We start from the raw sequence: 46,589 nt of genomic DNA on the forward strand, positions 1-46,589 counted from the left end.
TTTCTTGTTTCTTGTTTCTTGTTTCTTGTTTCTTGTTTCTTGTTTCTTGTTTCTTAATATTTTATACATTAGTTCCCTGTATTGTCAACTATAATTATTTAATTTTTGCAATCATTTTTTTAATAGTATTATTACTTTTTTATATTCTTAATCAAAATCTTTTAATAAATCCAATAATTCCTGAGATGTTTCCGAATTTTCAAGCTTTTCAAGAAACTCTTCATCATAAGACAAATTTGATATTTCAGCCAGCAAATCTAAATGTTCATTTTTTGTATTTTCAGGAGCAGCTATCATAAAGAATATTTTGGATACTTCTCCGTCCATACAGTCAAATTCTACTCCGTCTTTTATAGTTCCTATTGCCAACGCAAGTTTATTTACTGCTTCAGATTTTGCATGAGGTATGGCCACTCCGTCCTGAAGCCCTGTAGAAGACAGTTTTTCCCTATCTTTTAAGTCTTTTATAAATTCATTCATATTTTCAGAATCTATTATATTACCGTTTAAAAATAGTTTTGCCAGCTCTTCCAGAATACCGTCTTTTGTTCTTGCTTCCAAATTAATTTTTATTCTATTTTCATCTAAATAATCAATTATTTTCATTTCTTTTTTCTCCTATATTTTTTAAATTTAGACTTCACTTAGTTTGAATAGTTTAAAAATTTTCCCATTCCTTTAAAATATTACTAATCACTTCTTTTTCAGACATTTCCGACAAATTATAATTTATATAATCTTTCTCTTTTCTAAACCACGTCAATTGCCTTTTAGCATATCTCCGACTTTCTATTTTTATTTTCTCTTCGGCTTCTTTTAGGGAAACTTTGCCGTCAAAATAGTCAAACAGTTCCTTATATCCTATCGCCGTGATTTTATACCTGTTTTCACTGTATTTTTCATATATTTTTTTCACTTCTTCAGAAAGACCTTTACTGAACATCATCTCTACTCTTTTATTTATTCTTTCATATAGTTCTTCCCTATTCCTTGTTAAAAATATTTTTAAAAATCTGTAATTATTATTTTTTATATTTTCAGTTTTTAGTTTACTAAATTTCTCACCTGTGAGAATACATACTTCCAATGCCCTTACAAGCCTGACCTTATTATTCAAATCTATCTCATTGTATGTTTCCATATCAAGACTTTTCAACTCTTCCGACAATTCCTCAATAGACTTTTCTTCCAAACTTTTTCTTAAATTTTTATTTTTTGAAGGCAAATCCGAAAAACCGTCAGTCAATGCTTTTATATAAAGTCCTGTCCCGCCTACCAGCATTATGTTTTCTTTATTTTTCTCTTTTTCTTTTAAAATCCTGTTTCCTTCTTTTTCAAATTCTCCTACCGAATAATCTTCGTCAGGATTTACAATACTAAGCATATAATGCCTTATACCGTTCATTTCTTCATTTGTAATCTTGGCAGTTCCTATATCCATTTCTTTATATATCTGCATAGAATCAGCCGAAATAATATCTGAATGTATCTCTTTTGCAATAATCAAGGATATATCAGTCTTTCCTACACCTGTAGGACCGCTTATTACAAGACCTTTGAGTAAATTTTTCATTTTTTATTTTCATTTCCTTTTTTATTCTTTCTGATTTTAAGTAGCATAATTTCAATCATTACTGTTACTATTTATTATTATGCTGTTTTTCTGATTTTAGAAGAATTACTTATATTACAAATATTCTATTAACACAAAAAAATTAAGAAATGAATATAATCGTCGGGAAAATTTACATTACAATATATATTCAAATTCATATTAATATTTCTACATTTCTGCTTTTACTGTATGTATAATTACATTCTTCGTATATTATAAAACATATTCAAATTCATATCCAGCAATAATTATAATGTCTCCTTCTTCCACTCCTGCATTTTCAAGCTGTACTTCCATTCCAAGAGTTCTCATTATCTGTAAAAAATTTATAATTCCTTCATCTCCCGTAAATACATATTTTTTCAGCACATCGTCTACAATTCTGCCGTCAACTTCAAATATATGGTCCTCAAGTTTTTTGATAATCCAGTCATCTTTTTTATTCATCTCTCTAAGTAAATCGTCGACAGAATATTCTTCTTCCAATTCTTCACGAGGAATTTCCTTTATCATTTCCCACGCTTTCATAAGTACAGGCTTTATTCCTTCATTGGCAATGACCGAAATCGGATATACATATTTTACATTATGTTTTTTTACAAATTTTTCAAATTCATTATACACTTTATCATCATACAGCATATCAATTTTATTTGCAACTACTATTTGAGGTTTTCTCGCCAGTTTTTCACTATAATTTTCAAGTTCCTTATTAATTTTCAAAAAATCTTCTTCAGGACTTCTGCCGTCTATTCCCGAAATATCTACAATGTGGATAATCAGTTTACATCTCTCTATATGTTTTAAAAATCTGTCTCCAAGCCCAATTCCCTGATGAGCTCCTTCAATAAGTCCCGGCACATCTGCAATTACAAAGCTTTCTTCATCATCTATCCTTACTACTCCTAATTTGGGCTTTAAAGTTGTAAAATGATAACTCGCAACTTTTGAATTTGCTGCCGATACTTTATTTATAAAACTTGATTTCCCTACACTCGGATATCCCACCAGTGCCGCATCTGCGAGTAATTTCAGCTCAAGTTTTATTTTCAGTTCTGCTCCCTCTCTTCCGCTTTCAGCTATTCTTGGAGTTTTTCTTACGGATGATTTAAAATGTATATTTCCTCTTCCACCGTCTCCACCTTTCAGAAATATTACTTTTTCATTCGGATTGTCAAGGTCAAGCAAAAGTCTGTTTGTTTCAAAATCTCTCACCATAGTACCTACAGGTACTTTAATTACAAGGTCATTTCCCGATTTCCCTGTGGAACGTGCCGAAGCTCCTTTTTCTCCGTCTCCCGCCTGAAATTTCTTACTGCTTTTAAAATCTACCAGCGTATTTATATTAGGGTCTGCAATAAAAATTATATCTCCGCCTTTTCCACCGTCTCCGCCGTCAGGTCCTCCGAATTGTACAAATTTCTCCCTCCTGAAAGTAGCGGCACCGTCTCCGCCTTTTCCCGATATAACAGTGATTACACTTTCATCTATAAACATTTTTTCTCCTATTTTACTCTATAATTTAGATTATTATAGCACGTATACTTTTATTTTTAAACCAATAAAATGTCTTACTAATTTAATGATTATTTTTTTAATATAAAATTCTTACAAACAAATATTTTTTTATGTACTTTATTCCTATTTTTAGTGTTAAAACAACTTTTCTAATGATATAGAATTTTTTAAATATATTTACTTGCTTCTCTGATACTCAGTTTTGCCATTTTTTCTTTATTTTTTTCAATAAAATTTCTTACCCATTCGGGATTTGTTTTACTATAATCTCTTAATGCCCAGCCTATCGCCTTATTAATAAAAAAATCCGTCTGTTCAAAATTATTTTCAATGATTTTTTTAAGCAACTCAATATTTGTCTTTTCTTTTCTTAAAAGTTGGTGATCTATGGCTATTCTTCTGAGCCAAATGTTTTCATCAACACTCCATTCAAGAAGAACATTATTTATTTCAGGATATTTTAAAGCTATTCCTCCTATAATCATATCAAGATAATCAATAGTATCCCACCACGATTTTGTTAAAACAAGTTTTTTTAACCTCAGTATATTCTTATCTGTCAGTAATTCTTTCACTATCTGCAAATAATCGAGAGCCGAATACTGCAATTCCCTGTATTCATTTTTCCAACACTTGTCTATGAAAATCCAATCTATTTTTCCTGATTTTTCATGATCTTTCTTATACTCTTTAAAAAAATCTCTAAATTTTTTTCTTCTTTCAGGTGTCTTAATTCCTATAAATTTGAATTTATTCAACATATATGCAGACATTTTTGCAGCTTCTTCCTCATTTTTGTGATTTAAAATTTCTTTCAAAAATTTATCGAAATTCATATTTTATCCTTTCAAACTATATAAAATAAAATATATTAAATACGATTTTATTTAAAGTTATCCTTTTACAAAATCCACAATCCTAAATCTATTTTAAGAAATATCTTTAAAATTTGTTTTCTAAAATTTTATTAGATATTTCTATATTCTCTTTCTATTTTCAAAAGTATTTTGAAAATCTTTTAAAATCTACTTCTATTACTTATTATACAATTACAACATCACTTAATCCATTTTTTAATGCTATTTTTTTCAGCTTATTCATATAATCATCATCAGGAGTATAAGATACAAGTACATCTCTTCTTACACCATTTTGCCTGTATTTTATTAATTTATATTTTATGTCTTTATTATAATGTGCAATCAATTTACTTATATTATCAACAGTTTTTTCATTATCAATTATTTCAGGTACGATAACGGTTCTCACTTCATATATTTTATCAATTTCCACAAGATATTTAAAATTTTTTATAACATTTTCATTGTCCATTCCTACCATTAGCATATGGTCTTTTTTATCATAAGCTTTTATGTCTATCATCACTTTATCCAAAATTTCTACAAACTCTTTTTTATCTTCTGTCCAAAGAGGCACAGAACCATTACTATCCACAAAACAGGTCAATCTTTTCCATTTTTTCTTAACTTTTGTAAACAATTCCGTCAAAAATTTCCATTGGAGCGAACATTCTCCTCCCGAAACGGTTATCCCCGATATAAACGGCTCAACTTCCGCTATTTCCCTTAAAATATCATCTACAGTCATCACGCTGATTTCCTCAGGAATATTTTTTTCTCCGAATACTTCTATCGTTTCAGGATTATGACAGTACAGACAGTCAAAATTGCACCCCTGAAAAAATATTGACAGCCTGTTTCCCGGGCCGTCAACGTTGCTAAAGGGGATTATCTTATTAACAATCCCTTTCATTATTCATTTCCTCTTATTTTTCTTTCCAGTATTCTTGAATTTTCCCTCGCACCTAAACCAAATACAACTGTCTGCTGGATTACCTGTTCTTTTCTGAATAATTTTTCCATTTCGGATTTTTTTACTAAGTATCCTGTAATTCTTATTACATCAGCATCAGTGGAATAAACTGAAAAATATCTCATTCCTTCCCTGAATGCTCCTTTTATAATATCAAGGATTGATGACGGATTTTTTGAAGCCATTTCATCAAATGGAAAAATGTCCCCTATTCCTGATTTGAAATAAGGATGAAATCTCGCTGTCTGTTTTATATGTTTAGGCAGTACAGGCTCATCTCCTATAGGAATTCTGCAACCTGGACTTATTCCTGTATCCGTATCGATACCTACCTGGGCGTGAAGGACATAGTGATTATCCGTTATTTCACAGTATTCAGTCTTGTAATTATGTACCAACTCCTGAAGTTTCTTAATGATTTTTTCTCCCAAATCATCAGCATATTTATTCCAGCCGAATTTATCCTCTTTATTCTTTGCTCCCGTTATTTTATTTACACATTCTGCAAGTCCCACTACTCCAAACATTCCTGTAAATCTGTCTCTATGTATCAGCCCTTCTTTGGCAAGAAAACTCGTATCAAAAAAACCTGTTTCTTCAATTAAGAATTTTACTCTTTTATCCATAAATTTTGTCATTCTTTTTACTGCCTCGGGCAAAGCATTATTAAATAAATCTTTTTCATCTTTTGCTTCATTTGCCAATTTTGCAAGATTAAGTCTTACTAATGTATAAGCTCCTCCACCTATACTAAGTCCATTGTAGCAACTGGCTATCGCATAATCTTTGTCATAGAAATCTTTTTTGAACATTCTGTCATTTGCAAAACTTGGCTTTGCTACTTTCAGACTAGTCTCAACAGACCTAATTGCAAAATCATCAGGAGTTATGTCTTCATCATATTTCAATGTCAAATTTGGAGTCATCGTATTCAGTTCAACTGTTGCCTTTAATATCATTTCGCCTGCTTTCGTCTTTTGTGGTCCTAAATTTGCATGACAGAAAGAATCAGTAATAGTCCTGTCTATTTGCAACAAAAAGAGTTTAATGGCTTTATATGCTTCTTCTTCGTCTTTTATATAAGGTTCCAGCAACATATCTATATTTCCTAAATAAACAGGATATGTAGTAATCGACGGCACATGATTGTACAGAATTAGTAAATTTGTAGTCGCTTCCCAAATATCTTTTGCAGGTTTTATTTCAAGAAACTTACTCCCCTGTTTCATAAATTTCTCATAATCGGGAGTAATATATCTGGCTCTATAAGGAGCATTTCCTTCAAATAAGTCGCATATTATCCCTTTATCTTTGTATTCCTGAATATCAGGAGTTATATTCAAAACATCCAAAGTTGCTTCGGCTGCTCCTGCAAGAGTTCTCAATTTCTGCTCATAAGTCAGCACTCTATTTTTTATAATTGATAAAATTTGCTCCGACATTGATTTTCCTCCTAAATAATTTGTAATTACTCGCTTTACTAAAATTACTTATTCTGCTAATATTAACTTTTTCTATAATAATTATTCTACCACATTTTTTCAATTCGGTACAGATTTATTTAATACTTCTATTTCAATTAATCCATATGGCAATTTTGTCTTATTATCAAAGTATAAGCCTGTTTTTATATTTTCTTATATATCATTATTTTATAAAATATTCTATTAATACGATATTATTTCAGAAAACAGAATGAAGAAATAAATGATTTACATTACAAAATATTCTATTAATACCATTTGATACATTGAACAAGAACAGAATAACACATGTATTTACATTATAAAATATTCTATTAATACAGGGCATATTTTAAGAATGTCAGCAGGCGAATGAATATTTACATTATAAAATATTCTATTAATACGCAAATCTCTAAATGAAAATATATCAAAAGTTATTGATTTACATTATAAAATATTCTATTAATACACTTTTGGAGAATTAAACATAAATCTGTATTTTTCAATTTACATTATAAAATATTCTATTAATACTTTTAGTTCTCGGCTTTTCTTTTATTTTTAGTTTTACATTTACATTATAAAATATTCTATTAATACTCGCTAATGTCAAATGACGTTTGACTTCAATTTCTTATTTACATTACAAAATATTCTATTAATACATTCCCGTAAGTTTATCCTTTATCATACATTTACTATTTACATTACAAAATATTCTATTAATACGAAATATACAATATACTATCAATATAATCTACACAATTTACATTACAAAATATTCTATTAATACAGTGCCCAAATTTCTTCAATAAATATAATAACAAATTTATCAAAATTTGTCGATTAATTTTTATTCTTATTTTTAATCTTGTTCTTTATAATAAAAATTTTTTGAATATTCTTTTTTTCCAATAAAATAAGTACTCAAAAATTTCTGTCGAACTTCAGGTTTTTTCTATTATTTAAGTTCGACAGATTTTTATCATTTTATAATATAGATTTTTATTTGGATTATTTTTTTGGATCATTAAAATCAGAAATATTTTATAAACACAACAACATCAGAATAGTACAAGTATCAATATTAAAATCGCTAAAATAGAAGTGTTTTATAAACAGAAAGAAAAGTACAAAACTCAAATAAAAATGAAATAAAAGAAAAAAGTATAATTTTATAAACAGCTGAAGATTAAAAAAATGATATAGATAATAAAACGAAGCAATTAATATCTGAAAATTATTTGATTTCAAACTACAAAAATAATATAAATAAAGAAAAAACTAAAAGGATTAACTCCTGCTTTTACAGAGGTCAATCCTTATTAACGTAATAATTGTTCTTTAGAATGCTATTAAATTAGCTTTATTCTGAAAAAATGTTACCTTTATCAATATATGAATGTTCTTTAAAGATTTAAAATAGTAGAAAAACACAATACATAATTCCATATTATTAACATATAAATATTCTTTAATAACACCTATTTTAGCTTGTTCTGCCTGTTTTTCTATAGTCTATATATATGATGAATATTCCTCAATGATATCTATTTTAGAAATAGACACATAGAAACATACATATTATCCGAATGATCAGTAAGTTAAATTAAAAATTCATCCATTTTCTGGAATTAATACAAAAAATTACTCTTCTCCTTTAAAAAATTTTTTCATTTTATCTATAAAGGAATTTGATTCCTTATAATTTTTCTTTCCTAAAGTTTCTTCAAATTCTCTAAGAGCTTTTTTCTGTTTCTCTGTAAGATTTGTTGGAGTTTCTATTTTGATTTCTATTATTTCAGAACCTCTTTTTTGCGTTCCTGAAATCATTATTCCCTCATCTTTTAATTTGAGAAGTTTTCCATTTTGAGTCCCCTCTGCAACTTTTATTTTAGTTTTTCCTTTAAGAGTAGGAACTTCCACTTCTCCACCAAGAATAGCCGTCGTTATTCCTATAGGCACTTCACAGTAAATATCATATCCATGTCTTTTAAATATAGGGTGTTCTTTTACAGTAATGAATAGATACAGGTCCCCAAAAATCCCGTTATTTTCCCCTGCATCTCCTCCGTCTCTGACGATTAATCTTTGACCTGTTTCTACACCTGACGGTATTCTTACTTTTCTTGTTACAGTTTCTTTTTCTATTCCTGTACCATGACAAGTTGAACATTCTTTTTCAGGAATTTTTCCTGTACCATGACATTTATCACATTCATGAACAACTGTCTGTATCCCGAATATTGACTTCTGTTGAGTTCTTATCTGTCCGGAACCGTTACATTTATCACATGTTTTCATATTATGCCCCGGTTCTGCTCCGGAACCGCTACATGTTTTACATTTCCCTTTTCTTTTATATTTGATTTCTTTTTCCACTCCAAATGCGGCTTCTTCCAGTGTTAGAGTAAGATTATATCTCAAATCTGCTCCCTCTTTTACTCTTGGTCCCTGGCTTCTGCTACTTCTTCCACCACCAAAAAAGTCTCCAAAAATATCTCCTAAATTTATATCTTCAAAACCGCCAAAACCTTCAGAACTAAAGCCTCCAAATCCTCCAAAACCGCCTTGCCCGAAGCCACTCTGTCCACCATTTTCAAATGCTGCATGTCCATACTGGTCATAAGCTGCCTTTTTTTGAGAATCTGACAATATTTCATATGCCTCATTTATTTCTTTAAATTTTTCTTCGGCATCTTTTTTTTCAGCTTCAGATGAACTGGAGAATTTATCAGGGTGATATTTCATGGCAGCTTTTCTGTATGCCTTTTTTATTTCCTGTTCACTTGCATTTTTAGATATTCCCAATATTTCATAATAATCTCTTTTTGCCATTTTTTAATGGAATTGTTTTAAAAGTAGTAAAATATTTATAAAATATATGAAAAATATATTTACTCATATTTATTTATATTTACTTATATTTATTCATATTACTTTTATAATAACTCTTAGACTTTTAAAACAGCCCCTCCTCCTTTCTTTATAGCATTTATAATGACCCTGTTATCAGCAGTTTTGCTGTAAAATTATTATTTTCAGATAATTTTATAATTCCCTCTTTTTCTTCAAGTTTACCGCTACAGCTTTCAAAATCTGTTATTCCGAACCATGGTTCTATACAGACAAAAGGTGCAGCGTGCTTACTCCAGAATGCTATATAAGGAAAATTTTCATAATTTACCGATATTTTTTTATCTGTCTTATCACATTTTATAGTTACTTTATTTGATTTCAGATTTTTGAATATTATAGCATCATCATCAAATATTGTTTCATTTAGTCTTATTATTTTTTCATTTTTCAAATAATCTTGTTTTTCGTTTAAAACACAAGCGTTTACTAACTTATATATTTGTGCTGTTTCCTCTTTTTCAAATTCAAGAAAATAATCATTTAATTTTATATTTTCATTTAATTTCAATGCAAAAGCCGGATGTGCTCCCAATGAAAAATACATTTCTCCGGCATTTTTATTTATAACTTCATATTTTATTTCAAGAGTATCCCCGTTTATTATATATGTCAAAAATAAATCAAATTTAAAAGGATATTTTTTCAATGTTTCTTCATTTGAAGAAAACTTGAATTTTAAAAAATTTTCTCCTTTTTCGATTAAATCGAAATTGTTGTCCCTTGCAAAACCATGTCTTGTACTTATTTCATACTCTTTCCCGTCAAAAGTATATTTCCCGCTCTTTAATATTCCCACAAAAGGAAATAATACGGGGGAACTGCCTCCCCAAAATTCAGGATTTCTTTCCCAAATAAATTCTTCTCCGTTTATTTTATAGCTGTATAATTCAGCTCCTTTTGTAAATACTCCTATTTCAACATTTCCGTATTTTAAAACCGTCGTATTTTTCATTGTACATCCTTTTCTTATAAATTTTTTTATTATAAATTACGAAAAGAATAGAGAATTAATTTTTTAAATTTCTCTATTCCCTTCTCTATCTTTATTTCTATATTTTTTGATTTTCAAAATCAGTTTTTAAAAAATAAATTATTTATTAAATATTTTTTAACAAATATTACAAATATAGTTAGTCATTAATTATATTTACTCTATCCATATTTCCTATATTTTCAACAATTATCGTAGATATAATTAATCCGTCCATTGCTAAGATTGTTGTTCAGTATTAAACTTTTTAAATCTTATTAATCTACAACTTCTGCGTCCTGAACATCATCATTGTTTCCGGAATTTCCTGTATCCTGATTATTATCCCCTCCGGCATTTTGATTAGCCTGTGCCTGAGCTTGTGCATCCTGATATAGTCTTGTCGCAAATCCTTGAGATGCTTTGGATAACTCTTCGATATTTTTTCTTATTTCATCTAAATTATCGGAATCTTTTACTTTTTTCAGTTCTTCTATTGCTTTTTCTATATCAGCTTTTTCTGTTCCCTGCAATTTATCACCATTTTCAGAAATTGTCTTTTCAGTAGCCAGTATTAGCTGGTCAGCCTGATTTCTTGCTTCTACCAATTCTTTAAATTTAGCATCTTCCGCTTCATGAGCTTCGGCATCTCTTTTCATTTTTTCAATATCGTCTTTGGATAAATTGGATGAACCTGAAATTGTTACCTGATTTTCTTTTCCTGTTCCTAAATCTTTAGCAGAAACGTGAACTATTCCATTTGCGTCAATGTCAAATGTTACTTCTATCTGAGGCACTCCTCTTGGAGCGGCAGGTATTCCTTCAAGGTTAAATTCTCCTAATTTATGGTTATCGGCAGCTTTTGCCCTTTCTCCCTGTAATACTACTATTGACACAGCAGGCTGATTATCGGCAGCTGTAGAGAATACTTGAGATTTTTTGACAGGTACTGTAGTATTTCTTTCTATTATTTTAGTAAATACTCCTCCTAATGTTTCAATTCCCAATGATAACGGAGTCACATCAAGCAATAATACATCTTTAACATCTCCCATTAAAATTCCGCCTTGTATTGCTGCTCCCGCTGCAACCACTTCATCAGGGTTTATACCTTTGTTAGGCTCTTTTCCAAAGTAGGATTTTACCCATTCCTGAACGGCAGGTATTCTTGTAGAACCTCCTACTAACAATATTTCATTAATTTCATTAGGACTCAAGTTTGCGTCTTCTAAAGCCTGTTTTACAGGTCCTTTAGTTGCTTCAACCAAATCTTTTGTCAATTCATCAAATGCGGCTCTTGTAAGTTTTTTCTCCAAGTGTTTTGGACCTGTAGCGTCCATTGTGATAAACGGTAATGAAATCGAAGTTTCCAATGTTGTAGATAACTTTTTCTTAGCATCTTCTGCCGCATCTTTCAATCTTTGTATTGCCATTTTATCATTTCTTAAGTCTATTCCCGTTTCTTTTTTAAATTCATCTGCTAACCAGTCTATTATTTTCTGGTCAAAGTTATCTCCTCCAAGGTGATTGTTTCCTGAAGTGGATATAACTTCTACTACTCCGTCTCCTATTTCAAGTACGGAAACGTCAAATGTTCCTCCACCTAAGTCAAATACAAGTACTTTTTCTTCTTTCTTTTTATCCAATCCATAAGATAATGCCGCTGCTGTAGGCTCATTTATTATTCTTTTTACTGTAAGCCCTGCAATTTCTCCTGCGTCTTTTGTAGCCTGTCTCTGTGCATCTGTAAAATATGCAGGAACTGTGATTACAGCTTCTTTAACTTCTTCCCCTAAATATGCTTCAGCATCTTTTTTCAGTTTTTTTAGTATCATCGCTGAAATTTCCTGTGGTGTATAACTTTTTCCGTTTATATTTACCTTGTAATCAGACCCCATTTGTGTCTTTATTGAAATTACTGTAGAATCAGGATTTGTAATTGCCTGTCTTTTAGCAATTTCTCCTACTATTATTTCTCCATTTTCTTTAATGTTTACGACTGACGGTGTAGTTCTTCCTCCGTCCGAATTTGGTATTATTGCAAAGTTTCCACCTTCCATTACTGCCACACAGCTGTTTGTTGTTCCTAAGTCTATTCCTATTATTTTACTCATATTTATCATTCTCCTTAATTTTTAATTTTTATTTTATATATAAATTTAACAAATTAGCAATTTATTACTTAATTAATACATTGTATAAAAGTTATATTAATTTTTTAACTACTTCTTATTGACTGTTACCATTGCCGGTCTTATTACTTTCCCTTTCAGCTTATACCCTTTCTGAAATACCTGAACAATAGCATCGTTTTCCAGTTCTTCTTTCTGTTCAGTCATCATAGCCTGATGTTCATAAGGGTCAAAATTTTTACCGTCTGTTTCTATTTCCTCCACTCCTTCTTCTTTTAGAAGATATTTTAGATTATTTAATATCATATTTACACCTTCTATTAAAGAATCGAAGTTTTTAGTTTCCTTTGAGGCGTCTACAGCTCTTTCCAGATTATCTATATTATCCAGCAGTTTTATAATTATATCTTCAGAAGCATATTTTTTCATTTCTGAAACTTCCGCTTCTTTTCTTTTAGTAAAATTCTGAAATTCAGCTAATTTTCTTGTATAGGAATTTTTCCATTCCTGAAGCTCCAATTCCAGTTTTTTTATTCTCATTTCAGGGGTTTCAACTTCTTCTTTATTTCCCTCATTTTTTTTGGAAGCTTCATTTTTACATTGGCATTTTTTATCCTCGTCAAGGTTATCTACATCAGTTCTTTCATCGTTCTTTTCCTGAAATTCTTCAGTTTTTTCTTCAGCCAACTCATTTTCATAATCTTTTTCAGACATTTTTTATACTCATCTCCTTTACTTTAAATTATTTACGAATTATTTTTTCTTTAAAAGCTGCTTCACTTCTTCCGAGACATATTCGACCAGACCTACGGTTTTAGAATATTCCATTCTTTTAGGCCCTATAACTCCCATAATCCCCTTTGCATCTCCCATTGTATAGACTGAAAATACAAAAGAAAAATCCTCTAATCCTGCGATTTCCAAATCTTCTCCAAAAATTACATTTACTTCTCCGTCCTTATACTGGTCAGTTTTAATAAATTGGGAAAATATATGCCTCATATCTTCTGGATTATTAAAGAGTTTGACTCTGTCTATCACTTTCATAACATCGGAAACATTGCTTTCAAGTAAATTCGTCCCTCCTTCAAAAAACAATTTTCCCTCATTTATTACCTGTTTTTCTTTTAATTCTTCCGGCATCAATAAATCCTTATTTATAAAGAATTCTTCAAGGTCAGACAACGTAAATGCTTTGGGGCTGTTTTTTATTTTTTCATTTAACAGTATATCAATATCTTCTACTTCTTCCTCATTCATAGGATTTTCAAGAAACATATTGAAGCTTTTTGTCAAAAATGAATCCATAACGGCAACCACTAAAATATTCATATTATTTATATGTATCAGCTTTACTTTTTTTACGCCTTCCTGTCTTATCACAGGCTCCAGAACTACACCCGCGTACTGGCTCATTTTAGATAATAATCTTGATGTTTCCTCAAATATTTTATCTATCTGATTCATTTTTTTATTATACGCTTCGATTACTTTTGCTTTGGCTTCTGTAGAAATCTCTCTTATTTTAATAAGCTCTTCTACATATATTCTGTAGCCCTCACTCGTCGGAATTCTTCCGGAAGATGTGTGAGTTTTTACAATAAGTCCTTTATCTTCAAGATCTGCCATTGTATTTCTTATTGTGGCTGACGAAACTCCGATACTATATTTTTTTTCAAGAGTTCTCGAACCTACACTTTCACCAAATTCCAGATAATGTTTAATAATAGCCTTTAATATTAATCGTTCTCTGTCATTCATCTTACACCTTCCTTTTGTTAGCACTCGTTTATAAGGAGTGCTAATTACAGATATATAATATTATATTTTCTCCATATTGTCAAGTCTTTTTTTTAAAATTTTTTGATTTTTTTATATATTGTAAATATTAAAAAAAACAGCTTATATTTTTTCAATAAAAAAGAATAATCTGAATTTCAATATTTTATCTTTAATCCGACTATTCTTTTAACAGCTGTTTTTTCAAATCTCTGCTTCTAATTTTTACTACATTTTCCAATTTATTTCTTCTTTTCCCAGCTCCTTCAATATTTCATTAGCTTTTCTGAAATGTCCGCATCCGAAAAATCCTCTATTTGCAGACAGAGGGCTTGGATGAACTGTTTCCAGAATATAATGTTTATCCATATCTATCAGTCTTTTTTTATTTCTTGCATTATTCCCCCAGAGGATAAATATTAGCGGTTCATCTCTTTTATTAAGATATTCTATGACATTATCCGTAAATATTTCCCAGCCTATTTTTGAGTGGGAGTTAGCATTTTCCGCAACAACAGTAAGTGCCGTATTTAAAAGAAGAACTCCCTGTTTTGCCCAAGGTACGAGGTATCCGCTTTTACTCATTTCATAACCGTATTCTTCATTTATTTCCTTATACATATTCTGCAATGAAGGAGGCAATTTCACTCCTTCTTTTACTGAAAAAGCCAGTCCATGTGCCTGATTAGGTCCGTGATAAGGGTCCTGACCCAACAGCACTATTTTTGTATCTTTATATCCTGTAAGCTTAAATGCGGTGAATATTTCGTCAGCTTTAGGGTATATTCTTTTTGTCCTGTATTCATTTATAAGGAACTTTCTCATTTTCTGATAATATTCCTTATCAAATTCATCTTTCAGTATTTCGTCCCAGTCATTTCCGATATTTACCATTTTTTTACCTCGATTATTATTTAATTATTTTCTATTTTTCTATTTTTTTCAATTCCACTTTCCATTGATAGCCTGATTCCACCTGATGAGCCCTTGAAAATGAACCCTGATTTATAGCTACTCCTATTTTATTCAACGAATTTACGTAAAGGAGCGTTCTCCCTATATGGACTTCGGCAAAAGATTTTACATATTTTACAGTGCTGTTATAAACATTTCTCGTATCATGTTTTATATTCAGTTCCAAAGTATCTCCGTAATTTATACCCATTTTATCAAAAACTTCTTTCGGAATATTTGTCCATAAATTCCCAAATCTTATATCCAGTATATCGATAGTCCCTGTTATTTCCTTATTTTCATTTATTACTACGTCCGTTGTTTTTAAAAGTGTCATTTCTTCCAAATTTAGTTTCGGTCCGACTTCCTCATAAGAAATAACATTACTCGCCAGTCTTGCCCCTGTAAAAGCATATATGTCCCTGCCATGAAATGTATAAGATTCTCCCGAATACGGCAGTCTGTTTTTTGTTTCGTCTATTTCCCTTACTTCACAAATACCGATATTGGAATGAATATGAGTCAGTGTCCCGTTGTCAGGAGTTACTATATACTTACCGTCCTTTGTCTTTGCAACAATACTTTTTCTTGAACTTCCTACTCCTGGGTCTACAACCGACACAAATACGGTTCCTTCAGGCCAATATTGTAAAGTCTGCACCAATCTGTAAGAAGCGTCCCATATATTATATGTCTCTATCTCATGGGTCAGATTATATATTTTTAAATCAGGATTGACACCCAGTGCAACTCCGTACATAGCTGCTACGGCACCGTCCTGCAATCCGAAATCAGTTTGTAAAACAAGCATATTGTTTGACATAAAATCCTCCTTAAAATTAAATAAACTGATTGATAATCAGTATTTTAAAATCGATAATGACTATTTATTTTAAATTTTCCGATTATTATACAAACGGATTAAAGAAACGTCCATTATTTATTTTTATCAATATTATTGAAATAATGACAAATATAATTGTTACTGTAATTCCTATAATATCCTTTAAAGTCATTTTCTCACCACAGTACCATGTCCGTCTATTTTTCTTTCCAAATCCTCTTAAAAGCATAGCATTACTTATTATATCTATTTTTTCAATACTCGAAAATATAAGGGGCATCAATGTATAGGAAACATTTTTAATTCTTTTTATAAAGCCTGTCTTTTTGGATACATCTATTCCTTTTGCCTGCTGGGCTTTATTTATCGTTATAAAATCTTCCTGAACCGTAGGTATATATCTCAAAGCTATGGATATTGCATAAGAAAATTTATAAGGCACTCCTATTTTATTTACTGAAGCTGCAAACTCACTGGGATGAGTCGTTACAATAAAAAGTAAGGCAACGGGAATGACCGATATATATTTTACAAAGATATTAAATTCATAAAACAGCTGTTCCCAAGTCAATATGTATATTCCGGCAATTCTAAAAATGTCGTGTCTTGTTCCGTAAATCTTAGTCCCCTCCAAAGGAGAAAAAAGAAATATCATCATCAAATTTAAAATCAGGAATATTGATATAAGATAAAATACTAATTTTATTTCTCTAAATTTTATTTTTGATACTTTAAAAAGAAAAAAACCGAAAACAGTGAGGAATATGAGAAATCTTGTGTCATAAGTAAGCATAATGGCAGTCGTCCACAATAGGAAACAGATTAATTTTGCAGCTCCGTTCATTTTATGCAGAATTGAATCTTTTTCTATATATTCCAGCAAAAAATTATTTTTCATTTATTCACCTGCCTTTTCATAATGCACAAAAGTCTTTATCAAATCTTCAGGATTTATTCCTACAGCTTCTGCAAGATAATGAAGTGAAGTCTTTTTGAGATTGGCTTCTGCCAATATTTTACCGTCAGATAAAATTTCGGACGGTTTTCCCTCTTTTATTATTTCACCATTATTAAAAGCATAAGCTTTATCAGTATATTCAAGCATAAGGTGCATATCATGGGTTATAAACAGTATTGTAATTCCATATCCATTGAGCTGTTTCAAAAATTCCATTATTTCCTTATAGTGAAATAAATCCTGACCCGCAGTAGGTTCATCGACTATTATTATTTCAGGTTCAAGTACCAGAATGGAAGCTATCGTTACTCTTTTTTTCTGACCGTAACTCAATGCTTTTACAGGCCAGTTTCTGAAAGGTTTCAATTTACATATTTCCAGAACTTTAAATACACGCTGTTCTATTTCTTCATGAGAAAATCCTCTTATTTTAAGTCCTAAAGCCACTTCATCAAAAACAGTAACCTTTGAAATCATCGCATTAGGATTTTGCAGGACAAATCCTATTTTTTCTGCCCTCTCCGTTATGCTTTCACCCGTTATTTCCTTATTTTTATAAAATATTTCTCCTTTATCCTGTTTTTCAAATCCTGTAATGACTTTGGACAACGTCGATTTTCCCGCTCCGTTTGAACCTACAATGCTGACCATTTGTCCTTTTTTTATATCAATATTTATATTTTTCAGGATTTTCTTTTTTTCGTTATATGAAAAATCTATATTTTTAAGACCTAATATCGTTTCAGAATTATTTTCCTTTTCCTTAGCCGGATTATGCTTTATCCAGTTCAGAATATTATCCTTTATATCTGATAAGTCCATTTTTCCCATATCTGCTACTTCATTATATTTATTCAAGTCCACTCCGCTATATTTCAAGGCGGAGATATAGAGAGGCTCTCTTATATTTATCTTCTTCAATATATCACTTTTCAGTATGTTGTCAGGAGTATCGTCAATTATTATTTTTCCTTTATCTATAACTATTATTCTGTCCACTTTTTTATGAAGCACATCTTCAAGCCTGTGTTCTATAATTATAGTCGTAAGTTTTTTTCTGTTATGAAGTTCATCTATCAGTTCCACGGCGTATTTACCGCTCAACGGGTCAAGATTTGCAAGAGGTTCGTCATAGAGAATTATTTTAGCATCTTCTACCATTATTCCCGCAAGGGAAACTTTCTGTTTCTGTCCTCCCGATAAATCGTGAGGCTTCATTTTCAGTAAATCTTCTATTTTTACAAATTTAGCTATTTCATTTACCTGCTTTTTCATAATATCTGTTTCCACAGTATCATTTTCAAGAGCAAAAGCTATGTCTTCAGCAACACTGAGTCCCACAAACTGTGCATCAGAATCCTGTAAAGCGGTTCCTACATATTTTGAATGCTCAAAAATCCCGTTCAGAACTTCGTCATAAATTTTGAGTTCTCCTTTTATTTCTCCTTTGTAAAAATATGGTGCAAGCCCGTTTATACAATGACCAATTGTGCTTTTACCCGAGCCTGACGGTCCTATTATCAGTATTTTTTCACCCTCATAAATTTTCAGATTTATATTATGTAATGTAGGCTCCGATTGGCTTTCATACTGAAATGTAAAATCGCTAAAACTCACTGCCTCTTTTTTCCCATTTATTTCCAAAACCGAGACTCCTTTCCTACGATTTATAAGTATTAATCTTCTTTTTTCAAACTTCCTTTATTTACAAGAGTTTTAGAATATGCAAATATCAGAATTGTTCCTAAAACCGCCACACTGATAAAATTAGCAGCTCCTGCCATTATTCCCTGAGTAAACACTTTGTTTTTAGGCTCATTGTAAAATAAAATGTCAAGTAATGGAGCTATAACTCCCCAACCTATTGCACAGATTATAATTTCTCCGACTATCGATTTTACTATTTTTACACCGTTAAAATTATCCAAACCTACTATTTTTCCCAAAATTCCCATAGTATAACCAAAAAAGCCCGAAACAAATATCCAGCTGAACCATGGCGACCCGTATGCCGTCATATCACTTATAGTGTGCCCTATAAATCCTACTCCAAAACCTACTATAGGCCCGTATATAAAAGAAATCAATGCCAAAATTGCATATGTTATCTGGATTGTCGTATTTGGTATCGGTGTAGGAATTGCAGCAAATCTCGACGCTACTATATAGATAGCTGCTCCTATCCCCATTGCCACTACTTTTTTTATCCCTGAAATCTCTCCTCCTGCTTTTTTTGAAGATGTTGCTCTTTCTTTTTTTTCATTTTCTGTTGTACTCATTTTCAAATCACCTCTTAAAATCTATATTATTTATTTTTCTTTCAGAAAATTATATCATTTAATATATCTTTCAGTCAATACTGACTTTATATTTACTTAGTTGACAGCTCATTTATTAATACTACTCTTACTTACATTATATTTTTATTTGCATTCATAATAAATATGACAAAATTAATAAAATATCAAAGTTAATACCGACCTTATTTATTAATTGACTTTTCATTACTTTTTTTGATATAATGTAACAAATGTTATTTAATTTTAACAGGGGATTTCAATGTTTAAAAAAGCTAAAAAATATATATTATCTGAAATTATACGTAATATTATCTTAAATATTTTCAATCAGTTTTTTAAAAATAGCAGTTTTTCGTTTTTATCAAAAGATAATTTTGTAAATTTTGAAAACATTTCTTCAATTTATAATAAAAACAAAAAAGTCCTGCTAAATAAAAGTGATAATTTTTTTAAATTTTTGGATAAACAGATTTCTTCATTGGATTTTGATTTATCCTTTTTTGAAGATATAGATAAAAAATATATCAGCGTTTTAGTAAAAAAATTTGAGCAGCTCTGCTCAAATGACTATATAGGATTTATGACTAATGACATTCGTAAAAAGGTCATTGAAAATTTTAGAAACATTATAGACTGTATTTCTCTTTTGTATACTGTTTTTACAGATGTCGCTTTGAATTACAGTTCTGTTTCGGAAAATATCCGTATTGTGAGAGCTCCTCCTTTTATTGCCGATTCTAATCAGTAATAAAATATCAGGAGGGAATAAAAAATGAATGAAAAATTTAAAGGAATAAAAATAGGAAAACATTATATTGAAAAACCTCTCGTCCAAGGTGGAATGGGCGTAGGATTAAGCTGGGACCAGCTCGCGGGAAATGTTTCAAAAAACGGCTGTCTTGGTACTATAAGTGCCATTTGTACAGGATATTATCAGAATATGAGATTTGTCAAGAAACTTGTAAACGGCAGACCTTTCGGCACTGAAAATACTTATAACAGAGAGGCTTTATTTGAAATTTTTAAAAATGCAAGAAAGATATGCGGGGATAAACCCCTCGCATGTAATGTATTGCGTGCGATAAACGACTATGAAAGAGTAGTTACTGACGCTCTGGATGCGGGGGCGGATATTATTGTAACAGGAGCGGGACTTCCTCTCGAATTACCGAGACTTACAAAAAACTATCCGGGAGTAGCCATTGTTCCTATTGTTTCATCTGCAAGAGCATTGAGAGTAATATGCAGAAAGTGGAAATCCGAAGGCAGATTGCCTGACGCAGTAATTGTTGAAGGTCCTAAAAGTGGAGGACATCAGGGTGCAAAATATGACGAGCTTTTTGCTCCTGAACATCAGCTTGAATATGTCCTGCCTTTTGTGAAGGAAGAAAGGGACAAATGGGGAGATTTTCCTATAATAGCTGCAGGAGGTGTATGGGACACCGAAGATATCCTCCAAATGATGTCGCTGGGTGCCGATGCTGTACAAATGGGGACAAGATTTGTGGGTACTTATGAATGTGATGCGAGTATGGAGCTGAAAAAAGTGTTAATCAACGCCAAAAAAGAGGATATTACTATAGTCGGTTCTCCTGTCGGTTATCCGGGTCGGGCTATAAAAACTGACCTTATTAAAAATCTGGTTCCTGATGACAAAAGAATAAAATGTATAAGTAACTGTGTCTTTCCATGTAATCGTGGACAGGGTGCAAGAAGAGTAGGATACTGTATTGCAGACAGTTTGGGTGATGCCTATCTTGGACGGCTTCAAACAGGTCTGTTCTTTTCAGGAGCAAATGGTTACAAGCTGAAAGAAATTGTCCACGTAAAAGATTTAATAGACGAACTGATGAATTAATAAAAAAAGTCGGATTTGAAATTCGACTTTTTTTATTTACGGATTATATGTTCACTTCTACTTTACTGTCAAGACTTTTCGGTAATTCCAAAAAAGATTTCCATGCCTGCAAAACTTTTTTATATTCTTTCAGCCTGCAAGTCCATAGGGGATATTCTTCACTTTCGCCAAAAATTGTATGAATAAACTGGACATAGTGATTTGTTATTTTATATTGAAAAGCCTGCCCGTCCCACTCAACTCCGAAACTTTTTCCATTTTCCATATTTTTTATTTCATTCAATATTTCATCACAACTTTCAGGATACTGAAAATCTTCCATTATTCCTGTTATCAAAAATTTTGTATATTCTCCTATTTTTTCTCCTGCTTCCGCATACTCTTCAAAAGTATCAAAATCTTTTTCATCAGGATAAGGAATATCAGGATATTCAGTTAATCCAAAGTCTTGATCGTCATAATAGCCAAATATTATTTTCATCTTTCTCCTCCATAAACAGGATAGGCTGTTATTCTCGGACTTTTATATCCTCTGATTACAACTCCGCTTTTACTTACTCCCTGCCACATATTACTGTCTCTTCCTTTGAGTTCTTTTCTATTTTCCCATGCGGAGTTTATTTCGTCTATCACTCTCGCTTCATCCCAGTCCTCGGGAAACATTGTATTCACTCCGCCGTTACTCGTCTTTTTCTGCCACTTTCCGTCAGGTCTTTTTATTTCTACATTGGCTCTGTATACTCCATTAGATGCGGGATTTCCTATTTTTTTTATTATTCTCACATCTCCCCGCAAAAGAGTATGTCCTCCCGTAACTTTTTCTCCACTGGAGTTTATATCTCCGCCTATTATATGGTCATAATCTATTTTATATTTTCTATTTCCTGATGATTTTACTTTCTGAAAATTGTTATTGTTATTTCTATTATTATAGTTATTATTGTTGCTGATTTCCTGATTATTTTCCAAATTTTCCGCAATTTGAAAGTCTTCACTTTTTTTATTTTTATTCTTTTTTCTGTTTTTCTTACCTGAATTTTGACTATTTTCAGAGTACTCATTATCATTCCGATTTTCAGTATTTTCTGAATATTCTTCCGAACTGTTCTGATTTAAATTATTTTCTTGAAAAACTGTCTTATTATTTTTTTGTTCCTGCTCTTTTGTTATAAAAAAACGTGTTACAAATACGCATAGTATAACAATCAATAATATTTCAGCCGCTTTTTTTATAGTTTTTTTCACTTTTTTTCTCATTTATCAACCTCTTTATTAACCTCAATTTTTTATTGATGAAACGTCTATCTCATCATAATCTTTCAAAAATTCATATAATTTTTTCTCGATATCTTTTACTTTTCCTTTTTCTTCCGTTTCCATATTCAGACAAAGCAAAGGCTCATGTAAAGAAAGTCTCAACAAAAACCAGCTATTTTCATCACAGATTACCCTTACACCTTCATAATTAGGTTTTTCCGGCTTCCAGCCCTGAACCTTTTTTACATAATCAGGCAACGCATTCAGAATTTTATTTCCTGTTTCCCTAAAATCTTGAGTATTTATAGGAAATCTTACTTCTTTTTCTTCCACAGGCTCTTTCAGCTCATTCAGTATATCAGTAAAATTTCTTCCTTCTTTTTTACTTTTTATAAGCTGTACTAACAGTTGAGCCGCCATATATGCCCCGTCATCGAGGAAATAGTTGTCTTTAAATGCTGCATGCCCCGAAGTTTCTATTGCAAGAGGGGTATATATTCCTTTTTTGTTCAGTCTTTTTGCTTCGTTTATTACATTTTTATATCCTCTCTGAAATCTGTGATGTTTACCTTTTCTGTCCTCTATAAACTTTTTCAGTCCTATGGAAGTTACAGAATCCGTAACTATTGTAGCTTCAGGATTTTTTTCTATAAGTATATCACTTAACAGTGCAATAAGTTTATTTCTGTTAATTTCACGTCCACTTTTATCCACAAAGGCACTTCTGTCTCCGTCAGCGTCGAATATTATGCCGAAATCGGCATTATTATCAAGAACGGCTTTTTTTAAAGATTCGATAGCTTCCTTAGCTTCAGGATTTGGAACATGATTGGGAAAACTGCCGTCAGGATTTAAAAACTGACTTCCTGCGGAATTCCCTCCTAATTTTTCTATTACTTTATCTGCAAAAAAACCTGCCGCTCCGTTTCCTGCGTCAATTACTACTTTCAAATTTTTTAAAGGCTCTTTTTCTTCGCCCGTCTCTTTTTTTATTAGTTCACACAGATAATCCGCATAATCATCTGCAAGATTTTTTTCAATAACTTTTCCTTTTTTGTCCTTTATTCCCATTGCTTTTTTTAAATTTGCCTCACACTGACATTTTTTTCTGTTACCCATTTCCAGCATTTCCAGCACATCAGTTTTTTCAAGTCCGCCGTCCCGAGTGAAAAATTTCAGTCCGTTATAATAGCTTGGAAGATGACTCGCCGTTATCATTATAGCTCCGTCAGTCTTATAATTTTTAAATACTGTTGTCATAAACAGCGACGGAGTTATGGACATCTTACAGTCATAGACGTCTATTCCAGCTTCTTTCAGCTCTTCTCTTATTATTTCGGCAAATTCAGGTCCCGTATATCTCGCATCATATCCTACAGCAATTTTTATTTTTCTATTTTCGTCATCAGCTTTTCTCTCATATTTTCTTTTTATCCATTTTTCAAATCCCGCAGCAATAAATTTTACTTCACCTTTTGACAGAGTAATTTTTTTATCGCCAAATTCCGAAACAATACCTCTTATATCCGTTCCGCTCACCAAATGCTTTAATTCCATAAATACCTCTCTTTTCAAAACTCTCCGTTTCCATATTTTATATTAGTTTTATATTCTATATGATATGATTTTATGCTTCCTGTAATAGATCAAAAAAATTGAATAAAATGCTTCTTACATTTACATTACTTCTGATACTGTTTTTCAGATTTATAAGTTTTTTTAATTTATCTCCGTCTATCGAATTTTTCGCATTTATTATTATCTTCCCTAAAACATCTGTCAGTTTTTCCCTTTCCTGCCTAAATTCCTTTTCAATCTCATTTACTGTTATATAAACTTCTTTCAAATCACAGAATTTCGTTTTTTTTGCAAGATATTCGATACTTTTATTATATTTTATTATCAAATCAAGCTCATCCGCTTTTTCCGTTTCTTTATTTTCGGTTTCATTTTCACTGTCTTTACTGTTTAGATAATTTTTCATTTCTATAATATGTCTTGTTGCATTTTCCGTATTTGAAACATATTTATCATAATCTTTTAGAGGAATAGACTTTTCTTTCCATTTTTTTATATTATTTTCATTTCCGTCAAAAAAATAATAAATATCCCTATCTACTCCAAGTTCCTCATTATTTTCAGATTCTATGTGAAATTTTATTGTCCTTGACTTTATTGTAGGGATAATATTCAGACTTCTCGACAATAAAATAAAATACACGTCTTTAGGAGGTTCTTCCAGTATTTTCAGTAAAGCATTGGAAGATTCTTTTCTTAAATTTTCAATTCCCAAAAGAATAAAAATTTTTTTTGGAGAATTATAGGCAGTTTCTATAGCTGAATAGATGATTTCTCTTACTTCATCGATTTTTATATTTTTATTTTCCTTGTTTATAATTTCAATATCAGGATATTGAAAATTTTCTATTCTTTTGATTATACTCCCATATTCTTCAGAATTTTTATCTATTCTTAAAGTCATTATTATTTTGGAAAATTCCAGTGCATAAAAAAGCAAGTCAACTCTTTTATCTCCATAAAAGAGGTAACTGGCACTTTTTTTATCCTGCTCTGCTTCATTTTTTAATTTTTCCAATATTTCACTGCTTTTCATAATTTTTAGCTTTCTCTCATCTGTAAAGTTCTCAATAATTTCTTATTGTCAAAAGCCATTCCTCCGCCTAAAACTACTGAAATCAAAGGATTTTCAGCTAAATAGACTTTTATTCCTATTTCTTTCTCCATTAATTCTACAAAGTTTTTTATCAATGAACCTCCGCCTGTCATTACTATTCCGTTATCAAGTATATCGGCAGCTAATTCGGGAGGACATTTTTCCAATACTTCCTTGGAAGAATTTACTATCTGATAAAGGGAATCTTCTATCGCTTCATATATTTCATTTGAATTTACCTCTACCGTATTAGGTATTCCAAGTTCCAAATCTCTCCCTTTTATAGTCATTATTTCAGGTTCAGGCAGTCTTATTGCTGTTCCAAGCTCTTTTTTTATTTTTTCGGCTGTTCTTTCTCCTACCAGTAAATTATATTTTCTTTTTATGTATTTTACAATGTCTTCGTCAAATTTATTTCCCGCTGTTTTTATGGATTTACTGGATATTACTTCATCAAGAGACAATATGGCTATATCTGTTGAGCCTCCGCCTATATCTACTACCATATTCCCCTCAGGCTGTGAAATATCTATCCCCGAACCGATTATTGCAGCTCTTCCCTCTTCTATAATATACGTTTTTTTAGCTCCCTTTACCGAATCAAAAAGGGCTTTTCTTTCAACACTTGTAACATTTATAGGTACACATATCATTATTTCCGGTTTAAATAACGCATTTCCGTAGATTTTCTGTAAAAAATAACTTATCATTTCTTTTGTAGAATCTATATCGGCAATAACTCCGTCTTGCAGAGGTTTTATCGCTTCTATGCTGTCAGGTGTTTTCCCGAGCATTTCCCTTGCTTCTCTCCCTATCGCTATTATTTTCCCCGTCTTTCTGTCCCTTGCCACAACGGAAGGCTCATTTAACACTATTTTTCTTTTCTGTTTATCATAAATCAGTATATTTGCCGTCCCTAAATCAATCGAGATACTTTTATTGACTCTGAACATTTTAAATATATTTGCCATTATTCCTCCTTAAATTTTGTATCTTTAAATCATTAAATATCTTTTATAAATATCCTTCTCATTTCTATATTGTTTAATTATAAAAAACTGTTATAAAATTTCAAAAGTTGCTGTTCCGTCTTTATTATCCTTGATTTCCACTCCCATTTTTTTCAGTTCATCACGGATTTCATCAGATAATTTAAAGTTTTTTTCTTTTCTTGCTTCTGTCCTTATTTTCAGAAGAAACTCTATCAGATTTTTTGACAATCCCTCATTACTATTACTTTGTCCATCCACTAATAACACTCCTAAAACATCTTCTATCTTTGTCTTTAGATTTCTATGAGATAATTCCAACGCATTATATAGTAACTCGCTGTTATTTTTTCTTTCATCTTCCGACATTTTTTCAATAATATCGGAAAACCTGTTTGTTTCTCTTATCTGATCAAATATTGTGGCTAATGCCTGAGGAGTATTCATATCTTCGTCCATTGCCCCGATAAATTTTATATCAAAATCTTTTATTTTTTCTTTAAAAATTTTAATAATTTCATTTATTTCATTGGGAACTGTTTTATTATCTATATCATTATCAACATTTGAGCTGGCGGAAAAATCAGAAATAATTTTCTCTGCATTTCCATTACTTAAAATTTCTGTCATTTTTTCAAATCTTTTCATGGAAGAAGTTATATTCTGCAAGGTTTTCTTAGTAGTTTCGATTTCTTCAAAAGAAAAATTTACAGGCTTTCTGTAATGGGTACTCAATATAAATAATCTTATCACATTTCCCGAAAATTTCCCTAATATTTCCCTTAGTAAAAAGAAATTTCCCGTGGATTTTGACATTTTATCTCCATTTACTTGAATAAAACCGTTATGGAGCCAATATTTTGCAAAATGACCATGATAAGCACATTTACTCTGGGCGATTTCATTTTCATGATGAGGAAAAATCAAGTCCTGTCCGCCTCCGTGTATATCAAAAGAATTTCCCAGATATTTTTTTGACATGGCACTGCATTCTATATGCCAGCCCGGACGACCCTGTCCCCACGGAGAATCCCAGTAAGGTTCTCCGTCTTTTTTCTTTTTCCAGAGAGCAAAATCGAGGGGATCATTTTTTATTTCCATAACATCTACTCTTGCTCCTATTTCAAGTTCATCTATTTTCTGATTGGAAAGTTTTCCGTAATCTTCATATTTTTTGACATTAAAAAATACATTTCCGTCTATTTCATAGGCATATCCGTTTTTAATAAGTTCTTTTATAGTTTCTATAATTTCGTTCATATTTTCAGTAACTTTAGGTCTTTTTATATCTTCCAGTATATTCAAAGGTTCTGTATCTTCAAAAAATCCTTGGATATATTTTTCACTCACTTCTTGCGAGCTTATACCTTCTTCATTTGCTCTTTTTATTATTTTATCGTCCACATCGGTAAAATTCTGAACATAAGTAACATCATATCCCCTATACTTAAAATATCTTGCCAGTACATCAAAAACAACTATAGGTCTCGCATTTCCCAAATGTATGTAGTTGTAAACCGTAGGTCCGCATACATACATTTTTACTTTTCCTGCTTCTATAGGTTCAAATTCTTCTATTTTATTGGACATTGTGTTGTAAAGTTTCATTTTCTCTCCTTTCCCTTTAAATCCTTTTTTTGTAAAAAAACAAAACAAAAATATCTGTATTATCTATTTTTAACAATTTTATTATAATAGTGCCGAATATCATTTCAGCACTGCTACTGTACAGCCAATTCCTCCTTCATTTTGATTGGCGTCCTTAAATTCCGCTACATATTTTGAAGTTTTTAAAAATTCCTGTATTTTTTTTCTCAGTATCATTGTACCTTTCCCGTGTATAATATAAACCTCATGATATCCTGTAAGCATTGCTCTGTCCAGATATACTTCCAATTCAGCTATTGCCTCATCGGCATTTTTTCCTCGCAAATCTATCTCACCTCTTACCTGTGTCGATTTGAGAGAAGCAAAGCTCTTGAACCTGTTCGATTTCTTTTTCTGTATTTTCACAATATCATCAAAAGAAACTACCATTTTCAGTATTCCCGCCTGCACCTGCACACTGTCCGTTTCAGGGATTATTCTCAGTATTTTTCCATTCTGATTTAAAGTTTTTACTAAAACTTCTTCACCTTCCTGAATATCAATATTTTTAGCTACTATTTTTCTTTCTTTTACATTCTGTTTTTTATCCGCAATAAAAGACTCCCTCAACATATTCAGGCTTCTTTGGGCATTTTTTGCTTCCTCTTTCTTCACTTCGTCCTGACTGATCCTGTCTATCAGATTTTTAGCTTTAGACTGTACTTCTTTCAGATAACTGTCGGCTTCTTCATAAGCTCTTTTAATGACTTCATTTTTTTGATTTTCAACTTCGGTTATTTTCAGTTCATACGAATTTTTCTGTATTTCCAATTCTTTTTTTGTGTTTTCCAGCTCAAATTTTAATACTTCGAGTTCATCGTTCTTTTCTTTGATAGATTTAAGCATTTCTTCCACTTTCTGGTTATCCTCACTTATATACCCTCTCGCAGTATTTATTATTTCTTTACTTATGCCGTATTTTCCTGCGATTATAAGGGCATTACTTTCCCCTGGAATTCCTTCAAGCAATCTGTATGTAGGAGAAAGCGTTTCCACATCAAATTCCATTGAAGCACTTTTTATGCCCGTAGTGTTGAATGCATACGCTTTTACTTCGCTGTAATGGGTTGTAATTATTGATTTTATATTTTTTCCGTTCAGATAGTCTATTATCGCCATAGCAAACGCCGCTCCCTCCATAGGGTCGGTACCGCTCCCCAGCTCGTCCATAAGTACAAGGGATTTACTGTTTGCTTCTTCCATAATTTCTTTTATTTTTTTCACATGCCCTGAAAATGATGATAAATTCTGTTCTATACTTTGCTCGTCTCCGATATCCGCAAGGACACTGCCGAAATGACCTATTTCAGTTTTTTCGTCAGCAGGTACGGGAATTCCTGACAGTGCCATTAAAGTGAGCAGCCCCGCCACTTTCAATGTAACCGTCTTTCCTCCTGTATTCGGTCCTGTAATGAGCATTATATTTTCATTATTTCCCAATTCAAAGTTTATAGGAACAACAACATTTTCATCTATTAACGGATGCCTTGCTTCTATCAGTTTCAGATACTCCTTATTTATAATTTTAGGCACCGTACATTTTTTATTTATAGAGTATATCGTTTTGGCATTCAGATAATCTAATCTTTCAAGGATTTCCTTTATTTGTATTATTTCTTCCTTTTTAGTTCTTATTAATTCTGTCAGCCTCAACAGTATTTTCCTTATTTCTTCCCTTTCTCTCGCTTCGTATTCCCTAAGTTTGTTATTTAGCGATACCACATTTAAAGGCTCGATATATACAGTGCTACCTGTTGCTGACCTGTCATGCTCTATTCCTTTGACAAGTCCTTTAAAGTCTGTTTTTACAGCTATTACATATCTGTCATTTCTTTGAGTAATTATTCTTTCCTGAATAGCTTTCTGAGTTTCCTTATTGTTCATAAGGTCATCAAATTTTTCCTTTATATTGGCATTTATATTCTGTTTCTGTCTCCTTACATCTCTCAGTCCTATGGATGCGTCATCTTTCAAATTTCCGTCATCGTTTATGGCATCTCCGATAAACTGCTCTATATCCTTTACTTCTTCAATATCCGCAAACAATGCCCATATCGTCTTATATTTGTCCCTTGTGTTTTTTGCCCTGCTTTTGGAAATCCTGAAAATAGACAGATTTTTCTTTAAGTTAGCCAAATCTTCAGCATTCAGATAAGAGCCTATAAGCTCGATAGTATTCATATATCTTTGTATATCTGACAGCCCTGTAAGCTCAAATCCGTCATCGAACTTGTAAAAATCTATCAAATCAGTCATCAGCATAAGCTCCCTGTCGAGAGCCGATTTATCCTTTATTATGTCCGTATCTATAAATTTTTCCTTTGTTTTTTCAAGTTTTGATAAATTTATCAGTTCATTTATTATTTTATAAAATTCTAAAACATCGTATTTCTTTTCCATTTTTTCCCTCTTTTATATTTAATTTTAAGTTTTTCAATTTACTTTTACCTTTATTATATCAAAAAATCGAGAAAATATAAAATATATCTTTTTTCTGCAATATGTGATAAAATATTTTCAGTAAATTTTTATACATAAGGAGGCGTTATCATTGGAACAGCCAATATTAGAACCAATATTAGAATGTAAAAATCTGACCAAAAATTATAAATATGAGTCTGCCCTAAACAGTATCAATCTTTCTATAACGAGCGGAAAGATAGTAGGACTTTTGGGACCTAACGGAAGCGGAAAAACTACCCTCATAAAACTTGCAAATGACCTTTTGAAACCTACTTCAGGAGAAATCCTCATAAGAGGACTTAAACCGGGAATAGATACGAAGAAAATTATATCCTATCTTCCCGACAGAAACTATTTTAGTGATACACACACTGTAAATGAATTACTAAATCTCTTTTCAGGTTTTTATAGTGATTTCAATAAAGAAAAAGCTTTAAAAATGCTAAATGATTTAAAAATAGAACCGAAAAGAAAATTCAAAACTCTGTCCAAGGGAATGAAAGAAAAAGTTCAGCTTATCCTCGTTATGAGTCGTGAAGCTCTGCTATATCTCCTTGATGAACCGATAGCGGGAGTAGATCCTGTAGCAAGGGAATATATCCTCGACACTATCATTAAAAATTATAATAGGGAAGCGACTATTATCATTTCTACTCATCTCATTGCGGATGTGGAAAAAGTTCTTGATGAGGCTATATTTATCAATAACGGCAATATACTTTTACATGAAAGTACAGAAAAAATAAAAGCGGAACATAATAAAAGCATAGAAGAATATTTCAGGGAGGTTTTCAGATGATTGGAAAATTATTTAAATATGATTTCAGAATAACGGCAAAAATATTATTTCCTCTATATGCAGGAATATTAGGAATAGGAGTTTTAAGTCAGACTGTATCTTTCTTACTGGATTTAGCGGATAAAAATCTGAAAGCTAATCCTGATTCTGTTATTAATCCTTCTTTTTTGATTTTTTCTTTCAGGGCTTTTTCTTATATTACTGCTTTTTTTATTACAGCGGGTATCTATATATTGACTCATTTTATACTGATTAACAGATATGCCAAGTCCATGTACGGAAATGAAGGATATCTTACAAACACTCTACCCGTAAAGACTTATCAACTAATTTTGATAAAATTTCTGAATTTCTGGTTTTGGATATTTATCGGATTTGTAGTTATCGTTATTTCGGGCATATTACTTTTTTTTAACAGCTTTATGATGAATGACATTCTCCAAATTTTTATTGAGGCAATGTCTCATGAAAATTATGTATTCATCATTCTTAGTCAGATAATATCCGTGAGTAGTACAATAATGTTATTATTTTTATGTGTTGCTATCGCCAATATTTTTAAAAGCTATAAGTTAATCATAGGAATAATTTCCTATTTTATAATAAATAGTATTTTGGCCATATTAAACTATTTAATTATATTTATACCTTATATTTTCTTTTTAGGGAATGATTTTCTTGAAGGAAGTACTTCGATATATTCCATTTCCGTTATTTCGATATTCATCAATATAATTGAAATGATTATAATGTTTTTTACAATACTCTATATTCATAGAAATTATTTAAACTTGGAATAAATATTTATTTTATTAGAAATATAACAATAATTAGAAGTACAGCAACAATTCACAGAAAAATAGGATTTATCGAATTTATGAATTATTCAAAATTTATAATATAAAATATGAAATAAGCCGTAAAAAATAAAGGAGAGTATAATGAATTTGAAAAATTTACCACTAACACTTATTTTACCCGTAAAATCGGATAAACAGCAGGAAATACTCTTAGAACATAACAGACTGCTCGGTACCCTTTTAGGGGAAACTATTTTTACTTACGCAGATCTGCATATTTTTGAAATCACTGAAAAATTAAGAGAAGCCTCTATTTCCTATTATAAGACTAAAAGCTATGAAAGCAGGGAAAATTTATCAACTTTCTGTGCCGAATTGACTGATTTTGAAATTTTAAGAGTTATAAGAGGATTTACTTATTTTTCGGTATTGGCAAATATAGCCGAAGATGTATATCAAGTACGTCAACTGAGAAACTCAAAATTTTCAAACAAAATTGAGATAGGCTCACTGGAAAAATCATTGGAAAATCTTGAAAATAAAGGCATTAATAAAGAAAAAATATTAAAAGCAATGAAAAAGGTTTCAGTTGTTCCCGTGCTGACTGCACATCCTACCCAAGTCCAGCGAAAAAGCATACTGGATTTGATGAGAAAAATCTCGGACACTCTTTCTAAATATGAAAATGTGGAAATTCATCAGATAGATGAAAATGAATGGATAGACGAACTGAATTCCGAAATAAAAATTTTATGGCAAACATCAATGCTAAGAACATCACAGCTTAGAGTTACAGATGAAATAGACAATGCCCTTAGTTATTATAATATTACATTTTTCGATGAAATTCCGAAACTGACAAATAAATTCCAGAAGATTTCGGAAGAATTAGGAGAAAATAAGTCCAATTCCGAAAAACTGTTGCCTCTAACTATGGGAATGTGGATAGGCGGCGACCGCGACGGAAATCCTTATGTTACAGCCGATACTCTCGAAACATCTGCACAAACTCAGGCATTGAACCTGTTCCAGTATTATCTTGATAAAATCGAGCGTATATACCGTAATCTTTCATTATCAAATACAATGATAAAAGTAAGCAAAAATTTGGAAAATTTGTCCGAGAAGTCAGGCAAAGTGTCTCCTCATCGGGTAAATGAGCCTTATCGTCGGGCATTGACTGCCATTAATGACAGACTTCTTGCTACTGCTTATAATTTATGTGCCGATAAGGAAGTTTTACCGCCTAAAAGAAAGGAAGCCGAAGATAATCCTTATAATTCCTCGGAAGAATTTACGGCTGATTTGGAAATCATTGCAAATTCTTTAATTGAAAATGATAGCGAGGCTTTAGTAAGAGGTGAATTGGAAAATCTTATCACTGCGACAAAAATATTCGGATTTCATCTGGCAACTATAGATTTGCGTCAGGATTCCAGTATTCACGAAGTTTGTGTGGCAGAACTTCTGAAAAGTGCCAATATAATGGAAGATTATCTTAGTCTATCCGAAAATGCCCGTTGTGAAATACTTTTGAGAGAACTGGAATATGATCCCCGTATTTTAAGTGATTCCATAATTCCTCAAAGTGAGCTTTTAAAAGGAGAGCTTTCCATTTTTAGAAAAGTGAAATCATTAAGGGAACGTTTTGGAAAAAGAGTAATAGAAAAACACCTTATTTCCCACGCTACAAGTGTATCGGATATGCTTGAAATAGCTATTTTACTGAAAGAAGCCAATCTCGCAAAAGGAGATAAAGACCCTTTCTGTGATATACAGATTGTTCCATTATTTGAAACTGTGGAAGACTTGAAAGCCGCTTCGGAAATCCTTGAAAAATGGTTCTCTCTCCCTTTGGTACAAAAATGGATGGAAAAAAGCGGAAGAAAACAGGAAGTTATGCTCGGATATTCGGACAGTAATAAAGACGGAGGATATTTAAGTTCAAGCTGGTCATTATATAAGGCTCAAAAAGAACTGACCGCTTTGGGAAACCGTTTTAATGTTCAGATTTCATTTTTCCATGGCAGAGGCGGAACTGTCGGACGTGGAGGAGGTCCAAGCTATGAAGCTATCCTCGCACAGCCTGAAGGCAGTACGGACGGAACTATACGTCTCACTGAACAGGGAGAAGTAATCGGAGCAAAATACGGAAATCCCGATTTAGGATTTAAAAATCTTGAAGCCCTTATTTCCGCAGCCTTGGAGTCAGGAGCATTAACTGTAGAAGATGCTAAATGGGATAAATACGAGAAAATTATTAAGGAAATCTCGGAAGCAAGTTATGAAGTTTATCGTAAATTAGTATATGATACTGAAGGATTTACAGATTTTTTCTTTGAAGTTACTCCGATTAAGGCGATTGCGGGACTAAACATCGGTTCCAGACCTTCTTCCCGTAAGAAAAATCAGTCATTAGAGAGTTTACGGGCTATTCCTTGGGTATTTTCATGGTCGCAATCCCGTATAATGTTACCGGGCTGGTACGGTTTGGGAGCTTCATTTACTGAATGGATAAACAAAAATCCTGACAATCTTTCAATTTTACAAAAAATGTATGAAGAATGGCCATTTTTTAAATCGGTTATTTCCAATGCGGATATGGTACTTTCAAAATCTGATTTAAGAATTGCTTCTGAATATGTAAAACTGGCTCATAATCAGGAAACTGCCCAAAAAATATTTGCTGAAATTGTGAAAGAATGGGAGCTTACTCTTGATGTACTGAAAAAAATTACGGGAAATGATGTTTTACTTGCAGACAATCCTGAACTTGCAAGCAGTCTGAGAAACCGTCTTGCATATTTTGACTCGATGAACTATCTCCAAATAGAATTACTGAAAAGGTTGAGAGAAGGAAATACTTCAGAAGATTTGAAAAAAGCCGTTCATATATCGATAAACGGTCTGGCAACGGGATTACGTAACAGTGGATAATTAATAAATATGCTAAAAGAAAGTATTGACTGAAAAGCTAAAAAGACTTGTAATAATTCTCAGAATATGATAAAATAAACTCTGATATGTGTAAAGGAGGTAGAATTTATGCAAATATGTGAAGTTTTTGGAAAAAGAGTAGGACACGGAAACATGGTCAGCCACTCCCATAGAGCTACAAAAAGAATATGGAGACCTAATCTTCAAACAATGACATTAAATGTTGACGGTTCTGAAATAAAAGTGAGAGTTTGCACTAAAGCAATGAAAACATTAAAAGGTAAAAATGTTGATCAAGTAAAAAAAATATTATTGGAAAATAAAGACAATTTAAGCCCAAGAATTGCAAAAATATTATTTTCAGCTAAGTAAGTTTATGAGAAATAAACTTACTTTTTTTATTTATAAAGAAAATAGATTGATTTTTAAGAATTTTCAAAAGTGTAAACTGATTAAATATAAATATATCGGATAAATTTTAAAAGAGGCGTCAGCCTCTTTTGTTTCTAATTATTCAAAAAAATATATATAAAAAAGAGTTATTTTAAAAGAAAATCCAATAAATAAAAATAATATTTATGGTTTTTTCAAAATTTTATAATTTAAAATAACTCTTTTTATTTAACTTATAGCAATCCAAAACTTATAAATCTTAAAAATTTACCAAACCATGAAAGTTCCTGTGCCTCTTCCACTGCTATAATATTCACAAAAGAAACCGTGTTTCCTTCTGAAATCACTTCCAGTTTGCCGATCACATCACCTTTTTCGATTTTTGCCTTTGTATTTAAATCTGTAACTTTAAATTCATAACCGCTGTCCCCTATCTGGTAGACATTTTCAGCAAGAACTCCCTTTATTTTTCTCTTTGGAGAATCTTTTATTTTAAATTCTCCCATATCCTGTCCCATAGTATATACTGTCTTAAGTTCTTTCTTTATTTCCGAAAATTCTCCCAACTGGTCTCTTGTTCTCTGATTATGAGTTTTATGTCCCAAAACTACTGATATTATTTCAACATTGCCCATTTTACTTGCAACTATTATATTGTATCCCGCCTGAACGTGAAATCCTGTTTTCAAACCAAAAATTCCATATTTACCTAAAAGGTCATTTCGGCTTCTGTAAACAACCTGCTCTCCCGAAGAATTTATAAGAACAAGTTCAGGTTCACTTGCCCATTCTCTTATTCTTTTATCTTCTATGGCTTTTTTACCCATAAGGTACATATCATAGGCAGTGGAAACGTCCATTCCTTTTCCTGTCATTGATGTTGGAAGCCCTGCCGGTGTATGAAATTCAGTATCATTCATTCCTAACTCTTTTGCTTTTTGGTTCATCAGTTTTACAAAATAGTCTATATCTCCCTTTCCTACATGATAAGCCACTAAATATGCGGAATTATTGGCAGAATATATTATTTCGGATCTCAACAAATCTCTTAGCAGATAACATTCCCCTATCTTGACATTTAACCAGCTTCCTCCTACATTTGCAGTATGAGGAGTAAAACATACTTTATCATCAAGACTTACATTTCCTTTGTCCACTTCATTAAGTGCCACCAGAATATTCATAACCTTTGTCAATGAAGCGATAGGATGTCTTTGTGTTTCAAACTCCTTTTTCAGAACCTTTCCGTCTTTCAGGGCTATATATTTCAAAAGCTTGTCTTTATAATCCGTAGCTCCCTCTTTTTCCCTGTCAATAGCCTGAACGACGGGTTTTCTTTTGTCTATTTTAGGTGTCTGCTGTTCTTCTTTTTTTCTATTTTCTTCCAGTATTTTTGAAATATCTTCGTTTATATTTTCAGGTATATCATTATTTACATTGCTATCTGTATTCTGATTATTTTTTATTCCTGTTCCGTTTAAATTCTGTTTTTGATTATTATTGATATTATTCTGATTATTTGTATTATTTGTTTTTGACTTTATATCGTTATCTTTTACAATGTTATTCTTTTCGTTATCTGTATTATTTATCTGTTCTTCACCATGATCATCAGGCAGATATATCCCTAGTTTTTCTCTTTTTTTTCTTTCCCTTTCTTCTTTTTTCAATCTTTTCTTTTCTTCTCTTTCCTGTTTCTTTCTTTCCTTTTCCTGTCTTTTTCTTTCTTTTTCCGATTGAAAATTCTCCTGATTACTGCTTTTTATTATGTTACCTATATCGTCGTTGTTACTGCCTCCATTATTTCCTTCTCCATATACCAATAGAGCAAACAAACTTAACAATAATAATATTTTTAAAGTTTTTTTCAACATTTTTCTGCCTTTCCGATTTTATTTCTTTTTAGCTGCCTTTTTTCTTTCTTTTTCAGCTTTCTCTTTTTCACAGTAGTTAAAATATTTATTTATTACACAAATATCACATTTGGGATTTATAGCCGTAGAAACTTCTCTTCCATATAAGATAAGATAATGAGAAAATTCATACCAGTATTTTTTAGGAACTATTTTCATCAGCTCTCTCTCAATTATTTCAGGATTGTCGCTTTTTGTAAGTCCCATTCTCTTGGAAAGTCTTTTCACATGGGTATCTACTACAATTCCCTCTCTTATTCCCCAAATTTCTCCAAGAATAACATTTGCAGTCTTTCTTCCAACTCCTGCCAATTTTATCAACTCTTCCATTGTTTTCGGTATTTCTCCGTTATATTCATTTAAAAGCTGCTCGGCATTGAGTTTTATATTTTTAGCCTTATTTCTGAAAAATCCTGTAGATTTTATATAATTTTCAAGTGTTTTCAGACTCATATTATGAATGTCTTCAGGAGTCTTGACTTTTTTAAACAATTCTTTGCTTACTATATTTACTCTTGCATCGGTACACTGGGCAGATAATATGACCGCTATCATAAGTTGATAGGGAGTTTCATAATCCAATGCACACTTTGGTTTCCCGTATTTTTTCTGCAATATGGGAAATATTAGATTAAATCTTTCTTTTTTTGTCATATTTTCTCCTAAAAATATCGTTCGATAGTATATTTTATCATTTCAAGTATTATAAAATGCAACGGATAGAAAAGATAAAATAAATATTTCATATTTCTCCCTTTCCGTCCATTATACAGGAATATTGGAATTAATGCAAAAACGGAATAAATCTGGTTATGTGCCATATTAAATATATCCGTGTAATTTATCAAATTTAAAAGCAGGAAGCTCATAGCTATTTTAATTTTGTCATTCCTAAAAAAATGGAATATCATTATTGTCAAAATGCCGTAAATTCCGTAGTCAAATTCCAGTCTGTGAGCAATATAGCATAAAACTGTAATAAATACCGTTTTTATAAAAATATTTATCTTGTCCGAATGATATATGGATATAATTAGAAGTCCTGTAAATAAAGTAAAAAATATATTCATAGGATAATTCAGATTAAAAATCATTTCAGGAATTTGCATCACTATTGCAAATAGGAACAGTCTTATCAAATATTTTTTTAAATTTCGGGTATGGGCATATCCCTCACTTAATGAAAATGCAAATATGGGAAAAGCCGTTCTTCCTATGATATTCAATATTTCAGGACCTCCTACGATGTGATAACAATGGTCTGTGAACATCGTCATTATTCCTATTATTTTTAATATAAATAAGCTCATTTCAGCCTTTCTTTTCCGTGTCTTTTCATTAAATCCATTATCCTTTTATATAATCGTATTTCCCGCTTTCAAATTTTTTAACAATATAACTGCATACGGGGATTATTTTATAATTATTGTTTTCAGCAAACTCTATTCCGGCCTGAAACAGTTTATCTGCAATTCCCTGTCCTCTAAGCAGAGGAGATACATAAGTGTGATTGAAAATTAAGTTAGTCCCGTCTTTTCTGTATGTCATTTCAGCTATCATTTCCCCTTTTTCGTCGTATATAAAAAATCCTTCATTTTCTATATGTTTTATCTTCATCATCAAACACCTCTTTTTTTATTTTCATCTTAGATTATAGCATAAAAACAAAAATGAAAAAAGCCAACAGAATAATTTTTTTATCTGTTGACTTTTTATTTTTATTTTCAAGTCATACTTTAAAATATATACAACGTTGAAAATTTATTTTTTACCTTTTGGATTTTACATATGGTTAAATTTCAGATTAGAGTTAGTAATTTTGTAAATGTTTCTCTTTCCTAACATCGACTATTTAGATTAGTATATAAGTCTAAATCCTAATCCTCCTCTTACATTTTTACCTTTTGTATCATATCCTCCGTTTAATGTTACTCCAAATCTCTTGTTTTCTATTCCGATATTCAAGTCTGCTTTAAAGTTTCCTTTTCTATCGTCTTTTTCTCCTCTTATGTTATACCAGTCTGCTTCAGTATAGCCCACTCTTACTTTATTTTTAGCATTTGCTACTCTTCCTAATTCGTTATCATAGCTTAAACCAAGGGAAGTAGTAAATGTTGCTTTTTTAGCAAATGGTTGTTTATACTTGAATTCTACTCCTACTTCAGGTTTGATTGAGTAATAATCATTTCCTTTTACTTCCAATCTCATTTCTCCTGTTTTTTCTTTTATTTTGTTAAATCTTCCGTATTCAAGTTTTAAACTTCCGTATGGTCTTATACTGAATTTTTCACCTGTTCTAAATTCTTTTCCAAGTTCATTTTTAACAGCTACACCATAAGAATTATAATTTGACTCTGCTTTAAACAAGTCTTCTGCAACCCAGAACTTTCTCTTCATTTCACTTCTGGCAACATATCCTTCTCCTGATATTGTCCAAGTAAGACTTCCATTATTATCAAAGGCTGTTGATTTAAATAAACCTGCTTTAAACATTAAAGTTTTCTCTTCAGATTTTCCTATATCTTTAAGTTTAAATGTGTTATGTACTGCTCCTGCGTACCAACCTGAAGTATTTCCAAGTTTCAATGTTTCATCTTCATGAACATATGCTACTCCGTAAGCATTGTTTTTGTAGTCTTTAATTCCTGCTGTATCTGTTTTATATTCTCCTCTTGTTCCAAAAGAAGTTATTTTATTTGACTGTTTGGAAGGTGTTCTCCACTCTTTCTGAAGATTGTTAAACTGTCTGTCCAATTCAGCTCCTGTTGAATACAATCTTTGCTGTACATTCGCATATTGTCTTCCCATCATTTCATCTACAGCTTGAGCCCATACGATATTTTCATTATCTCCTATACCGTTTAAAGCATTAAACAATGATTTTTCTCTTGTTCCGATAGCTTCAACACCGTATCTTTGTTCCAATCCGTCAAGGAAGTTATAGAAATCTTTATCTTTAGCATATTTTCTATAATCTATTTTTCTCATCAGTACATATCTTTCCCCTGTTGGAGATGCAGAACCGTCTTCATATGAAGCTAACCAGTGAAGTCCTGCTGAATATATATTTACTTTTGTTCCTACTGTCTGTGTTCCTAAATAAGGTGCCACTGTTTCCCATGGTACTTTTATTGTTTTTGCGTTTGTTTTTTCTGCTGCTTCAGTACCGATTATCAAATCTATCTTTCCTGTAGGTCTGTATCCTGTACCTCCGATTGCTCTTGTTCTTCCTAAAGTATCTATATATACTCCCACATTAGAGAACATATAGTTATTAGTAGGTGTTTGTTCAGGATTTACAGTTTCAGCTACTTGAGGCAATCCGTCTACATAAGCTCTCAAGTCTCCGTTCGCATCTCTTTTTAACTGTACTCCTCCTACAGGACGTTTTTGAGGGTCATATTTTATTACTGCTGTTTTTGTGGAATCTTCACCAGTAACATTTAATGTTCCTATTCCTCCTGCTGAAGGATTTGTATTATTGAACTCTCCGTCAAGATTCGATTCAGTTATGGCGTTTCCGTTTATACCTTCCGCATTTTTATAATATATTCCTGTAGAACCTTTTCCGTTTACATTTATTGTTCCATAGTTTCTAATTATAGCGTTTTGAATAAACATTCCATATCCGTAATCAGAATTCAAATCAATGTTACCGTAGTTTGTAAATTCAGCTTTATTTGTTTCACTACCGAAAGCAGCTACTCCTACTATTCCACCTACAGAAGCATTATTTCTATAATCTCCTGCTGTTCTTATATTTCCTCTGTTAATTCCTTTTGCTCCATTATCAAGATACATTCCTATCATCTGTTTAACAGGACTTGTACTTGAAGCATTATCAGCATTCAATATTATATCTCCATTATTTTCTACCAATGCTCCTGTACCTTTTCCGTACATTCCTATACCGCTATCTCCTGTTACTACTATTCTTCCGTTATTTTCTACTTTTGTTATAGCTCCATTTGAACCGTCAGCTGCCATTCCTATTGAATACCAGTTTCTATTTACTTCCGATGCTCCTACTTTTATTTCAACACCTGGATTATTTATAGCTGTACCACCTTTTAAGACAAGCATTCCAACGTTTCCTTTTCCACCGGACATATCAAGATTTACATTGTTGTTAATTGTACTGTTATTTTCAGCATATAATGCAGTACTTGCTGATCCTGAAGATGTTACTGAAGTATAGTTGTTTAATGTAGAGTTATCTCTTACATAAGCGTATATTACGTCGTCTCCTAATGTCTGACTTCCAGGCTGTGCTGCTGAATGTGCATTAAGAGTTCCATTTATTGCAGCTAATGCTATTCCTCCACTACCTATGGATAAATTAGTAGTTCTGTTATTATTAAGAACTCCATTTGCAGAGAATACACCTATCGCATTTTTACCTGTAATATTCAACGCTGCTCCATCACCTACGTTAATTGTTCCTCCATTTTTATATACTCCTGTACTGTCTTCTCCTGAAACATTTATTCCTCCACCCGATAAGTTAAATGTTGCAGCACTTGAGTATAGACCTATCGATCTTGCTCCTATATTGATAGTACCTGTATTGTTAATCACATCAGAGTATACACCTATGTTAGGTTTAGAGACATTTGCAGAATCTCCTACGGTAATTGTACCGTTATTATCTACAGATGTAGTTGAGAATAATCCTACTGAATTTTCTCCATTTACATTTATTGTAGTACCTGTATTTGTCAATGCGTTATTTGCATAGACACCTTTTGCTTCGGAACCTTGAGTATTTATTGTACCTCCTGTAAGATTTAATGCAGAGTTATCTCCTTGTATTCCTACTCCTTTATTCCCTACAGTGATTGTTCCTCCATTATTGTTTAATATTGAATTTTTAGCATAAACTCCTACTCCTTCATTTCCTTGAGCAGTTGTTATATTTGAATTTCCACCTAATGTTATTGTTGAAGTTTTTCCGGCAACAGTATTATCAGCAACTATTCCATAAGATTTTGTTCCTGTTACATTTATTGTACCATTATTTGTCAAATCAATATTTCCTTGAGTTCCTGTACCTAATGCATTTCTACCAAATATAGCAGCTCCTTCATCTCCAATTGTAATTGTTCCTTCATTTATTACTTGAGATGAATTTCCTCCAAATAATCCTATTCCTTTATTTCCTGTATTTGTTATAGTTCCTTTATTTTCTATTACTGAAAAATCAGTAGCTATAGCTGTCAGATTAGGAGTATTTGTCAATTCTATTGTAGAATTATTTGTTACTTTTACATCTGATACGTTTGTTCCCGAATTTCCTTGTCCAATTACGTAATTGTCTCCATTACTTAAAGCATTACCATTATTTGTCATTTTATTGTTTACAATCACATTGGAAGATATAAAGTCTACACTGTGATATTTATTATTTGCTTCATTTAAATTCACTACTTCATCTATTTCAAGAGTAGCTCTATTTGAAGTATAATATTTATATCCTGAACCTGTTATATTTATGTTTCCTAAGGATAATGTACCGCTCGCAGGTCGAACTTCCGATATTTTTGTTGTAACACCTGAACCGTCAAATACAAATAATCTTGATCCCGGTTGCATATTCAGATTTAAAGGAGTACCTCCTCCTATAGTATTTGTTACTGAATCTTGTGAACCTAATGCTCCTTTAATATAGAAAGCATTACCTCCATTTTTTATTGTTACAGTATGAGGACCTGTTACATTCAAACGTCCTTCGGGATTAGTTGTGCCGTTTGTATAGTTATAGTAGAACAACCCTCCATTATCTACTGTAATATTTGCTCCATTGGCTACTTCCATAGTTGATTTTTCAGGGAATAATGCTACTGCACCGTTAGATACAGTTATATTTCCATTTATTTTAGTAGTTGGAGCAGGGTCAGTAGCAGCTTTTTTACCTGAATATATTGCTATACCACTTGCACCTTTAGCATTTATAGTACTTCCTGCTTGGTCATATGTTCCATAGTTAGCTATACCTGCGTTTTGATTACCACCTGTTACTTCTATTGTGGAACTTGCACCTGAAAGTCCTTGGTGTCCTTTAGATATAAGCATTCCTACGTTTTTAGTTCCGCCTGAAACTGTTATTTTACTTGAGTTTTTAAACTTACCGTCGGCACCACCCATTATTCCAGCATTAGATTCTCCACCGGAAATAGTAATCTGATTTTGGTTTTCAACAGATGCTGTCGAGCCGTTTGCAAACATTCCTATATTACTTTTTCCACCTTTAAGTTCAATATTTCCAAGATTTATTCCACTTTGTATATTTGATGTCGCATTTTGACCTTTGTCTATTCTTATACCTATATTTCCTTCAGAAGTAGTATCACTAGCACCGCTTCCTAAATTTATTTTACCTGTAGCTGTGTTTGTAACAGTGTTATTATATTCAGTTTTAAGGAACATTCCGCTGTTATTTTTACCTGTAACATTTATTGTTCCATTATTCTGCATTATATTTCCAGGATTTATATTTGCACCTGTTTCTTCTAATACTGCCATACCTGCGGACTGTCCGCCACCACCGACATTAATTACACCACCGGATAAATTTTTAAATGAAGATCTGCTTGCATCTATTTGGGACGATATCTTCATTCCATAGCTTTCTGCACCATTTACTGTGATAGTTCCCGCATTTTCAGCTGATATAACTGTACTTGGTGAACCCGGTGCATATATCTGTATCCCTATAGATTTTTCTCCTGAGAACTTGATCGTTCCTCCTGAACCATTTATCAGTCTATAATTTTGACTCGAAGTATTATCATTATTTTCATAAGTTAATATCAATCCAACTTTATAACCTGTATATCCTTCAGCAGTTCTTTTAATATCTATAGTTCCACCACCAAGTAAAGGAGCCAAATTCAGAGTTGTATTTGCTCCTTTAGCTAGAGCTCCATTTAAATCAGCATTCGTAGTTTCGGCTTCATCTGTTATTGTTCCTAAGTTTTCGACTTCTCTTATACCTTGATTTCCACCTAAGTTCGTATCAGTTTGAACTTCATAACCGATAGTTAAAGGTCCTACTAAATTTATTTTCCCATTATTTACTAATTTACCATTCGATATGTTATCAACAGTTGCAATTCTTGAACCGCCAACAAAGAACTTTTGGTTGTTATAAGTTCTTCCTGCTGCTGTTTCAGCATCTTTCTGAGTTTGTGAAAGATTGCTTATTGATGTTACTGTTAAATCTTGATTTATTGTACTTGTACCTGTTCCTCCTGTATAATCAAAAAATGATTTTAACAATACACTTCCTGTCGTAGCCCAACTATGTCTTACTGATGGATTTGATGTATCTGCTACACTTATAGCTCCACCACCACTAAATGAATTTGGAACACCTATATTAGGAGTATAAGCTCCTCCATCTACACCACTACCACAACCTACCATACTATTACAGTATGAACCTAATTTCATGTTAAACACAGGTGCTACTCCTGGTGTAGGAACTTCTATATCAGGTGATACAGGACTGAATGCAGGTATATTTATATTTGCAGGAGCCAGTCCCAGTGCTGCAGGTGTTGCAGGTGCTTCAACTGCCACAGGAACTCTATTTATTGCTTTTGGTCTAATACTTGCATTTAACACCAATTCTACTACCGGTTCTGTCAGTTCATTTAAATCTGCAAAACCATAATTATTTAATGCCAATCCGTTTCTGTCGGTTGATGCTCCTAAATAAGGATTTGCAGAACCTCTGTTTATTTTTTCATATCCAGGACCTGTGGGATTTACATATCTTTGTTCCCAACCACCTGCTGCATTGATGTCTCCTCTGACAAATGGAGTTTCAAAAGGATATTTCTCTTTCTTATCTCCTTTACCTTTGTATACTCCTCTCCAGTTACTGTAAAAATAGTTCATTCCATATTGCCATGAACTCCAAGGAGATTTTACTACATGATCTCCCTGCTCCATTAATTGTATTAATTCCAAATTTGCTTTTTTTAATAATTTGTTATTTTCTCTTTTTGCCTGTTTAAATCCTGCATGCAAATCATTTATTGATGTATTCAGCTCTTTTCTTGTTTGATTTATTGCATTTTCTGTACTTTTCACTTGTGGTGATGTCAACGTATCCGCAAATGACAACATTCCCATTAGCAGAAAAGTCAACAATAGACCTTTTGTATACTTGACGTCTTTACATCTCTTTGCCAAAGCTCTTAACTCTTTTTCCATTTTCTTCAAGTTATTACTCATCGTCTTTGTCCTTTCTTTTTTCTCTAATTTTTTCTGACCACTTCTTTCAAAATTTATTCTTTTCAACTTCTAAATATACAAAATATTTTTCTCAGCTCATATTCAGTTTTCAAATAAATTTCCTATCCTTTTTTCAGTTTTCTTGTTTTTTAATTAACTTCTTTATTAATTTCTTCTAACAAGCTTAAATTCTATTCTTCTGTTTTGTGCTCTTCCTTCTGCTGTATCGTTTGTTGCTACAGGTTCTTCTTCTCCTCTTGATTCTACTCCTACTATTCTGTCAGCAGGTACTCCAAATTCCAATAATTTTGCTTTTACGCTTTCTGCCCTTCTCATTCCGAGTTTCATATTATATTCATTCGTTCCTTTTGCATCTGTATGTCCTACTATTGTTACTTCATAGTCGTTTGCTTCTATATATTCTTTCAGATTTTGAAGTATACCGTAATATTGAGGTTTTACATTTGACTTGTCAAAGTCAAATAACAATGCTCTCTCGTCCAATACAACTGTTACTTCTTTTGGTCCTTTTACTTTTGTTATATCAATTTCATTAAGCTCCAATGCGTTTATTCTTATTGTATTTTCTCTTATCTGTGTTGTTGTCAACTTTCTGAAAGCCAAATTCGGTACACTTACTAACAACAACATTATTCCTAATATTATTGCTGTTCTTGATTTTCTTTCCATGCGTCCGCCTCTCTTTCAAGTGATTTGTATTGTGTTGTAAATTCTATCTGTCCTTCATCTCTTAATTTATCCAAGTTATCAGACGGTCTTACAAATTTGTTCTCTTTTAAATATGCTTCTATATTGTCCAGTCTGTCTGTGTTGTAGTTTACCAGCTTTGCATTTGTACATGATACCATCAATGCTCCTAATCCTAATGTTATTGCTATCTTTTTCATATTCTTTTCACTTAAATATAGTTTTCATTTTTATAATATTAACTGATAAAAACTATATTCTCCTTTCTCTATTTTAATTTATATATATTTTGCTCCAAAAGCTCCTTATTTTATTCCTTATATTAGTTACAATAATTACTTAGATTTACTTTTACTTGTATTATATTAACTTTATACATACTTTTGTATTTTTTATTAGTTCAATCTAATTTTCTTTAAATTAACTCTTTTTAAAATTGATACCTTTTAAATTAGTAATCTTAAAAGTTCATCTTTATTTTTTCTTTATATTTTAACTTATTTTGTTTTGCTCTGCTTTTTATTCTATTTCAGTTCATTTTGCTTTAACTTACTCTATTTCGATTACTTCATTTTACTTTGTATTCCTTCAAGTCTTTCTTCCATTTTTTCCAATGCTTCAT

At 31.7% G+C, this 46,589-nt stretch carries 36 protein-coding genes and 1 CRISPR repeat array; of the genes, 6 read left to right on the plus strand and 30 right to left on the minus strand.

Annotated elements, in window-relative coordinates; translation table 11 throughout:
• Positions 1–147: 147 nt before the first annotated feature.
• The 16 genes from ACO5J6_RS08355 to ACO5J6_RS08430 all read right to left on the minus strand — a co-directional run bounded on the left by ACO5J6_RS08355 (position 148) and on the right by ACO5J6_RS08430 (position 19,267).
• Complete coding sequence (locus ACO5J6_RS08355) at positions 148–606, minus strand: PTS sugar transporter subunit IIA (RefSeq protein WP_485643369.1); 459 nt, start codon at positions 604–606, stop codon at positions 148–150.
• Between the two features lie 52 nt (positions 607–658).
• On the minus strand, positions 659–1,573 hold the full coding sequence (gene miaA, locus ACO5J6_RS08360; RefSeq protein WP_485643370.1) for a tRNA (adenosine(37)-N6)-dimethylallyltransferase MiaA: 915 nt from the start codon (positions 1,571–1,573) through the stop codon (positions 659–661).
• A gap of 255 nt (positions 1,574–1,828) precedes the next feature.
• Positions 1,829–3,112, minus strand: a complete 1,284-nt coding sequence (gene obgE / locus ACO5J6_RS08365; protein WP_485643371.1) for a GTPase ObgE — start codon at positions 3,110–3,112, stop codon at positions 1,829–1,831.
• A gap of 188 nt (positions 3,113–3,300) precedes the next feature.
• Positions 3,301–3,969, minus strand: coding sequence for a DNA alkylation repair protein (locus ACO5J6_RS08370; protein WP_485643372.1), 669 nt, complete (start codon positions 3,967–3,969; stop codon positions 3,301–3,303).
• Positions 3,970–4,174: 205 nt separating this feature from the next.
• Entirely contained in the window at positions 4,175–4,906 is a 732-nt protein-coding gene (locus ACO5J6_RS08375; protein WP_485643373.1) for a radical SAM protein, read from the minus strand.
• The gene (locus tag ACO5J6_RS08380) at positions 4,906–6,408 is read right to left on the minus strand and encodes a YjjI family glycine radical enzyme (protein ID WP_485643374.1); all 1,503 of its coding nucleotides are present in this window, start codon (positions 6,406–6,408) and stop codon (positions 4,906–4,908) included. The genes ACO5J6_RS08375 and ACO5J6_RS08380 overlap by 1 nt, the downstream gene beginning before the upstream one ends.
• Before the next feature lie 203 nt (positions 6,409–6,611).
• Positions 6,612–7,225: a CRISPR direct-repeat array (repeat unit 29 nt; unit sequence ATTTACATTATAAAATATTCTATTAATAC).
• Between the two features lie 854 nt (positions 7,226–8,079).
• A complete protein-coding gene (dnaJ, locus tag ACO5J6_RS08385; protein ID WP_485643375.1) occupies positions 8,080–9,270 on the minus strand; it encodes a molecular chaperone DnaJ in 1,191 nt (396 codons plus the stop codon).
• A gap of 157 nt (positions 9,271–9,427) precedes the next feature.
• The gene (locus ACO5J6_RS08390; protein ID WP_485643376.1) at positions 9,428–10,303 is read right to left on the minus strand and encodes an aldose 1-epimerase family protein; all 876 of its coding nucleotides are present in this window, start codon (positions 10,301–10,303) and stop codon (positions 9,428–9,430) included.
• A 296-nt stretch (positions 10,304–10,599) separates the two neighbouring features.
• On the minus strand, positions 10,600–12,435 hold the full coding sequence (dnaK, locus tag ACO5J6_RS08395; protein WP_485643377.1) for a molecular chaperone DnaK: 1,836 nt from the start codon (positions 12,433–12,435) through the stop codon (positions 10,600–10,602).
• 108 nt (positions 12,436–12,543) lie between these two features.
• Positions 12,544–13,167, minus strand: coding sequence for a nucleotide exchange factor GrpE (gene grpE, locus ACO5J6_RS08400; RefSeq protein ID WP_485643378.1), 624 nt, complete (start codon positions 13,165–13,167; stop codon positions 12,544–12,546).
• A gap of 39 nt (positions 13,168–13,206) precedes the next feature.
• Complete coding sequence (gene hrcA, locus ACO5J6_RS08405) at positions 13,207–14,214, minus strand: heat-inducible transcriptional repressor HrcA (RefSeq protein ID WP_485643379.1); 1,008 nt, start codon at positions 14,212–14,214, stop codon at positions 13,207–13,209.
• 246 nt (positions 14,215–14,460) lie between these two features.
• Complete coding sequence (locus ACO5J6_RS08410) at positions 14,461–15,126, minus strand: uracil-DNA glycosylase (protein WP_485643380.1); 666 nt, start codon at positions 15,124–15,126, stop codon at positions 14,461–14,463.
• A 31-nt stretch (positions 15,127–15,157) separates the two neighbouring features.
• Entirely contained in the window at positions 15,158–16,009 is an 852-nt protein-coding gene (locus ACO5J6_RS08415; protein ID WP_485643381.1) for an SAM hydrolase/SAM-dependent halogenase family protein, read from the minus strand.
• Positions 16,010–16,094: 85 nt separating this feature from the next.
• Complete coding sequence (locus ACO5J6_RS08420; protein ID WP_485643382.1) at positions 16,095–16,928, minus strand: energy-coupling factor transporter transmembrane component T family protein; 834 nt, start codon at positions 16,926–16,928, stop codon at positions 16,095–16,097.
• On the minus strand, positions 16,929–18,632 hold the full coding sequence (locus ACO5J6_RS08425; protein WP_485643383.1) for an ABC transporter ATP-binding protein: 1,704 nt from the start codon (positions 18,630–18,632) through the stop codon (positions 16,929–16,931). It lies immediately after the preceding gene.
• Between the two features lie 32 nt (positions 18,633–18,664).
• Positions 18,665–19,267 (minus strand): ECF-type riboflavin transporter substrate-binding protein, encoded by a 603-nt coding sequence (locus ACO5J6_RS08430; protein WP_485643384.1) that lies wholly within the window; start codon positions 19,265–19,267, stop codon positions 18,665–18,667.
• Between the two features lie 280 nt (positions 19,268–19,547).
• Here ACO5J6_RS08430 and ACO5J6_RS08435 point away from each other — a divergent pair, with 280 nt between their 5' ends.
• Together ACO5J6_RS08435 and ACO5J6_RS08440 are read left to right on the plus strand one after the other, a co-directional pair.
• Positions 19,548–20,036, plus strand: coding sequence for a hypothetical protein (locus ACO5J6_RS08435; RefSeq protein WP_485643385.1), 489 nt, complete (start codon positions 19,548–19,550; stop codon positions 20,034–20,036).
• Positions 20,037–20,060: 24 nt separating this feature from the next.
• Positions 20,061–21,146, plus strand: a complete 1,086-nt coding sequence (locus tag ACO5J6_RS08440; RefSeq protein WP_485643387.1) for an NAD(P)H-dependent flavin oxidoreductase — start codon at positions 20,061–20,063, stop codon at positions 21,144–21,146.
• A gap of 43 nt (positions 21,147–21,189) precedes the next feature.
• On the opposite strand, the gene ACO5J6_RS08445 is transcribed toward ACO5J6_RS08440, so the two are convergent.
• The 7 genes from ACO5J6_RS08445 to ACO5J6_RS08475 all read right to left on the minus strand — a co-directional run bounded on the left by ACO5J6_RS08445 (position 21,190) and on the right by ACO5J6_RS08475 (position 30,113).
• The gene (locus ACO5J6_RS08445) at positions 21,190–21,627 is read right to left on the minus strand and encodes a hypothetical protein (RefSeq protein WP_485643389.1); all 438 of its coding nucleotides are present in this window, start codon (positions 21,625–21,627) and stop codon (positions 21,190–21,192) included.
• Positions 21,624–22,403 carry an EndoU domain-containing protein gene (locus ACO5J6_RS08450; RefSeq protein ID WP_485643390.1) on the minus strand — a complete coding sequence of 260 codons (780 nt, stop codon included), beginning with the start codon at positions 22,401–22,403 and terminating at the stop codon, positions 21,624–21,626. Before ACO5J6_RS08450 ends, ACO5J6_RS08445 begins: the two co-directional genes overlap by 4 nt.
• 21 nt (positions 22,404–22,424) lie before the next feature.
• Positions 22,425–23,960, minus strand: a complete 1,536-nt coding sequence (locus ACO5J6_RS08455) for a phosphohexomutase domain-containing protein (protein WP_485643392.1) — start codon at positions 23,958–23,960, stop codon at positions 22,425–22,427.
• Between the two features lie 70 nt (positions 23,961–24,030).
• The gene (locus ACO5J6_RS08460; RefSeq protein WP_485643394.1) at positions 24,031–25,017 is read right to left on the minus strand and encodes an ATPase; all 987 of its coding nucleotides are present in this window, start codon (positions 25,015–25,017) and stop codon (positions 24,031–24,033) included.
• Positions 25,018–25,022: 5 nt separating this feature from the next.
• Positions 25,023–26,048: a rod shape-determining protein MreB gene (mreB, locus tag ACO5J6_RS08465; protein WP_485643395.1), complete on the minus strand. Its 1,026-nt coding sequence runs from the start codon at positions 26,046–26,048 to the stop codon at positions 25,023–25,025.
• A gap of 90 nt (positions 26,049–26,138) precedes the next feature.
• The gene (gene cysS, locus ACO5J6_RS08470; protein ID WP_485643396.1) at positions 26,139–27,674 is read right to left on the minus strand and encodes a cysteine--tRNA ligase; all 1,536 of its coding nucleotides are present in this window, start codon (positions 27,672–27,674) and stop codon (positions 26,139–26,141) included.
• 99 nt (positions 27,675–27,773) lie between these two features.
• Positions 27,774–30,113: an endonuclease MutS2 gene (locus ACO5J6_RS08475; protein ID WP_485643398.1), complete on the minus strand. Its 2,340-nt coding sequence runs from the start codon at positions 30,111–30,113 to the stop codon at positions 27,774–27,776.
• A 151-nt stretch (positions 30,114–30,264) separates the two neighbouring features.
• On the opposite strand from ACO5J6_RS08475, the gene ACO5J6_RS08480 reads away from it, so the two are divergent.
• The 4 genes from ACO5J6_RS08480 (at position 30,265) to rpmB (ending at position 35,084) form a co-directional block, all read left to right on the plus strand.
• On the plus strand, positions 30,265–30,975 hold the full coding sequence (locus ACO5J6_RS08480) for an ABC transporter ATP-binding protein (RefSeq protein WP_485643400.1): 711 nt from the start codon (positions 30,265–30,267) through the stop codon (positions 30,973–30,975).
• Positions 30,972–31,775, plus strand: coding sequence for a hypothetical protein (locus ACO5J6_RS08485; RefSeq protein WP_485643402.1), 804 nt, complete (start codon positions 30,972–30,974; stop codon positions 31,773–31,775). Before ACO5J6_RS08480 ends, ACO5J6_RS08485 begins: the two co-directional genes overlap by 4 nt.
• Positions 31,776–31,916: 141 nt before the next feature.
• Positions 31,917–34,712 carry a phosphoenolpyruvate carboxylase gene (gene ppc, locus ACO5J6_RS08490; protein ID WP_485643404.1) on the plus strand — a complete coding sequence of 932 codons (2,796 nt, stop codon included), beginning with the start codon at positions 31,917–31,919 and terminating at the stop codon, positions 34,710–34,712.
• A gap of 108 nt (positions 34,713–34,820) precedes the next feature.
• Positions 34,821–35,084 (plus strand): 50S ribosomal protein L28, encoded by a 264-nt coding sequence (gene rpmB / locus ACO5J6_RS08495; RefSeq protein ID WP_485643406.1) that lies wholly within the window; start codon positions 34,821–34,823, stop codon positions 35,082–35,084.
• Positions 35,085–35,338: 254 nt separating this feature from the next.
• Here rpmB and ACO5J6_RS08500 read toward each other — a convergent pair whose 3' ends face one another.
• From ACO5J6_RS08500 to ACO5J6_RS08530, 7 genes are all read right to left on the minus strand, one after another.
• Positions 35,339–36,979 (minus strand): D-alanyl-D-alanine carboxypeptidase family protein, encoded by a 1,641-nt coding sequence (locus tag ACO5J6_RS08500; protein WP_485643408.1) that lies wholly within the window; start codon positions 36,977–36,979, stop codon positions 35,339–35,341.
• Positions 36,980–36,997: 18 nt separating this feature from the next.
• On the minus strand, positions 36,998–37,672 hold the full coding sequence (gene nth / locus ACO5J6_RS08505) for an endonuclease III (RefSeq protein WP_485643410.1): 675 nt from the start codon (positions 37,670–37,672) through the stop codon (positions 36,998–37,000).
• Between the two features lie 8 nt (positions 37,673–37,680).
• Positions 37,681–38,328 carry a TraX family protein gene (locus tag ACO5J6_RS08510; protein WP_485643411.1) on the minus strand — a complete coding sequence of 216 codons (648 nt, stop codon included), beginning with the start codon at positions 38,326–38,328 and terminating at the stop codon, positions 37,681–37,683.
• 37 nt (positions 38,329–38,365) lie between these two features.
• The gene (locus tag ACO5J6_RS08515; RefSeq protein ID WP_485643419.1) at positions 38,366–38,635 is read right to left on the minus strand and encodes a GNAT family N-acetyltransferase; all 270 of its coding nucleotides are present in this window, start codon (positions 38,633–38,635) and stop codon (positions 38,366–38,368) included.
• Between the two features lie 240 nt (positions 38,636–38,875).
• Entirely contained in the window at positions 38,876–45,259 is a 6,384-nt protein-coding gene (locus ACO5J6_RS08520; RefSeq protein WP_485643413.1) for an autotransporter-associated N-terminal domain-containing protein, read from the minus strand.
• 165 nt (positions 45,260–45,424) lie between these two features.
• Positions 45,425–45,949, minus strand: a complete 525-nt coding sequence (locus tag ACO5J6_RS08525) for an OmpA family protein (RefSeq protein WP_485643415.1) — start codon at positions 45,947–45,949, stop codon at positions 45,425–45,427.
• On the minus strand, positions 45,922–46,167 hold the full coding sequence (locus tag ACO5J6_RS08530) for a hypothetical protein (RefSeq protein ID WP_485643417.1): 246 nt from the start codon (positions 46,165–46,167) through the stop codon (positions 45,922–45,924). The genes ACO5J6_RS08525 and ACO5J6_RS08530 overlap by 28 nt, the downstream gene beginning before the upstream one ends.
• Positions 46,168–46,589: the final 422 nt, after the last annotated feature.

This window comes from Pseudoleptotrichia sp., assembly GCF_057270515.1.

Coding starts and splice junctions, on each gene's coding strand:
- ACO5J6_RS08355 (WP_485643369.1), bottom strand. CDS start 606: ATGAAAATAATTGATTATTTAGATGAAAATAGAATAAAAATTAATTTG.
- miaA (WP_485643370.1), bottom strand. CDS start 1,573: ATGAAAAATTTACTCAAAGGTCTTGTAATAAGCGGTCCTACAGGTGTA.
- obgE (WP_485643371.1), bottom strand. CDS start 3,112: ATGTTTATAGATGAAAGTGTAATCACTGTTATATCGGGAAAAGGCGGA.
- ACO5J6_RS08370 (WP_485643372.1), bottom strand. CDS start 3,969: ATGAATTTCGATAAATTTTTGAAAGAAATTTTAAATCACAAAAATGAG.
- ACO5J6_RS08375 (WP_485643373.1), bottom strand. CDS start 4,906: ATGAAAGGGATTGTTAATAAGATAATCCCCTTTAGCAACGTTGACGGC.
- ACO5J6_RS08380 (WP_485643374.1), bottom strand. CDS start 6,408: ATGTCGGAGCAAATTTTATCAATTATAAAAAATAGAGTGCTGACTTAT.
- dnaJ (WP_485643375.1), bottom strand. CDS start 9,270: ATGGCAAAAAGAGATTATTATGAAATATTGGGAATATCTAAAAATGCA.
- ACO5J6_RS08390 (WP_485643376.1), bottom strand. CDS start 10,303: ATGAAAAATACGACGGTTTTAAAATACGGAAATGTTGAAATAGGAGTA.
- dnaK (WP_485643377.1), bottom strand. CDS start 12,435: ATGAGTAAAATAATAGGAATAGACTTAGGAACAACAAACAGCTGTGTG.
- grpE (WP_485643378.1), bottom strand. CDS start 13,167: ATGTCTGAAAAAGATTATGAAAATGAGTTGGCTGAAGAAAAAACTGAA.
- hrcA (WP_485643379.1), bottom strand. CDS start 14,214: ATGAATGACAGAGAACGATTAATATTAAAGGCTATTATTAAACATTAT.
- ACO5J6_RS08410 (WP_485643380.1), bottom strand. CDS start 15,126: ATGGTAAATATCGGAAATGACTGGGACGAAATACTGAAAGATGAATTT.
- ACO5J6_RS08415 (WP_485643381.1), bottom strand. CDS start 16,009: ATGTCAAACAATATGCTTGTTTTACAAACTGATTTCGGATTGCAGGAC.
- ACO5J6_RS08420 (WP_485643382.1), bottom strand. CDS start 16,928: ATGAAAAATAATTTTTTGCTGGAATATATAGAAAAAGATTCAATTCTG.
- ACO5J6_RS08430 (WP_485643384.1), bottom strand. CDS start 19,267: ATGAGTACAACAGAAAATGAAAAAAAAGAAAGAGCAACATCTTCAAAA.
- ACO5J6_RS08435 (WP_485643385.1), top strand. CDS start 19,548: ATGTTTAAAAAAGCTAAAAAATATATATTATCTGAAATTATACGTAAT.
- ACO5J6_RS08440 (WP_485643387.1), top strand. CDS start 20,061: ATGAATGAAAAATTTAAAGGAATAAAAATAGGAAAACATTATATTGAA.
- ACO5J6_RS08445 (WP_485643389.1), bottom strand. CDS start 21,627: ATGAAAATAATATTTGGCTATTATGACGATCAAGACTTTGGATTAACT.
- ACO5J6_RS08450 (WP_485643390.1), bottom strand. CDS start 22,403: ATGAGAAAAAAAGTGAAAAAAACTATAAAAAAAGCGGCTGAAATATTA.
- ACO5J6_RS08455 (WP_485643392.1), bottom strand. CDS start 23,960: ATGGAATTAAAGCATTTGGTGAGCGGAACGGATATAAGAGGTATTGTT.
- ACO5J6_RS08460 (WP_485643394.1), bottom strand. CDS start 25,017: ATGAAAAGCAGTGAAATATTGGAAAAATTAAAAAATGAAGCAGAGCAG.
- mreB (WP_485643395.1), bottom strand. CDS start 26,048: ATGGCAAATATATTTAAAATGTTCAGAGTCAATAAAAGTATCTCGATT.
- cysS (WP_485643396.1), bottom strand. CDS start 27,674: ATGAAACTTTACAACACAATGTCCAATAAAATAGAAGAATTTGAACCT.
- ACO5J6_RS08475 (WP_485643398.1), bottom strand. CDS start 30,113: ATGGAAAAGAAATACGATGTTTTAGAATTTTATAAAATAATAAATGAA.
- ACO5J6_RS08485 (WP_485643402.1), top strand. CDS start 30,972: ATGATTGGAAAATTATTTAAATATGATTTCAGAATAACGGCAAAAATA.
- ppc (WP_485643404.1), top strand. CDS start 31,917: ATGAATTTGAAAAATTTACCACTAACACTTATTTTACCCGTAAAATCG.
- rpmB (WP_485643406.1), top strand. CDS start 34,821: ATGCAAATATGTGAAGTTTTTGGAAAAAGAGTAGGACACGGAAACATG.
- ACO5J6_RS08500 (WP_485643408.1), bottom strand. CDS start 36,979: ATGTTGAAAAAAACTTTAAAAATATTATTATTGTTAAGTTTGTTTGCT.
- nth (WP_485643410.1), bottom strand. CDS start 37,672: ATGACAAAAAAAGAAAGATTTAATCTAATATTTCCCATATTGCAGAAA.
- ACO5J6_RS08510 (WP_485643411.1), bottom strand. CDS start 38,328: ATGAGCTTATTTATATTAAAAATAATAGGAATAATGACGATGTTCACA.
- ACO5J6_RS08515 (WP_485643419.1), bottom strand. CDS start 38,635: ATGAAGATAAAACATATAGAAAATGAAGGATTTTTTATATACGACGAA.
- ACO5J6_RS08520 (WP_485643413.1), bottom strand. CDS start 45,259: ATGAGTAATAACTTGAAGAAAATGGAAAAAGAGTTAAGAGCTTTGGCA.
- ACO5J6_RS08525 (WP_485643415.1), bottom strand. CDS start 45,949: ATGGAAAGAAAATCAAGAACAGCAATAATATTAGGAATAATGTTGTTG.
- ACO5J6_RS08530 (WP_485643417.1), bottom strand. CDS start 46,167: ATGAAAAAGATAGCAATAACATTAGGATTAGGAGCATTGATGGTATCA.